The following is a 57671-nucleotide window of genomic DNA, read 5'->3' as shown; positions in this document are numbered from 1 at the left end:
TGGAGCGTTGGCCGCTAAAATTGAACAAGAGCAAGGTGCCTATAATATTTCTACCCTAAAAGAACCCTATCGCTTAGAAGGAAAGAAAACGATGGGCTATGAAATTGCCGAACAAATGAATTGGCAATTACCCGATGTAATTCTGTATCCAACGGGCGGAGGTACGGGTTTGCTTGGAATATGGAAAGCTCTCCATGAAATGATTGATTTGGGCTGGCTAAGTGCTGACACGAAACTACCAAGAATGATTGTGGTGCAGGCAGCCAATTGTTCCCCTGTGGTCGATTCTTTGAATGGAGTTACCAAAGATATTTCTGAGTACACAGAGTCTTTGGCGAATGGTTTGGCTGTGCCAGTGGCCTTTGGTCAAGATATGATTCATCGTGTAGTGAAGGAGTCGGGCGGCACATCCGTTACCGTTTCCGAGCAAGAAATGATCGATGGTGTGAAGGAAATGGCGAAACAAGAAGGGGTACTTGTAGCCCCTGAGGGTGCGGCTTTATGGAAGGCAATTCCAAAACTCATTGCCTCAAAGGAAATTTCACATTCAGAGAAGCTACTAATGGTGAATACGGGAAGTGGCTATAAGTATTTAGAAAACTTGAATTAAGAACCCCTTTAAACCCAACGCCATGTTAATTTTTAAAAGAAGCCTTTTTTTAGGCCTGGCTGCGCTATGTCTTTTACCTGTTGTCAATGCTCCAATTGCTTTGATAATGGGGCTTGCTTTCGGAAGTATCATTGGTAACATAGGTTTTAATCAAATACCAAAAATTACTAAATGGTTGCTTCAAACTGCGGTTGTGGTTTTGGGCTTTTGTATTGCTGTAGATAAAGCCTTGTCGGCAGGATCGGAAGGCTTTACACTGACAGCACTTTCTGTATTTGCTGTGCTAGGGCTGGGCTTCTTCCTTACCAAGCGGTTTCATTTAGATAAGAAAATGTCTTTTCTTATATCTTCTGGAACTGCGATTTGCGGAGGAAGTGCTATCGCTTCCATGGCACCAGTAATCAATGCGTCTACTAGAGAAATCTCATCGGCCTTGGCGGTGGTTTTTTTGTTAAACGCCTTGGCTGTTTTTATTTTTCCTAGCCTCGGAAATTTCCTTCATATGACACAGCATCAATTCGGTTTATGGTGTGCTATTGCCATTCACGATACCAGTTCAGTAGTGGGGGCAGCTTCGGTTTATGGTAAAGAAGCACTTGAGTTAGCCACTACAGCTAAATTGGTCAGGGTGTTGTGGATTATCCCATTAATGCTCGGAATGGCCGTTTTCACCAAAGATAAAAAGCAATTCAAATTCCCGTGGTTCGTACTTCTCTTTATACTTGCCATGGTTGTTTCGGCCGTTTTTCCGCTACCAAAAGCACTGTCATCAAGTATGTTCACTTTTTCTAAGTCACTAATGTCACTCGTACTATTTTTAATGGGAGCCAGTTTAACGCTCAAAGAATTTAAAGTGGTAGGCTATAAACCTTTGGTGTACGGAATTGCCCTATGGGTATTTGTAGGTGTAGCTTCAGCTGCTTTGATCTTGGCTTTTTATTGAATTGGAGAGAGTGAACCGCAAAGAACGGAAAGGCGCGCAAAGTGTGATTCGGTTAGTTGAATGTGTTTCACCGTGAAATAAGTTGACACAACACTCCGCTAACCTCTTAATAGAGGGGAATGGTTTGGCGATAAGCGTGAGCCCGTTCATTTATTAGGCTGATAAACCCAAAACTAATGTCTAATCCAGTTGTGTGCACGCTGCTTTTCATCCTGAGGGACGAAGGATCTAAAAGCAGAATCATGAATGTATCGTCCTGAAATAGGTTGACACAACACTCCCCTAACCCCTCTTAATAGAGGGGAATGGTTTGGCGGAAATTTGATTTTCATTTCTCCGAAACGCGGAAGAATTATGTAGCAAGAAAAATCATTCACCTTCTCAGTATTCCCTCCTTGAGGAGGGTAGGGTGGTGATTTACCCTAGGATTTAGGTGGCAGTTTCGTTTCAATCAATCATTTGAAGCTAAGTTAGCGTGAGCCTGTTCATTTATTAGACTGATAAACCCAAAACTAATGTCTAATCCAGTTGTATGCACGCTGCTTTTCATCCTGAGGCACGAAGGATCTAGAAACAGAATCGTTAAGTGGGAAGTTTAGATCCTTCCCCGAAGTCTCGGGGTCAGGAAAAGAAAAGAGATTAAATTAAAGTACCTCAAAAAGCCGTTTCCAAGTGCCTTTGATGCGGTTGTATTTGATTGTGCTGGGAAGCGCCTTCCACCAATATTTATTCATTTCAACTGCAAAACTGGGCTGCATATAACAGTTGATCGCGCAACCTTCGCAGGCGTTATATCGGCCTTCCATGGCAATGGCAGCTTGCACTTTTTCTGATTGATAAAGGTTGAACAAATCGTTTTCAATCGGGATGGTTTCTATGCCCAAATGATAACAGGGCATTACCAATTCGTTTTGCGGAGAAATCACAATGGTGGTACTGCCAGCTTTGCAAACTGGCTTGTCGATGTGATTTCCGCCATCGCGTCTTAATTGGATAAAGCCTTCGTTCAGGTATACATTTTTGCGTTTGGCCCACTTATCTAGAAGGTCTAAGGTTGAAGAGGAAAGCGAAGGCCCCGTTTCAACTTCGTTATATTCAAAAACTGGGTTGAGAATGAGAACAAGGTCATTTGGAAGCGTAATCTGTTGATAGACCTTTTCGATTTCATGAATGTTTTCTTCAAACACCGTCATCAAAATATCGGGTCTTTCTCCTAAATTTTTGGCCAACTGAATTGACTCCATTACGGTATCGAAACAGGCTACACCACGGGCGGTATCATGCTTTTCTTTATTGGCATAATCGAGCGAGAAATGGAGCATATCTACCAAACCTTTGAGCGATTCAGCTCGCTTAGGGTAGAGCAAACCATTGGTGGTTACCGTAGTAATGAGGCCGAAGGACTTTGCCAGTTTTAGAAGCTCAGGCAGTTCACGATGGAGTAGCGGTTCGCCTCCCGTAAAATCGACTACCTTAACGCCTAGCTTTTTGAGGTCGCTAAAATTTCGTTCGGCATCTTTGAGGGTAATGTATGGCGAGGGCTTCTCCCAAATGTCGCAAAAGCTACAGGTTGCGTTGCAACGATAAGTGACGTAGTAATTGCAAAGTATGGGATGCTTAATAAGTCTCATAAGATACTTCAGACTGTTAAGCTAGTTGCTCTTAATTCCTAAATCAAGACAAAGTATAGAAGATAGAAATAAAAAATGGCTGAAGTACGAAGTACAATCAACCACCTTTTTTCTATTCTTTGGAAGAGTTAAACTCAAATTTCAAGGACTAATTATTGTTCAGCATGCTCAATAACGTAGTCAATTGTTTTTTCAAATCCCTACGGTCAACAAGGAAATCTAAGAAGCCATGGTCAAGTACAAATTCAGCACTTTGGAAGCCTTTTGGTAAATCCTTACCTACCGTATCGCGGATAATTCGTGGGCCAGCAAATCCGATTAATGAACCTGGTTCTGCAATATTAAAGTCACCCAACATGGCGTAAGAAGCACTTACTCCACCCGTAGTAGGATCGGTCAATAACGAAATGTAAGGAATGCCTGCCTCAGAAAGTCGGGCAAGTTTGGCAGATGTTTTAGCCATCTGCATCAATGAATAACCAGCTTCCATCATTCGTGCACCACCCGATTTCGAAATCATCAAGAAAGGCATTTTGTTGGCCAAGGCGAAGTCGATTGCTCGTGCAATTTTTTCCCCTACAACAGACCCCATAGAGCCGCCAATAAAAGCAAAGTCCATGCATGAAACCACAATGTCAATCCCGTTCATTTTGCCATGAGCCGAACGAACGGCATCAGTCAATTGGGTTTTTGATTGAGTTTCTACAATCCTTTTTGGATAAGGCTTGCTGTCGACAAACTTAAGCGGATCGCCAGAAGTCAATTTGGCGTCCATTTCAGTAAATTTATTATTATCGAAAATTATTTCGAAGTATTCTTTAGAACCGATGCGCACATGGAAGCCATCTTCTGGACTTACATAAGCATTGTTTTTAAGCTCGCGGGTATGAACAATCTTCCCATTAGGAGTTTTGAACCATAAACCGTCTGGTGCATCTTTCTTCTGTTCTGTAGGGGTAGTAATCCCTTTAACCTTTCTCTCAAACCAAGACATATGCGTACTTATTAAGCTTGAACTTTATAAACAAATAGGGGACAAAAATAGGTCAAAACTGTGGGAGGCCAAAGACTAATCGTGAGAACCTATAATAAAAACCTGTGGGTACCGAATGAAAAGCAAAAAAGTGATTGGTTTTTTATTCATTTATCTTTTCCTTCGTATCGCGGAATGAACGTTCATTCCGCACGACAAATGTTTGAGAATAAGCTTGATAAACGTTCCTTAATTTTAGGCACTACTCTAGATTTGATTTCAGAGCAGGGCTTTCATGGTACGCCTATATCCATTATTGCACAGCGTGCTGGGGTAGGCGCAGGTACGATATACCGGTACTTTCAAAATAAGGAGGAGTTAATAAATGAGCTTTTCAAGGAGATAAAAAGAGATATTATTCGGGCTATGCTCAATAATTATAGTGATGAAGGTGACTTTAAAGAGCGCTTCATGCACCTCTGGAAAAACATGGTGCACTACTTTATGAAGCACCCTAAGGAATTTAATTTCATTGAGCAGCACAGGTACGCACCCTATATGAGCAACCTCACTAGAGAAGAATCCTTTATGATTCTTTCACCCGTGATGATGTTCTTTATTGAATCAAAGCGTGCAAAGGCAATGAAGGATTTACCCTTGTACACCATTATTGCGCTATTGTATGGGCCAATCGTTTCTTTGCTCAAACAACATATTGATAATAATCAAAATCTTTCAGACGACAGGATAGATCAGGCTGCTGAAGCCTGTTGGGATGCCGTGAAGCACAATTAACAAAAGTGAATTATGAGCAATTGCAAAGTAATTATTAACGGAGTGGGGAGCTGTATTCCCGAAAGAATAATAAAGAATGAAGATTTTCTGAATGCTGAATTCTATCAGGAAAACGGAGAGAAATTTACGGCAGATAATGCTGAAATCATTCGAAAGTTTGAAGGTATTACAGGAATCAAGGCCAGACGCTATGCCAATGACGATCAAAAGGCATCTGACTTGGCAACAATTGCCGCTAAAAACGCATTAGCCGATAGTACTATAGATGCGGAAGAGCTTGACTACATAATTGTCGCTCACAATTTTGGAGATATGGAAGTGGGTACGCAGCGCACGGACATGATGCCGAGTTTGGCTTCACGTGTAAAGCATAACCTCAATATTCAGAACCCAGCTACTTCATGTTACGATGTGATTTTCGGGTGTCCCGGTTGGTTGCAATCAAGTATCCAAGCCTATCAAATGATTATGATGGGTGATGCCAAGAACGTTTTGGTGGTGGGTACGGAAACCATTAGTCGTATTGTGGATGTGCACGATCGTGATTCTATGATCTTCTCTGATGGAGCAGGTGCCACTATTTTCCAAGGAGTATCAGCTGATACTAATGGAGGTGTACTTTCGCAGAGTTCCAGAACAGATGCTACGGTTGAATTGAGTTACCTAGAAATGGGGGCTTCTTTTCACCCAGAAAAGCAAAACGGCAAACGCTTTATTAAAATGAAAGGCCGTAAGATTTACGAGTATGCACTAGTGAATGTAGCCGAAGCCATCAAAACGGCAATGGACAAAGCGGGGGTGGAGCTAAAGGATGTTGATAAAATTTTGATCCACCAAGCCAATGAAAAAATGGATGAAGCCATTTTGAAGAAGCTTTTCAAAATCTGTGAACAAGAAAAACCTATGGCGGAGTTTATGCCTATGACCATCCAAGATTTGGGAAATAGTTCTGTTGCCACAATTCCTACAATGTTGGATTTAATTCAACGGAATAAGCTAGAAGGGCATAAAATCAGCTCTGGAGACATTCTGGTTTTTGCCTCGGTGGGCGCAGGAATGCACATTAACGCAATGGTTTATAAAGTGCCCTAGACTTCTATTGTCATAAGAAATTACTTAAATGGGTTCAACAATGAACCCATTTTTTATTCAAAAAAGAATGCCTTAGACTTGTAGTCCAATTTTTTGCTATGCTCGGCATTCTAATTATTCTTCTTGTATCCTGGTTAATGCTCCTTCTTTTCGAAAAGAAGAGTCTGTTGGCACTTGGTTTTACTCCGTTTGGCTTGCGATTAAAGCAGTTCGGGTTGGGCTTTTTGGTTTCAGCTGTTATTTGCACCATGGTCGCCCTTGCACTCGCTCGTTTAAAATCGGAAACTTGGCTTCTAAGTGACCAATTTAGTTTTACCCTATTACTTGATTCAGCTTGGTACGATCTCAAATCCGTATTTACCGAAGAACTGATTTATCGAGGCGCTCTACTTTACATCCTTATTAAAAAACTAGGCAGCAAGACAGGGGTATTGATTTCTGCCATTGCTTTTGGCGTCTATCATTGGTTTTCATTCGGGGCATTTGGGAATGTGGTACCCATGATTTACATATTTCTACTGACAGGCTTAATGGGTTTGGTTTGGGCATATGCTTTTGCCAAAACTAAAAGTATCATGCTTCCTTTTGGCCTTCACCTTGGCTGGAATGTGATCAACAACGGACTGTTTTCTAAAGGCCCTTTGGGTGAAATCGCCTTAGTGGCGACTGGCGGAATTGAACCAGAAGGAGCAATCATGATTTTGGGCCTGGTGATTTCTGTATTTGTGCCGCCTTTGGTTACTTGGTTGTTTATTAAATATGCGGTAAAGGAATAGTTTGAATTTCGAGTCATTATAGTTTCAGCGAGACGTTAAGACTAGCGAAAATTGCTATAAGCACTTATTCCTCTAACCACTCCACATAAAACTTCCTTATAGCGACCAATATACTAGTGCTATAAGGAAGTTTTTATAAATTACATGAGATATAAACAACACAAATGTGGCGTATATATAGCGTTGTGGCAACCTTAACAGACGACCAACAATATGGAAGAAAAACGACCAATTGACAGAAAGAGAGAATCGGGCGGACACACAGACATAGGTTCTGAAGAAGATGGAGCTATTATTGAAATGAAAAATATTGGCGGACGACTTTTAGTTATCAAAGAAAGGTCAATCTATGAAATGGTAATGGCTGATACAATTGACCCCGAAAGAACCAATGTAAATCTTCCAACAACAATTCATAAACTTATCATAGACAAGGGAACAGAATCAGAAACTGTTTCAAGGACACTTTTGTCAGCAATGACTTTATTTAGACCGGAATATATTTCAAATACTGTTGACTGCCCCAAATTAATAGGTTTGACAATAGATTTGCTTTCTGAAATTTCAATACTTGAAAAGGAAATTAAAGAATATCAGTTTGCCGAAAAAACTGCTGCTGACGAATACGAAGAAAGAAGAAACCAAAAAGTTTCTTATAAACTTCCATCTGTTGTTAGCCTTGAATCAAAATGCAAAACCATATTTCAGAAAGCAGACCACATTGAACAAACTCTTATGGAAATAATAGTTAAGTTCTACCCTAATCTTGGTTTGACAAAGCAATCTCATTTTCCAAATTTCCACGAAAAATTGCAAGAAAAGTATGGAGAAGCCGACCCCTTTGTAGAGTTCATTAAAAAGACAGTTTACTTTATGCAAGTTATCCGAGAGTTACGAAATGGATTCGATCATAGACTTGAACATACAAAGGTTTTTGACTTTGAGTTGCAGACAGATGGAAACATTATTTCACCTACAATTCTATTGAACCACAAAAAAGTAAAATTAGAAAGAACTTCATTAAGCGATTTTTTAGAAATAACAACTAAGAATATGCTTAACATCATTGAATTGACATTTGCTTATTTAGCGGGCAAAAATGTTAGGACGGGTGGGATGCCATATCAGGTAAGGCAAATACCTGACGAAAAAAGGCGCAATAAATTTGTAAAATTTAGCTTTTGGACTCCAATTGGCGAAGAAGGTTTTTACAACCAATAAATATTTAACCACAATGAATAGTATGCAAACAGCAATAGATTTTTGGAACTGGTATTCAGAACTTTTCTCCGACCCAGACAAAAAAGTAAGAATTGCAGCGTAGACTGCAACCATTACAACATTGAGTTTATTATTACTTGTTGTAAAATCAATTAAAAGAAAGTTTGCGAAAGTGAAGGTTGAAACGGTAATTAGTTATCAGAATGTTAGTTCCGTATTAGGGACAGCACCACCACTATTAATTACAGTAACAAACTTAACAGGTTCATCCATTTTCCTAAACAATCCGTCCATCAAGACAAGTAAGGAAATTAATGGTGATGACACCTTTGTAGTTCCGAAATCATCAGGGACATTTCCAAGAAAATTGGAAAATGGATGAACAGTTCAAACAAGATTACGACATTTTATCATTAATAAATCAAATATTATTTAACTTAAGTGATTCTGATAAATTAGGTAATTTAAAATTACGAGAACATCAGACAAAACTTATAGCTCCAATAAATTTAGTAAGAGCCACATCATCGGACATATGAATGTGTCAAGGCAAATCTAATGAAAACGAACAGAGAAATAAAGGCAGCCACTAACAGCACCTACCCAAAAGGCGGGATTTCGTGCTTCGCAGATCGTTTTTTCAAGCTGAAAGTTCAGTTCTCTGAATGAAGTTTAGTGCTATAAATCCCGCCCTACGGGTAGCTGCAAACCGTTGTGCGTCATTAAAGAATTATATGAATATGAAAACAGTTAAACAATTATCTATTATAACATTAGTTTCACTTATGATTAGCTCATGTGCTACGACAGCTAATTATTCCGAAATAGTAAAGTCATGGGAAGGGTCTGATATTAATGGACTTATTACTTCTTGGGGGCCTCCAAGTGATGTCTACACTATGCCAAATGAGAATAAAATGTACACATGGCTTTATACAAATAACTCCTTGGTTACTACGAACTACAATCAATGGTTAAATCGTCTTGAAACAAGACAAGTCCAGTATTGGTGTAAAACAACTTTTACAGCAAATCAAAATGATATAATAGTGAATTGGAGATGGGAAGGAAATGCATGTAAGTCGGTAAAGAAATGAATATCAAACGCACAACAACACCTATAATCAAGCGGGCTGATAGTGATAAAATGAAACATAAAACTATTAACAAATGCAGTCACGGCCGACAGGAAAGTGCCTTGAAATCCGGCTCTACGCATAGCCTCGACCGCTCCCACTAGTCGTAGCGTCTCGCTGCGACCCAATATAACCCTAGTATAAAAAGCTTATTTCAATAATACCTTTTTGGTCTTCATAATCCCTAGCATTGCTAAATACCCAATCGGCTGGTTGGTCTACAAAGCCCGCTTCAACTGGATTGTTGTGCACATAGTTAAGGCGTTGAATCATAATTTCTTTGTTAGAAAGTTCGATAGGGTGATTATGCTGTTGCCAAAACTGAAAATCCCCCACTGGTCGTAGCGTCTCGCTGCGACCTCATGTCATTTAGTATAAAAAGCTTATTTCAATAATGCCTTTTTGGTCTTCATAATCCCTAGCGCTGCTAAAAACCCAATCGGCTGGTTGGTCTACAAAACCTGCATCAACAGGATTATTATGAATGTAGTCAAGGCGTTGAAGCATTATTTCTTTCGTGGAAAGTTCGATAGGGTGGTTGTGCTGTTGCCAAAACTGAAAATCTTTGTTGTTTGATTTCTTCTCACCTGCTCGCTTCATCATCCACAGCATCCATTCCTTTCTGCTCTCTTGTGGGTTGTTCTCCATATATTTTCTAATATGTCTAGAAGTATAACTCTTCAAGTCTCGGATGATGTCTTCCAATTTAGAGGTTTCATCTGTGCCTAATATTAAATGAACATGACTTGTCATAATGCACCACGCGCCTACCAAAAGGCCCTTTTCTTTCTGGCAATATTTGATAGAATCAATCAAGATATTCCGATACTCCTGCCTAATGAAAACATCTAACCAATAGACCACAGTAAATGTCACGAAGTAAAACTGCTCTTGACTACGAATGGCATACTTTCTTCCCATAACTCAAGATAGTACTAATCAATTAATTTGTGTGGCGTATATTGTATTATTTGAAAGTATAACTTGGTCAATCATGATTGTGTAATGATGAAAAGTCTTAGCGAGACGCTAAGACTAGTTATGCAGTCTACCTCGCTAGTCGCAGCGTCTCGCTGCGACCTAAAAAATAAGCACAAAAAAAGAGGTGGATTAATCCACCTCTTCGTAATCTACATATTCTCCTCCTCTGAAATTATCAGAGGATTTTTCTTTCGTATTCTTAGGCGCGTAGTCAACATTGATTTTCCCTTCTGGACGATGTTGTTGCGTATACTGTTGGCGAGCGCCAGCCGTTCTTTGTTGGCCTGTTAGGCCTGCTACAAAGAAGCGGAGCACACTGCGGATAATCCAGCCAATTAGAATTACAAAGAATAAAAATTTTAAAAACATATCTTTTTACCTGCTTAGGTACAAATTCCTTTTAGAGTAGATGTCCAAGAAATAATCATCCATCAGATCATCTATAAAGTAAATTGCCTCTCCAGTAGATTTCATCTCTGGCCCAAGTTCCTTGTTTACGTTCGGGAATTTATGGAATGAGAAAACCGGTTCTTTAATGGCGTAGCCTTTCTTAACTGGCTTGAAATCAAAGTCTTTGATCTTTTTCTCACCCAACATTACCATTGTAGCGTACTTTACATATGGCTCTTGGTAGGCTTTACCTATAAACGGAACGGTTCTCGATGCTCTTGGGTTCGCTTCAATGATATAAACTTTATCATTTTTTATGGCGAACTGAATATTGATCAGTCCCACAGTGTTTAGCGCAAGCGCAATTTTCTTGGTGTGCGCTTCAATTTGTCTGATGATAAAATCACCAAGACTGTAAGGAGGTAGCACCGCATATGAGTCACCAGAGTGAATTCCAGCAGGCTCAATGTGCTCCATAATTCCTATGATATACACATCTTCTCCATCGCAAATGGCATCGGCTTCTGCTTCAATCGCATTTTCTAAGAAGTGATCTAGTAAAACACGGTTACCAGGAATGTCTTTAAGAATGTTTACAACGTGCTCTTCAAGCTCTTGCTCATTGATCACAATCTTCATACTCTGGCCTCCTAACACGTATGAAGGACGTACCAACAGTGGGAAGCCTAATTCTTTAGAAAGCTCCAACGCTTCATCAGCATCTTCAATTACCCCAAACTTAGGGTAAGGGATGTTGTTTTCTGCCAATAGCTCTGAAAAACGACCTCGGTCTTCGGCCAAGTCGAGTGCATCGTAACTTGTGCCAATGATTTTAATTCCGTAACGATCTAGTTTTTCAGCCAATTTTAAGGCCGTTTGCCCGCCCAATTGAACAATTACGCCTTCTGGTTTTTCATGAAGAATAATGTCGTAAATGTGTTCCCAGAAAACAGGCTCGAAGTAAAGTTTATCTGCTACATCAAAATCTGTAGAAACCGTTTCAGGGTTACAGTTGATCATGATGGTTTCGTAACCACATTCTTTGGCAGCCAATAAACCGTGAACGCAAGAGTAATCAAACTCAATTCCTTGTCCGATACGATTTGGTCCCGAACCTAGAATAATCACTTTTTTATTATCGCTGCTAATCGATTCATTTTCTTCATCGAAAGAGGAGTAATAATATGGAGTTTGAGCTTCAAATTCTGCTGCACAGGTATCCACGAGTTTGTACACTCGCTTAATGCCCATTTCGTGTCTTTTAGTGAAAACCTCACTTTCAAGACATTTAATCAAATGTGCAATTTGTCTATCTGCATAACCTTTCTCTTTGGCCATTCTTAGAAGGCTTTCAGGTAAGGTTTGTAGGTTATGCTTTTCAATTTCATCTTCCAACTGGATCATTTCTTCAATTTGCTGAAGGAACCACTTGTCGATTTTAGTTTTCTTTTGAATGGTTTTTAACGGAATTCCAAGCTTGAAAGCGTCATAGATATGGAAAAGTCTGTTCCAACTTGGGTTTTCTAAGCTGTAAAGCAAGGCTGCTTGGTCTTTCAACTCCTTACCATCTGCCCCTAATCCGTTACGTTTGATTTCTAAAGATTGACATGCCTTCTGAAGCGCTTCTTGGAAGTTTCGGCCAATTCCCATGGCCTCACCTACCGACTTCATTTGCAAGCCTAGCTTTCTGTCAGAACCTTTGAATTTATCAAAATTCCAACGTGGTATTTTTACGATTACATAATCCAATGCAGGCTCAAAGAAGGCCGATGTGGTTTTTGTAATTTGGTTTTTCAATTCATCTAAGTTGTAACCAATAGCCAACTTAGCGGCAATTTTTGCAATTGGATAACCAGTAGCTTTCGATGCCAAAGCCGAAGATCTTGATACACGAGGGTTGATTTCAATACCAATGATGGTGTCGTCTTCTGGGCTAACTGAGAACTGTACGTTACAACCTCCAGCAAACTGCCCAATGGCATTCATCATTTTGATGGCCAAGTCGCGCATTTCTTGGTAAGTCGTATCAGGCAATGTCATGGCAGGTGCCACAGTGATTGAATCGCCAGTATGCACACCCATCGGATCAAAGTTCTCGATAGAACAGATAATGATGACGTTACCGATATTGTCTCTTAGTAGTTCAAGCTCGTATTCTTTCCAACCCAAAATACTTTGCTCTACCAATACTTCGTGAATTGGGGAAGCATTTAAACCGTGGGTTAAAGCTTGGTCAAATTCTTCTTGAGTGTTTACAAAACCTCCACCGTATCCGCCAAGGGTATACGAAGGGCGTATTACGAGAGGGAAGCCAATTTCTTGTGCGATTTCTTTTCCTTTTAAGAAAGAAGTCGCTGTTTCTCCTTTACAAACATTGACATTAATTTCTTCCATCTTCAACCTGAATTTCTCGCGGTCTTCGGTGGTTTCAATGGCATTAATGTCTACACCAATAATTCTCACATCATACTTTTTCCAAATTCCAGCTTTGTCGCAATCAATTGCAAGGTTAAGAGCTGTTTGCCCTCCCATGGTTGGCAAAACGGCATCAATTTGATGCTTCTCCAGAATTTCAATGATCGACCTTTTTGTCAAAGGCTTTAGATAAACGTTATCGGCCGTAACCGGGTCGGTCATGATGGTAGCTGGGTTGGAGTTAATGAGGGTTACCTCGATTCCTTCTTCCCTTAATGATTTTGAGGCTTGAGTACCAGAATAATCAAATTCACAAGCTTGTCCGATAATGATTGGTCCACTTCCGATGATGAGGACAGATTTTATGCTGTTGTCTTTAGGCATTTGTAAGAGGTACGTGCGGTTTTACTAGGGTGTAAATTGGCACAAAGTTATGGCGAAAAGCTTATAATCAAAACCAAGAGAGGCCTTATTCTCATAATTGGCATTTGTGGCTGATTTTATGGAAGTTTTGGCCACGACTGAAAGAAAAAAAGTTTAAATTCAGAACAATATTCTAGACAAACTGACAACACCATGAAAAAAATAAAATCAATTTTAACACTTGCTTTAGGTTTAGCGATTGCAGTCTTTATTGTGGGCTGCGCAGCTGGTAAGTCTGCCTCTTCTGAAACAGCCAAGGTAGAGAAGAAAGCCAAAGAGAAGGCTTATGATCCTCGTGGGGTTTGGAATTATAGTGTACAAACCCCTGATACGGATAGCTATGGTATTATGCGAATTACAGGAGACAACGGGCTTTATGCCGCTGTAATGGAAACAGATCAATTTGGTACACTCAATGTAACCGGGTTTACTGTTGTTGGAAATGCTTTTTCTGGCTCAATCGAAGTAATGGGAACTACAGCGAATATTGAAGGTTCGTTTGATGGAGATAGTATGGCCGGATATGTGAATATGGGGGCTGATTCATTTCCCGTTCAAGGCACTAGAAAATCTAAATAGGTTTAACTGTATTAAGTAAGGTGGGTAAGTTCCACTCATTATTGTTGCAACCGACCAAGCCCAGCTCATGTATTTATGAGCTGGGCTTTTTATTTATATATCTTTTTGTAAATCAATTTTGTATTTTTCGATATGTGTTAAAGAATGTATTTTTTGTGTTAATACATTTTCTTATCGCATACGATATTTAGAATTAAAATATGGTTGATCTATAATGTGGATATTATGTATGACTGTATAGTGACTTACTGTATAAGTTTAGAAATAAAGCCTTTAGTTAATTTTTTTAATAGGAAACTGTAATACTGCTGCTATGATTTCCATGAAAAAAACATCTCGTGTTAGTCCCAGAAATGTAGAGGGTACGGGTTCTGTTGATGTTGAAATGACTGATGCAACTCCAGAGGATCAAGTTGATGGTAAATTTGAATTTATGTTCGTCAGTATGGGGCAGGGGGAATGTACTCTTATTCGCTGTCCCGATGGTAGGGTGGGGATGATTGATTGCGGATCTAAGGCATATTCAGGTGATGATGTTAGTGCTGCAGAAAAAAAACGGGTAATGTCTGAAATCGGTCAAGGGCTTTGCAACCAAATAGATCAATGGACGGGTAATTATACTTATCCAGATATTCAGCCCTCAATAACAAATAAGAATGTTCTTGATTTTCTCATACTTACACATTGTGATGGAGATCACTACAATAAAATTGTAGAATTCATTCCTACTACAATTACGATAAGAAATGTCTATTTCAGTGATGGTCCCAATTCTGTGGGGCCAGACTCTAAATACAGTAAAATTAGCGAGCCCTATTCGGTAAAAAAGCCAAAGAGTTTTCGTTCCATGAATAAATATTTAGGAACTAAGAAGGACAAACTAGGCTCCAGAATAATGGATAGAAGATGGGACACGGAGGAGGTTATAGAGGTAGTTATCAATGGTCAAGAACAGTGTTACTATACCTACAATTTGGAAAGTAGAGTTAGAACACCCACTACTGATAATGGGGGCAGTAATTCGAATTATGGAATAAGGAATGAGTTAAATGAAGCAGTGTTTAAAGTTATTTCTGGTAATCAGTTGGGAGGTTGGGATATCTCCATAGTAGGAGGTAATGTTCTTAAAACATATGAGACCATTGCTACAACTGGAAAACGTAGGTTACTGGCGCAACCAGAAAGTAATAAAATTCAAAAAAGGGAATTTAAAAGTACAGATGAACATGAATCTCTTAACTCTGGTGAAAGCGATCCAATCGATCCGGTACCTAAAACAACAAGTGTGGAACCGCCATATACTGATTCCATCACCAAGAATACAGCAAGCCTTTGTACAAGGATAAGTTATAAAAATGAGAATAATTTATCGGTGGATAATGAGGAAGTCATGCTTCTAATGGGAGATGCAACCAATACTACATTTAAGTTTCTAAACAGCTCGATTGATGAGGCTAACTATGTGCTCAGTAATATCCCTCATCATAGCAGTGCCGTTCATTGCAACGATTTTAACTCTAGCTTGGATGAAACTGTAGTTCCGTTAAACTTCATTCAGGGAAAACTCAGGCCTAAAAGTGTCGTAGCAAGTTGCAGGCCGCTCTACAAGTCTTTTTTCTTCCCTCCAGCTAATGTTCTTTCAAATTATGAAGAAGTAGTCAGTACTTTGGAGACTCCTCACAATTTAGATGTTTGGTATAGTGTTGCCCCCAATGGAGGAAGTAATTGGGTAGCCGACTATTATGACCAAAATAAAGATGATTATGAGAAAAAAGGTGCTAAGACCAAGAAAAAGGACAAAACTTTTTACGTTCTAAAAGAAAGCCCACCGCCAGTTGGATCTTTACCTATTTTAATCCCTGCAAAAGGGTTGTACTTGAGTAGGGAAACGACTTTTTCCAATATCAAAATCCCAGACCTGAACTTCAATTGTAATGCTGGTGCTTTCAGGGCTATTTATCGTGTTTTTCCTGAGCCAACAGCCTGATGAATAGCCTGCAAAACGTACTCGAAAATGCTTTGAATGAGGGAGTCTTTAATTTGGAGATTTCTAGCCTCGATTCGGTTAGTGCAAATGCCATTGCTGCAGCTAATTTTCCAAATCAAGTCCTAAGTTTAAGTAATGCAAGTATTGCTGAGAGTCAAGATCAATGGCCTGCAGGCGAAGATTGGGTCGATCAATACTTGGGTTTAAACCTTATTGTGGTTTCTGGCATCGGAGTCGATTTGCCATTTGAAGGTTTGGCAGTGACCATTGCATTTTATGTGGTGGATCCAACTCAACAAGACTTAGAAGGAGCTTTTGAGCTTCGGGCGAGCACAGATAATACATGGCTATTGTCCGATAGTTTTCCGCCTTTTCAGAATTCACTGGTTGAGTCGTTTATTTTTGATAATCCATTTCCATCACTTTCTTTAAATACAGCCATAAACTCCGTGAGTGTAGGTTTCCAAGGTGTATTGAGGATTGATGCGATGACTGGAGGCTTAAGTGAGCTTTTCGGGATTCAATCTTTAGAGCTATTGGGGACCGTTACTTTGGAAGAGGAAGGGGCAGGGTTGGCAGCTATGGACATTCGCTCTACAGATAATCCTACTTTTGATTTTGGAGCAATTGCAGAAGCTACTGGAGAAGTTCAATTAAGTTTCGATGTGGGGTCTAATCCTGCAGCTAATATTGGGCAAACTGCCAAACCGTTCTTACTATTAGCCACCGAAATTACGTTTGTTGCTGCCACAGGTACATACACATTGCCTATTAGTGTCAAAGTGACCAACCTTGGTATGAGAATGCGTTTTTATGCTGAGATTTCAGGTCTGATCCAGGCAAGTATTGATCAACTAAGCGCTTTTGTTGGAGGTGTTAATCTGAGCAATATTATTCCGAATAATTTTCAGCTAGATCAATACATATCAGTTGCTGGCTTGTACTTGGATTATGATTTTAACTCAAATGCAGTAGCCAACATATCTTCGATTGGAGTACAGGTTCTTAACAGTAGCCCATGGACAATACTGACATTGGAGTCTTCAGAAGCTTCAATGAGTATTGATCAGGTCGATCTGGAGTTTTTAGTAAGTAACCCTCTGGGCAGTCCGGATGCCAGTTTTACATGGTCTGGTTCGATTGACTTCTTTGAACTGGCCTCTTTTGAAATATCAGGAGGAAACCCGGTTACTTATTTTACTGGAGCATTGGCCAACACTATTCCTCTTGATCCTGACGATACTGATCCTTTGGCAGAATACATTTCTGGCGTTGATCTTCGCAAAGTAGTCGAATTGTTTTTGGGCTCTTCCAATGGAGTACCCTCTTTGTTAATAGATGAGTTTAGCTACGAATGCGACCTTGAGTCTAGCTTTTACGAACTCCAATTAGAAATTATTGAAGATTGGGATTTGTCACCCCTTCCTATTTACTTGGATAGCCTCAGTTTGCAAGTAACTTATGATCCAGAAGATAATGGCCTAAGCGGATTCATTGCTGGAGAGATTACTCTTATTGGTGCAATAATTCAGTTGAAAGCAGAGTACCCTGGAGATGACGGTGCTTGGATATTTACTGGAGTAACTGAAGACGGTTCTAGTTTAAGTGTACTCGACCTAATTCAGCAAACCCAAACCCTTTTTGGTATAGAAGACGATATCATCCCTGAATTTCTGACAGATATGTCCATCACCAATCTGGGGCTGACATTGAACACTCAAACGCTTGATTTTACTTTCCATGCCGAATTGGACTTAACAGCATGGGAAACGGATATCGTCATGGTTGTCGATATCAAAATTGAAAAGCAAAGCGATGATACTTATCGAAAGTCATTTGCTGGTCACTTAGACGTAGCTGGAGTTATTTTCGATTTGGCCTTTTCTACCGACCCAACAACGAGCGCTTTTGTAGCTGTACTTAGCGATGACAAAACTTGGGAAACAGACCTTAGCATATTGATTGGAGCCCTTTTTGGGGTAAATACTAACCAAAACCCCATACCTGAAGGTCTCACTTTTATGCTCAAAGATGCCGTTTTCGGTATGATCATAGAAGCACCACAACAGACAGGTGATCCTTCAGATATCAAATTTGTTTTTGGGTTGGATATTGGCAACAACATCAACCTATCCAATTTGCCTTTAGTAGGGAGGTATTTTTCGCCTGACCAAACAGTAGCACTGGCCTACCAATTTTTAGTGGCTTCAGAAGAAATATCAAGTGCCGAAGTAGCCTTGTTAAACGAAATTATTCCACCCAATACCATCACCTTTCCTCAAAATAGAGGTTCAGACCCCAATAGTATACCCGAAGGTTTCGTCATTAGTACCACTATGCGCTTTGGTGATTGGCAAGAACAGTACAGCCTACCGATTGCGATTAATAAAGATACAGGGGAGATAGAGTTGACAACGGGTCAACAAGAACAGGCAGTTAGCACCCGAGACCTTGACGATAGTCTCGTGATTGAGCCCATGTACTGGAACCTTCAAAAAAACTTTGGGCCAGTTTATTTAGGGAGAATTGGAGTTCTTTATCAATCCGATGTCAACAGACTAAAGTTCTTAATAGATGCCTCATTGCAAACCGCTGGGCTCACCATGTCGGTTAGTGGTCTTTCCGTTAGCGCACCGTTAACGGCTAGCCCTCCATATACCGACCTTATCCCCACTTTTGGTTTAGACGGAATGGGAATAGAATTCTCGGAAGGACCATTAGAATTGGGAGGCGCATTTTTACATCAACTAAAGGAGCTGAACGGTGTTTCTTTTGATGAATACAGTGGAGTAGTCACTATCCAATTTGAAGAGCTTGGTTTTAGTGCTATGGGCTCTTATGCCAACTATAATGGAGACCCTTCGCTTTTCATTTATATGATTTTGGGCATTCCCATCACCATTCAGCCCTACTTGATTATAACCGGAATTACAGGAGGCTTTGGCTATAATAGAAGTCTAATAGTTCCTCCATTAAATGATATTCTGAATTTCCCTTTGGTTAGCGAAGTTCTTGGAAACAGTACAACTGCTACTGATCCTCTAGATGAACTGGTTAAGCTGAATAACTATACCCCTCTCAATGTTGGAGAATACTGGGCAGCGGCTGGTATAAAGTTCACTTCCTTTAAACTGTTGGATTGCTTTGCTCTGCTTATGATTAGTTTGGGCAAAACCGTGGAAATTGACCTGTTTGGCTCTGCTACCTTAATGGCTCCGCCACTTGCAGGAGATGAGGCGCTGGCCGAAATACAGATTGCTTTGGATGTTAGTTATGGCTCTGAAGACGATAGAATAGCTGTAGCTGCTCAACTTACGGACAATTCTTTCATCCTGTCCAGAAAAGCGAAGCTTACGGGCGGGGCGGCCATGTATGCTTGGCTAGGAGGCGAACATGAAGGCGATTTTGTACTGACTGCCGGAGGTTACCACCCGGAGTTTATTGTACCAAGCCATTATCCTGCTGTGCCGAGAATTGGCCTGAATTGGCAATACGATAGCTCATTGACCATTAAGGGAGAACTCTACTTTGCGCTACTTGCCAGTTCAATGATGGCTGGGGGTCAGTTACAAGTAAGTTGGAAAAGCAGCGACATTGCCATTTGGTTCAACACCAACGCCAACCTGTTGATGGGATGGAAACCCTTTTATTATGATGCCAAAGCATCTGTTTCTGTTGGTGCATCTTATACGTTTAGTGAGTTTGGCCTCAAGAAAACACTGAGTTATGAAGTAGGTGCAGATTTGCACCTTTTTGGTCCCGAGTTCAGTGGGACAATGCACATTGACCTTTCTATTATTTCATTCGATATTAACTTTGGTCAAGCCTTGCCTGTTACTCCACCACCCATTACCTGGGAAGAGTTCAAAAGCTCATTCTTACCAGAAGAACAATGGGTAGCCGTAACGCCCACTTCAGGTTTGGTAAGCCAAACAACGGATGGGCGATTCATTATAAATCCGGGAAACTTTGCATTAGATGTTTCATCAGTAGTACCTCTTACCGCCATTTCGGTTAACCAAACGGGCGCGGATGAAACAGTTACACATGATAATAACACCGCTTTTGGTGTAGCCTCTATGGGCCTTGATTCATTAAATGTAACCCTGTCCATTACGGTTTTGCAAGACGGAAGCCCTTTGGCCGAAGCACAATTTAAGACCCGAAATACTAGTAAGAAGCTTCCTGTAGCACTATGGGGAACGGAATCAAGTCCATCATTGAATGGTGATCTCTTTTTGGAAAATTGCGCCACAGGCTTAAAGTTCATTCCATTGAACCCTCCTGTTCCGGGGCATACTCAAGAGATACCCAAGAGTAAGTTAAACTTCGAAACCAGATTTGGTGCTGCTGCATTCGACTTACAGTCAAACTTAGAAGTTGATCAGACCGATTCTGAGAGTGTAGAAACCCTTATTGATGAAACGCTACTTTCCAATGAAGTGATAGAGAGCCGAAGTGCCGTTTTGGTAGCAGCAGGATGCTCCCCTTTGATCAATCTATCAGATGATTTTACAAACCAATTGTTGGGTTCACCCACATTGATAAACGGGTATTCAACCAACTGAGAAAGATATGGATAACAGACAGTTCATAGAAGACCCAACCAAAGGCAGCATCACATTCATCCAAAATGAAGTACCTGATTTATTGGATGGAGATTATCAATTGCAAACCCAATTGACCATTAATGGTGAAGGAGTAAGCGAGAGTCAATCTGGATCGATGAACTTCAGTGTACTTGGGCCACGGTTTGGCTTATCTCCAAGTGAAGTATTTGGTGTTTTTCCAGCTCCGAATACCATTGGTGATTTTTCAGAAGTGCTGCCCCATGTGATTTTAAAACGAACTACACTGCCTTGGGAACGCTCTCCAATTTTCGACAATCAAGCTTTTGAACCATCCTTTGGACAAATGCCTTGGCTGGGCTTATTGCTGATTGACCAAATGGAAATGGACAGTTATGGTGTTGTCACGGAGAATATTCCCATTACCGCATTGGACAGTCAGGTATTCCCTTCAGAATCGGGAGATAACCCAGAACAAAAGGTGAATGTCATTAATATTCCAGTAGAGTTGATGTCGAAAATTTACCCCCGTTGCCAAGATCTAAGTTTGCTGGCGCATGTGAGACGCTCTTTTGATGATCAGGGGAAAAAATTGCCAGAAGATTCTGCGGTTATTGTGGGCAATCGTTTGCCAAGAGTAGGTTCCCATACACGCGCTTTTCTGGTTTCATTTGAAGGAGCCTATACTTCAAATGGCGAGCTTAGGTCAATTGCTCTGGCCGAACCCACACAACTTCCAGTATTGTATTCATGGAGTTTTGAAGCGGAAGGTGAAAATAGTGGTACACTGTTCTCAACAGCCTTAAGTCAGTTATCCTCAGCCGACCTCATTAAAAGATTGGAAGATAATCCGGCAAGTGATTATACCAATGAGGCAGGCTTTTTGGTTTTATCCCATCAATTGAGGAATGGGCAGAGCACAGCTTCTTTTTATAGAGGACCACTTGCCGTACCCCAAACTACACTTTCATTTGAGCTTCCGGTGTTGAGTGCAGACAGTTTGCTTGCGTACGATTCTAGTTTGGGAATGTTTGTAGCAGCCTATGCCGCAGCTTGGGAGCTGGGCCGACTACTGGCACTGAAAAGTAAACAGTACAGTACTCAGTTGTATCAGTGGAAACGTAAGCAAACACTTTTAACCAAATCCGCAACACAAGCTATTGAAAAAGCCCATTTGCCGATATATGGCAAGAGCAAAAAATGGAATAATCTCAGTCAAAATCAGTATGCTTTTTTTAGGTTGAATAAGTTAGAAGAAGAAAATTTAGCAGGAGGAAGCTTGCAAATTCTGAAAGAAGGGGTAACACATTTCAATACCAGTAATCAGTTTGGCGATTGCCTCAATTTTGATGGAGATACAACCTATGTAAATGCCGATGCTTTATGTACTGGAATTAATGACAATACCTCAACCATTTCGCTGTGGATCCGCATTCAACACTTTGAACAACCCAACCTTGATGGCTCTACTGCAAACTTGAGGTACATCATAGAGTATTCTGCGAGTAGTGATAATAAGCTCTACAATAGCCTGGTGCTTGATGGTAGCCAGTTGAAACTGATGACAGTTGACGGGGAACGCAACATGGATGGCGGCTTGATAGAGGGAAAGTGGTATCATATCGTTTTGCAAAACAGTTTTGAGCCCAATACTTTAAAAGTAATCGTATGGGTAGACGGTGAAATTAAGATTGAAAGTAATGTTGTTCTATCTAACAACTTACCTGCCTATAACCTACTGAAGTTGGGTTGTCACGACTATGAAGGTGAGCGAGGTTATTTTTTTGGAAGCATGGCTAATTTTAGGATTTATCCTCAACTATTAACGCCAAAAGAAATTTCCATGGTAAGGGATGCCGACACCCAAGCTGCATTGCTGTACCCATTCCTGAATCAGTTAAGAGTATTAGAAGGAATCCCTTTCAACTACATAATTCCAGACGAAGCTCAGTTTCCTTTAGAAAGTATTGCATTTAGCAGGATAGACCATACTTGGTTAAAATGCCTACTGGATGGAGCATTCAGCATCGGCCGTTCCTCTGCCGCTCGTTTAGAGGAAGATAGGGCTATTCTTCAAGAAATCGGGATCAATTCAGAAGGCGAATATTCTGCCATGATGATCCGATCAGCCACTTTAAAATCATGGCCTGATGTTATGATCCAAGCCTTCGATGTTTACGCAGAAGACGAAAACCCGATCAGTACTAATCCTATACGGATCATCAGAAAAGAAATGCTGTCGGATAATTTTCTGTTTTGTCTTTTTGAAGGCATTGTAAAAACGGTGGACATCTCTCAAAAGCCCACCACGCTGCATTTTGGAGTACAGAAAACTGAAGGCAACGAATATGAAGTAACCTTGCGAAATACAGATGGAAATGAACAGGGTACTACACCCGTGGTCTTTTATAATGAAGGAGAAGATAGGGTGATAAGCTGTGGAGAAACAGCTAATAATATCAACAATGCATTGCCCAATGAATTCAATACTATCACCTCCGCCCAATTTGCTTTCGAATTGATAGAAGGTGTTCAGCGTGTACGTTTCACTAACCAAAACTTTCAATAAATGGCCTTACTCGTTCCAGTTGCTTTAGATGCCCTTCTTCTTTCGGAACATATGCCCGTACCGGGGCCAATGATGGATTTTAGCAAAACGCCTTGGTCTGATGGAACAAGGGATCATAATGGCGACTCGCCCTACATTAGCGAAACTTTGTACAGACAGCCTTTTGATGATTCGCAACACTATTTAAAAAAAGGACTACATCTGCACTGGGCCTTACCCGATGCACTTACCCGATCATTGATTACTGAGAATGGAACTACTTTTCCCAATGCTCCCAACAGATGGTTGATTGTTCGGTCAGGTGGAGGGCTCCCTGAAAGGGAATGGTTAATAGAGAGTGATTATTTATTTCCACCAGGAAAAGGGAAAGCCTCGGGAGCCATAACAATGCCATTTCAGGGAGCGACCAACGAGCAGCCCTTCAGGTATATGGGAAGAAATTATCCTTTGAGGGCCGAGCTTACTTCTTTAACAGGAGAGACCTATCTAGAAACGTTGACAGCTGTGGGCTGGGGTGATGCTGCTTTTGCCGCTTTTTACCCCAACTGTTCAAGTGTGTTTGGTTTTTTAGATGATGATGTCACTTTTACTCCTGATGACACACTGAACTATAAAGTAGTAGGGTACTATAGTGATGCTACTAAAGATCCTTATGCCAAGTTCATTCAGGAATATACTGGTAGAAATGGAAACTCTTCGGTAGCAGATGTTTTTCTGGCAGTGCTGGAAGCCTTCAATTGGCAGGTAGGTGAAAATACCACTGACCCTTCATACGTGCCTGCAGAAAGTATTTATGTGGCGGAATTGGTTTTCTCAGAAGCAGCCAATTCAACCCCAAATTCAAAAGTTTCATTCGACCCCATAACTATTGCCAATACCGGAACAGAAGCCTTGTCGGCTTTTCTGGCCAATCAAGTAGACCCAGCCAACCGTACAATGATTGAAGAACAATTGGAAGCCGTTCAAATGTCGGCCCAGTTAAGCACTATGCAACTGGATGTTCTAGCTAATTTTAATGAAAGTAGGCATACCAAAGGCTTTTCTGCCATTGATGCAGGTACCATTTGGGACTTGGATGTAAAGCTCTTGAACAATGAAACTGCCAATGCCGAAGCAAGCCAGAATGCCCAAAAAACAACAATCCCCGAAGAAATATCGCGGTTGTTGCAAAAAGCAAATGCCCTGCAAAACGAGTACGATCGAGCAACCCATGAATGGAAAGCAATGCAAAAACAATTGTTTGCGGATTGGCATAAATACATGGCAGCATCTTACCCTCCAGGTGGTATCGATGAATCTTTTCCCCCAATAGATCTCATACGCCTATTTATTTCTGAAAAGGAAATGAAATCGTTGGTAGCTCATCAGGAACGAACAGGTGCTGGAGCCTTGCGGTTTCAGTTAGAAGATAATAAAGCATTGATAAGTGCAGGTGTGGCTGATAATCAAATTCATGGCTTTGCGGGGCAAACAGCTTATGCACTCAATGAATTGCTCGATACCGTAAATCAGTTTAATGAGTCACAAACAGCCGTAGAAAATGGAATGGTTTTGAGCGTGACGGCCAAGGCAGCACCCCGTTTTTGGGTACCCAACGAGCCTGTTGTTTGCATTTCTGGAGACGATGCCCAAGCTACTAACAGGCATGGTGCAGATGGTGCACTGATTTGCTATAACGACTCGCAATTCAATAACCAAAATTTAACCACAGGAACAGGCGCAAGCAAAGAAGTCTCTTCAAGTTTACTGAATAAAATAGATGACTTCTTTGATAATTATGATCCAGAGTCCATAGGCATTAATGTTTGGGAACGCCAGCCTTGGAACCCCATTTTAATGGAATGGGAAGCAGCCTTTATGCCGCTAAGCAATCGAAGCAATGTGGCCAGCGCAGACAGAAACTACTCTTCTGATTTTATTTCTTCTAATTATGATCTGCTTGAAAATGCTCCAGACTTTAGTCTTAAAGCAAGCGCTGGCAGTGTAATTCCTGCTGCCAATCTATATGTTGGCTCTACGGTAATGACCCCTTACGCAAGTAAGGGCATGAACAACACTTTAGTTCAGGCACTGAATGATTCCATTATGCCAGAATACTATGGTGATCAGGAAATATCTCCAAGTGATGATTATCTGCTCGACTGGGACAATATTCAATCAGTGCTCAATTGGTATACGGAAAACAAAATACCAAACGGAGCAAGCGAATCTGACAAAGCGGCTGACCCAATTTATTCAATTCTGAGGGCTTATTCCATTAATTTCGATTGGCCTTCGCTTACGCAGTCTTTGGGCGGATTCAACCAAGTCATGATTCAATTGGAGCAAACACCTCAATTGGATATAGCCGAACCCATAGGTTTTCAGAGCAATCAGATGTTTACCCAGAAAGTAAGTGATCTGGTCGGAAATCAACGGGCTTTGGCACCTCTGCCGTTAAACGATTTCAACCCAATTCGTTCTGGAAGAATGAGCCTGATGCGCTTGAGGCTAGTGGATAGTTTTGGGCAATTCAAAGATTTTTCAACGGATTCAGTGGGCAAAACAGAACTGATGAACGAAAGCAGTTTGCTAGCCAATCAAGTATGCCTTGCTCCAAGGATTATGCAGCCTGTTAGGCTCAATTTCAGATGGTTGGATGCCCAAACAGACGAAGAGGAAATGACACTGCAGCCCGTCACTTCGCCTGTTTGCGGTTGGATGTTGCCCAATCATTTAGATGCAAGCTTGTTCTTTTATAATCAGGCTGGAGAAGCTTTGGGTTACATAGATGCCAAGGCCAGATGGCAACCAGCTCCAGGAAGTGACAGCGCCATATATCAGGTCGAAAAAATAGAAAATGAGCATTTGCTAAGAGTAGTAAATTACTTGCTTTTACAAGGGCCCGATTTTTTTAGCGATTACCTCATTACAATAAATAGTGCTCAGGACAATATAGACCCAGAGAACTATGCTTCTGTCGATTCACTTTCCGTGCTCATGGGGCAACCCATTGCCGTAGTTAGAGCACACCTTAATCTTGAACTCTGTGGCGGCCCAGTAGTGAATCAGGGTTGGCCTGTTTTTCATCAAGATTTAAGTAGAAACTATCGTAGCACCGATCGCTTTGAAGCGGTTAGGTTCCCGGTAAGAATAGGAGAATACAACCAGTTGAATGACGGAACAATTGGCTATTGGATAGAAGAAGGAGACTCGTTTAAAGATGATGTATTCTATTCACCAGAAGGCGAACTTAATGCCAACAACTTAATTGCAGGCCATGGTGAGTCCGATTTTGAATTTGAGTTGGGGCCAACTACTGGCAACTGCTACTTGACCCTGCTGCTCGATCCGCGGGGCAAGCTCCATGCTACTTGCGGAATTGTTCCCGTAAAGGAATTGGAAATTCCATCCGTTCATTATGCCCAAGCCATGAGCCAGATGGAAGTAAGTTTTTTAAGTGCGCCTGTACTAACCACAGACCTAAAGATGACAATTCCCTTTAGTGCACAAGCTGGGTATGCTTGGTCGTGGGTAGAGCGAACTAGGTTTGACTGGAATGTAGTGAGAGACCTCAATCCTCCGAGGGAAGGTGCTGTATTTGAAGGAAGCCAAAAGCTGGTAGAAGGCTGGCTGAAGCTGAAACCAAAACAGCCCATTGAACATAACGAAGAAAATGATAACGAAAATCTAGAGCCCGGATTTACAGCATTGGGGTTCGATCAACCTAATAATTAACAGCTATGAGTACATTAGACAGTCTTTGCATATACCTACCATTAGATAGTATAGTTATTGAAGAACAAGGCAGCGATTATGTGGTCGATAAAACCGGTAATAGTAACGATGCCAGTGTAGTAGGTAATGTCAGTATCATTACAGACGATACCTTTGGTCATGTCTGTAATTTTCCGGGAAATGAAGATTACCTCATATTTCCAGTATGGAGTTCCAATAATTTCAATGGAGCTTTCGACCCTGGAGAAAGAACCTATACAATCACCGCTTGGGTTTGTCTAAATGATTTGGCTGAAGGCGATAATCCCATCTTTTCCATAGCCTCCTCGGCCAGTAACGGAGGCCAAATAGCGGTTGAATTAGGAGTTGACAGTGAAAGAAACCTGTACGCATGGGTTGATGCTTTTGAGGCCAATGTGCGTTTAGAAACAAATGAAATAATTACAGCAAACACATGGCATTTTATAGCCATGGTAGTTAATGGCAATAGCCTTACGTTAAGGCACAATAGTAAAGATACTGCATTTACATCTTCAAATAACATTGGTTTTAATTTACCAGCAGATGGAGCAATAAGTGTAGGCGGATGCCTTGCTAATGCTACTTTTTTTAATGGACTGATTGCGAATGTAAGGGTTTATAGAGACCCGCTGACCAGTGCCGAAATTGATGATATAGTTGACGATGATTTGGCCAATGAACTACAGTTGTTACTGCCGTTAGACAACATTACTAACAATACTGTTGAAGATGTTTCGGGAAATAATTTCGATGGAAGGATCGAAGGCACATTGAGCAATATTTCGCTTATCACAGACCCTACATTTGGCAGTGTGGTGCACTTTTTAGGTGAATATCCAGTAGATATCTCCCTTCTTAACCCTACTTATACAGGCTTGGGCTGCATTACTTCAATTACGGTTCAAATGTGGGTGAGGACTACAGGTAACGGGGCAATGCAACTGATTGATTACAATGGAGCATCATTTTACGGGTTGTACATAGATACCTATAACAGTCAATCGGGTATAGTGCATTGGCAAACCTGCGACCGTACCAATGTTAACGACATACTTTACAGTACTCAAAACATTAACGATGGACAATGGCACTTTATAAGCGTGCTTTACGAGGCTGGCACAGGAGCCAAGCAGATTTACATTGATGGAATTCTGAATGCCAATAAAACAGCCCATCTTGCTCAACCCTTGGGCTATAGCGGAAGCTGTAACAAAGGGACTATTGGCTCAACTATTAATGGTTCGAGACTTTATGCAGGAGACTTATCCCAAGTATATATTTACCATAGGGCCATTAGTCCAATAGGCATTGAGCAAGATATGGCTAGTGGCGTGGTTACTACCTCTTCTTTCAACAATATTTTTCCTCTTGGTTTTCAGCTTGTAGATGATGGTGAAGTAAATACTTTGTACATAACCGATGTAGCTGATGACAGTCAGGTGCAACTACAAATAGCCAATATGGCCAAGCAAGCCATTGTATTTGCTGAACAAAACTCGGTTTCTGCTAGTGACTATCAGATGCAATTGTTGTTCCGACCTGGGATAATCTCTTCATCAGCAATAGATGAGCTGAGTATAATTGAAGCTGATCAGTGGTACTTCATGGTTGGTGATGCATTCGCAGATGGCAGTGTTCCGCTTTATTTTAATGCCAAACAAGAATTGACATTTTATCCACTTGATAGTATTAGTATCACCCTTCTTAACCTCACTGTAGATCCTGCAGGAGGAACAAGAAGTACTCGTGTTCAAATGGCTTATCAGGGTTTAATTTTTCAGGGTGGAACCACACCAGTAACAGGCCAAAGAGAAATAACGATCAACATACTGAACCACCAGGGTAAAAAGGAAATACCGCTGATTGCTGGCTTTTCTGGCACCAACCAAATACTTATAGATCAAAATAATACAGTCTCGTTCAGAATAACCAATGGGCTTTCTTCAGATACTTCATACAATGGGGCAGAAGCCAATAACATCACCCTGAATGCCGATGAGGGCAGTTGCTTGGTGCTCAGCTTTGAGGGGTGGGATGCTAACTCCAATGAGCCAATAGACTCTAATTGGGATGTAAATACTTATCAGGAACTATCTCAGATAACCGAAGGAATGGTCACTCTGAATACTAGCTTATCTGATGTGACTACTGAATGGACAGTTGAGCAATTTAAAGAAGGCGAGCAACCATTTTGGAGGCTGAGGCCTACTGAAACAATTGTGTTGGGGCCACGGGATAGCATAGTGTTTGAAATTCAAAACCTTGTCCCTGTTTCACCATCGGGTCAATCCAATATGTACATCCAGTATCAGAACATACCTGGCTATTGGGACGGTCAGTTCACGTTGATATTGGAGAAAGGGGTAATTAAGGAGAAGAACTCAAAGGTGTTTGTTGGCAATGAAAACTCAGGGTTTGGTTATGCATCGAACGCATTAAAGTTTTATGTTAACGACAACGCCTATCCACGCTTGAATTTGGCCAATGATGGAGGGGTTACTATTGGCTCAGCTGCATACGCTGGTTATATAAATATATTGGGTGGAGACATTAATCTAGAACCTAATAATAGCAGTAATTTTCCTTCATTACACTGGACGAGTTCAGCTGGAAACTCGGCTATCCAGTATTATGCTCCAAATGGAAATGCACTAGGAGGATTGAGGCTCAAATCTTATCCAGTAACTGGGGATGTCAGTAATTCTATTACTGCCTTAAGTGTTTTGGATTCTGGGAAAGTGGTGATTGGAGAAACTGCTAACGAACCGCAATCGCCACTGACAGTTGAGGGAGGTGAAGTAGCACTGCGTAGGCACAGTTCAGACGACACAACTTCTGTAAAGTTCACAGATGAAGGCAACAATGTGAAAAGTGCTTTGGCTTCTAAGAATGAAAACAATGTAGAACAGTTGGGTCTATACATGGATAATTTCGATCCCTCCAAGCCCAAATTGATTCTCAATGATTCAGATACTCAATTGAAACTTCAGGCAAATAATGCTTCAGCCCTAATTGATGCTACAAATAACGGGCAGACAATAGATGTTTCAGCCAAACTGACTTTGCAGGGTAATAACCACTATCTTAAAGAGAGCTTTGCTGAACTGGATTTTTTCAACAACAACGCACAGGCAATTATGGCAAGTATTCAGGGAAGAAACTCGAGTGATAATGCCTTTGGAGGTGCACTTGTCTTACGAACAAGATCAGGAGATGAAGTGCTTGAGGACAGACTTTCCATTGATTATGATTATGGTAATGTAGGTATTGGTACTACTCCCAATAGCTCAGATAAGTTAAAAGTACAAGGTGCTGTTAATGTGCAAGGCGATGTTAGGTACAGTGGTGTTTTAAAGCCTAGTACTAAACCATTTGTTTTAAAGCGATATTCTGGATTTGACGGAGAAGATGATAGGGATACAGGAATGTCAGCAAGTACAACAATGGCAATAGTGGCAGGTTTTTCAGCTGAAGGGGGTGATATTGAAGAGCACGATGCCCAAACTGTTGATATTAGAGTATTGATGAAAATCAAGAATGGTAGGTGGTATATAGACGCTCAGTTGGCTACCCATAATGAAAATGAAACTTGGACAGTAGACGTACTCTTCATTGATTATAACTTAGTAAGTGATCAGAGAAACATTCCCTGGGCTTAATAGTTTCTAGATTATCTACTGTACAGAATTGATTATGTGAAATACATTTTTTTATATTTATAAACCTGATTTGGGAATTTAATCCCAATTTGGGATGGGGTTACTTTCTATATAAGCCCTTCCTTTTGTTATAAGCTGTTTTTCAAAATGGCGAGCGTTTTGATCATAAATAGTCGACCAACTATTATGTGATGTATCAGTACTCAAAACCAACTATGGCAGTATGCCTATTGCTTTCAATATTAATAACTAGCTGCCACGGATCAAGAGTTTCAGGAAATGGCTTTTTTGATTCGAAAAATGAAGTTTTAAAAGAGGCTTTAATAGGCCAATGGGAAGCTTCAGGAGATGAGAAAACGCTTTTTCAATTTTCAGAAGTTGAGAAAGAAATAAAACTGACAATCGATAATGAAGAAAGACCAATGTTCGACTTCGTTTGCGATGGAGATATTCGCTTCTCATTTGGATATGAGAATGAAGAGAAAGACACAGTATTTGTAGCTGCGCAGTTTAAAACATATGATATGAAAACACTCGTATGCTTACAGTCTCCTCAAGTAGAGAGTTCATTAGAAGTTGGTTTGATACGGTTGAATAGAAGAGTTACTACGAAAGAAAAAGCACAATAATAAAAGAATATTTGGTTGAGTTGAGTTTAATGTTGAACAGAAAGAAGGCCGTCATTTGACGGCCTTCTTTTGTTTTTTCAGTATGTCTTATTGCTCTTAAATATGCAACGCTCTATTGTCAGTTGCTGCTAAACAAGCCTCTTTGAATGCTTCGGTATAAGTTGGGTGTGCATGCGACATTCTCGCGATGTCTTCGGCACTTGCCCTGAACTCCATTGCTACCACCGCCTCAGCAATCATATCAGCTGTTCTTGGGCCAATCATATGTACACCCAGGATTTCATCGGTCTTTTTATCAGCCAATACTTTTACTAAACCGTCAGTGTCCATTGAAGCTCTCGCTCTGCCTGAAGCTTTGAAAGGGAAAGAGCCAGTTTTGTATTCAACTCCTTTTTCTTTCAATTGCTCTTCGGTATAGCCTACGGCAGCCACTTCTGGCCAAGTATATACTACACCAGGGATTAAGTTGTAATTGATGTGTGGCTTTTGCCCCATAATGGTTTCTGCAACAAAAACGCCTTCTTCTTCAGCCTTATGGGCTAACATGGCGCCTTTGATTACATCACCAATGGCATATACATTATCCACTTTGGTTTTTAAATGCTCGTCAACCTCAATTCGGCCGCGATCATCTGGTGTAATGCCAATGTTCTCTAAGCCCAAACCATCAGTATAAGGTTTTCTACCTATAGAAACTAAGCAGTAATCTGCGTTCAATTCAACAGTTTCACCTTTGCTGTTTTCAGCTTTAACAGTTACATTTTTCGCTGTGCCTTTTACTTCGGTTACTTTATGACCTAGGTAGAAATTGAAGCCGAGTTTTTTCAACGACTTCTTCAACTCACGCCCCATAGTGCTGTCCATGGTAGGAATAAGGGAATCCATGTATTCTACCACAGATACTTCGGCACCCAAACGGGCATACACCGAACCTAATTCCATACCGATAACACCACCACCAATCACGATCATGTGTTTTGGTACCTCTTTAAGCTCTAAGGCTTCGGTAGAAGTGATAACACGCTTTTTATCGATTTTAATGAAAGGAAGTGAAGAAGGTTTTGAACCCGTAGCAATAATTACTTTATCCGTTTCAAGCTTGGCTTCTTTGCCGTCTTTGTCGGTTACTTTGATGTTGTTTTTATCGATGAACGATCCAACACCAGTGTGAACATCAATTTTGTTCTTCTTCATTAAGAAGGCAATACCATTCACGTTATCGGTTACCACACCAGCTTTGCGATCGATCATTTGCTTTAGATTTACCTGAAGGTTATCTAAATCAATGCCGTGCGTTTTAAAGGTGTGCGCTGCGTTATGGTAATGTTCTGAAGAATCGAGTAATGCTTTTGAAGGAATACAACCTACGTTTAAGCAAGTACCACCTAATGTATCGTATTTTTCGATGATGGCCGTTTTCATTCCCAGTTGTGCACAACGAATTGCCGCTACATAACCACCAGGTCCCGAACCAATCACTGTTACATCATATTTCATTTTCTAGTATTTAGTAGTGAGTACTTAGTATTGAGATTAGACGCCAAGTAACAATCTTGTTGGATCTTCCAGTAATTCTTTCACTCTTACCAAGAAGCTTACCGACTCTCTTCCGTCTACAATGCGGTGATCGTAAGAAAGGGCTAAGTACATAATAGGAAGAATTTCAACCTGACCATTTACTGCCATTGGGCGTTCCACAATGTTGTGCATTCCCAAAATAGCCGACTGCGGAGCATTGATAATTGGTGTTGAAAGCATAGAACCAAAAATACCTCCATTAGTAATAGTAAAGGTTCCTCCAGTCATTTCCTCAATTGTAAGTTTACCATCTCTCGCTTTCAAGGCCAACCTCATCACTTCTTTTTCAATTTGGTCGAAGCTCATGCTTTCTGCATTTCTGATTACAGGAACCATCAAACCTTTTGGAGCTGAAACGGCAATTGAAACGTCTACGAAATCATGGTAAACGATTTCGTTACCATCAATTTGAGCATTTACAGCTGGCCAATCTTTGGCAGCCATGGTTACCGCTTTGGTAAAGAACGACATGAAGCCTAAGCCAATCTCGTGCTTCTCTTTAAATGATTCCTTGTACTTCTTACGAATGTCCATGATAGGTTTCATGTTCACTTCGTTGAAGGTAGTAAGCATTGCGGTTTCGTTTTTCACTGAAACCAAACGCTTCGCTACTGTTTTTCTTAGGGCCGACATGCGCTCTCTGCTTTCATTACGTCCACCTGGAACACTAATGGCTGGAGCTGAATCTTCTTTTTTGCTTTCTGCTGCCTTCGGTGCTGGTGCCGATTTTTGAGCACTTTCTGCATCTTCTTTGGTAATTCTACCATCAACGCCTGTGCCTTTTACCGATTTAGGATCAATACCTTTTTCAGCTAAAATTTTAGCCGCTGCCGGAGATGCATGCCCTGTAGCATAAGTTTGATCTTGTGAAGCAGATTGAGAAGCAGGAGCAGCACCAGATGCCGTTTTTGCTTCAGATTTAGCAGGAGCACCACCTTCGGTTACCTCAATTTTACAAATCGTTGCACCGATTTCGATAGTGTCGCCTTCTTCTGCAATAATGGTAAGTATACCAGATGCCTCGGCAGGCAATTCAAAGGTTGCTTTATCCGAATCTACTTCAGCAATAATCTCGTCAAGCTCTACATAATCGCCAGTGTTTTTCAACCAGCTAGAAATGGTCACTTCAGTAATAGATTCGCCTACAGTAGGCACAATCATTTCTTTAGTTTCACCAGTAGATTTTGGGCCAGCGCTTTCTTTGGCTTCAGCTTTTGGAGCTTCTTTTTCTGGAGCAGGGGCACTACTTCCAGCTGCATCTGTGTCAATTTCACAGATGGTCGCGCCAATTTCTAGCGTTTCGCCTTCTTGGGCAATAATGTGCAATTTACCTGCAGCTTCGGCATTTAGTTCAAATGTGGCTTTGTCTGACTCTAGCTCACAAATAACTTCGTCCATTTCTACAGACTCTCCTTCTTTTTTGAACCATTGGGCAATTGTAACCTCGGTTATTGACTCTCCAACGGTAGGTACTTTGATTTCAAGACTCATGATTTCTTAATTTTTTGCGAAAGCTTGATCGACTAATTTTTCTTGTTCGGCAGCGTGTACTTTGGCGTAACCTGTTGCAGGTGAAGCACTCGCTTTACGAGATATTAATGTAAGGGCGGTGTCTTTATAGGCTCTTAATATAAACGACCAGTAACCCATGTTTTCAGGCTCTTCTTGTACCCAGAAAACTTCCGCACCTTTATATTGGCTTAGGATTTCGTTCACTTGGTTAGTTGGGAATGGCTGAATTTGCTCAACTCTCACTATAGCAACATCCTTACGCTTGTCTGTTTCTTGGCGCTCAAGCAAATCGTAGTAGATTTTTCCTGAACAAAGAAGAACACGTTTTACAGATTTAGCAGTTGCATAATCATCGCCAATTACCTCTTGGAAACGACCCGAAGTAAAATCCTCTACTGGTGAAACTACCTTAGGATGGCGCAATAAAGATTTAGGCGACATCACCACCAATGGTTTTCTGAATTCCCATGTCAACTGTCTTCTCAATGCGTGGAAGAAGTTGGCTGGAGTGGTGATATTGGCCACTACCATATTGTATTCAGCGCTCAACTGTAAGTAACGCTCAGGTCTTGCATTTGAATGCTCTGGGCCTTGGCCTTCATAACCATGTGGTAAAAGAAGCACCATTCCGTTCATGCGTTGCCATTTTGTTTCAGAACATGAAATGAACTGATCTACCATTACTTGGGCACCGTTGGCAAAATCACCGAATTGGCCTTCCCATAAGGTAAGTGCATTTGGGTTTGCCATGGCGTAGCCAAATTCAAAGCCCATTACACCAAACTCTGAAAGTAGTGAGTTATAAATTTCGAATTTGTTATCCGCACCAAGGTTGTTCAAACTGTTGTATGCATCATTGGTATTGGCGTCATGCAATACCGCATGTCTATGAGAGAAAGTTCCTCTTTGTACATCCTGGCCCGTTAAACGCACTTTTTTTCCATCTAATAGAAGCGACCCATAAGCCAAAAGTTCACCTGCTGCCCAGTTTAAAGACTTCTCTTTAAAGAACATGTCTTTACGCTGTTTCAGCTGCTTTTCTATCTGTTTTAAAGGCTTAAACCCTTTTGGAATAGTAGTTAGGGCGTCTGCTACTTTCTTCAGCGAATCATTTGAGATTCCAGTTTCTGGAGACTGTTCAAAATCCTCTGGTTTAGATCTTCTCAAGTTCCTCCACTCTTCTTCCAATGGTTGGTAGATGTACGGAAGTGGCTTTTGCTTCACCAAATTGAGTCTATCTTGAAGAAGTGCTCTAAATTCTTTGTCTAATTTCTTGGCTAAAGCTGCTTCAATCTCACCCTTTTCAATGAGTTGTTTATTATAAACCTCGCGTGGGTTAGGGTGTTTTGAAATCACATTATATAATGACGGCTGAGTAAACTTAGGCTCATCACTTTCATTATGGCCGTGTCTACGGTAGCAAACCATGTCCACGAAAATATCTTCACCAAATTTTTGTCTGTACTCAGCAGCAAACTGAACACAGAAAACTACCGCTTCTGGATCATCACCATTAACGTGAAGTACAGGGGCATCAATAATTTTTGCTACATCAGTACAATAGATACTTGATCGAGCATCGTCAAAGTCGGTAGTAAAACCAACTTGGTTGTTGATTACAAAATGGATGGTTCCACCTGTATTGTAGCCTTCAAGATTACCCATTTGAGTAACCTCGTATACTATGCCCTGTGCGGCAACGGCTGCATCGCCATGAATAAGGATTGGTAATATTTTAGAGCGATCTCTATTGTATTCTTCATCACCTTTGGCCCTTACAAAGCCTTCAACTACTGGATTTACTGCTTCGAGGTGAGAAGGATTAGGTGCCAATTTAAGCTCAACTTTTTCGCCATTTACCGCAGTAACTTGGCTCGAAAATCCCATGTGATATTTAACGTCACCATCGCCCATGGTAAGGTCAGGTGTAGAATTGCCTTCAAATTCGCTAAAGATTTGCTCATAGGTTTTGCCCATGATGTTGGCCAAAACGTTCAAACGACCACGGTGGGCCATTCCAATCATTACTTCTTTAACACCAAGCTCAGCACCCTTATTAATAATAGCATCCAAAGCGGCAATCGTAGTTTCACCACCTTCCAAAGAGAACCTCTTCTGACCCAAATATTTGGTGTGAAGGAAGTTTTCGAAAACTACGGCTTCGTTAAGCTTGCTAAGAATTCTTTCGCGCTGGGCGTGAGATGGCTTAAACGAAAGCGCATCTTTTTCAATTTTTTCTCTGAGCCACTTCAGCTTTTCTGGGTCACGAACATACATGTATTCGAAACCGACAGTGCCTTCATATATATATTGAAGTGTATCAATGATTTTTCTCAATGGAGCTTTACCAATCCCCAGTTCTTCACCAGAAATAAACTGAGTATCTAAATCTCCTTCATTTAGGTTAAAGTCGGCCAAGTCAAGAATTGGCTTTCTGTCTTTTCTTTCCCTAACTGGGTTGGTTTTAGATCTTAGGTGCGCTCTGGTTCTATAGGCGTGAATCAGGTTTCTTACCTGAACCTCTTTGTCAGAAACAGTATTATTACCAGTTGTAGCTTGAGTAGTGCTCGAAGCTTGGCCATCTGGTAGCATTGAATACTCTGTTTGAGCGAACTCAAAACCTTCGAAAAATTTTTTCCAACCCTCATCAATACTGCTGGGGTCATTTTTGAATTGCTGATAAAGAGCTTCTAAAGCCTTAGGATCTGCATTGCTTAAATAAGAATAATTATCCATGAACAGGTGTTTGCCTCTTATGAGTACCAAAGGTATGTCTTTAGCTTAGTTATTAAAAACCGCTTATGCGGTTATCTAAATGTATTAGTTTTTCTGCTTCGAGAAGTTGTTTTGTTCTTAATCGTATTTGGTGGCTTAGGGTTGTATTTGTAAATGAAGTAATTCTTTATACAGTAAAGAATTGGTATATAGAGGGATAGTGTTCTTTGATTTTGGTCTCTTGGATTGGCTGTTTTCATTATATTTGAATGCCGAGCTAAGTGCTTTATTATTAGTGTTCTGTATAAGAATCAAAACGGTTTGAATTTTAATGAATCCTATATGTTTCTATTAAAGAAAAAACCGTACATTTGCAGTCCATTTTTGAGACGTGATCTCAAAGATTAGAGGACGTGATCCTCGCTAAACTTTAAAAGTTAAATGGCAGTAAAAATCAGATTGGCCCGAAGAGGTCGCAAGAAACAAGCGATTTACGATGTAGTTATCGCAGATGCAAGAGCACCACGAGATGGTCGCTTTATTGAAAAAATTGGTATTTATAACCCAAACACTAACCCAGCTACTATCAATATTGATAATGAGAAGGCGTTTCAGTGGGTTATGAATGGAGCACAGCCTACAGATACTGTAAAGGCAATGCTTTCTTACCGTGGAGTTCTTCTAAGAAAACACCTTCAAATTGGTGTGATTAAAGGAGCAGTTACTCAAGAAGAGGCTGATAAAAAATATCAGGCTTGGTTAGAAGGCAAAGAATCTCAAATCAGTGGTAAAGTAGAGCAATTAGCAAAAGCTAAAGATGACGCTAAGAAAGCGAAGTTGGATGCAGAAGCTAAAGTAAACACTGCAAGAGCTGAGGCGATTGCTGCTAGAAAAGCAGAAGCAGAAGCAGCTAATGCACCTGCTGCTGAAGAAGAGGCTACTGAAGAAGTAGAGGCGTCAGCAGAAGTAGCTGAAGAGGCTCCTGCTGCGGAAGAGGCACCAGCTGCTGAAGAGAAAAAAGAAGACTAATTATAGTTGGTCATGACGGTTGAAGATTGTTACCAGTTAGGGTATATCACTAAACCGCACGGCTTAAAGGGCGAGGTTCAGGTCTTATTAGACGTGGATTACCCTCAAGAGTATAAAACTTTGGAATCAGTTTTTGTCCAACAAGGGCAACAACTGGTTCCTTTTTTTATTTCAGCCATTTCACTGAACGGAGACAGGGCAATTATTTCTTTTGAAGATACGAATACCTTAGATCTGGCTAAGGCTTTAAAAGGTTGTTCACTTTACTTGCCTCTATCTACTTTGCCCGAGCGCGAAGAGGGCGATTTCTATTTTCATGAACTCGTTGGTTTTGATTTAATCGATGCTAATGACGATAGTTTAGTGGGGGAAGTTGAGAACGTATTTGAGGCTGGTCCGCAAACTCTTCTTTCAATTAAACATAAAACTGAAAAAGAAGTGTTGATTCCTTTAACAGATGAGCTGATTAAGGAAATAGACAAGGAGAACAACAGATTGTACATGTATATTCCTGAAGGTTTAGTAGATGTTTTTCTAGAAGATTAATCATGAGAATCGACATCATCACATTATTGCCCAGATTACTGGATAGTCCCTTTTCGCACTCTATATTAAAAAGAGCGCAAGAGAAAGGTCTGGTGGAAGTGGTAGTACATGACTTGCGAGAATTCTCAACCAGCAAGCAGCGCCAACTTGACGATTATGCTTATGGTGGAGGTGCAGGCATGGTAATGATGATTGAACCGATTGACCTTTGTATTTCTAAGCTAAAGGCTGAGCGTGATTATGATGAAGTTATTTATATGACTCCTGATGGTGAGCTGCTTAATCAAGGAATCGCGAATGAGCTTTCTTTGAAAGGAAATCTCATTTTACTGTGCGGTCATTATAAAGGGGTGGACGAAAGAGTAAGGGAGCATTTTATAACCCGAGAAATAAGTATTGGGAATTATGTGCTTTCTGGGGGTGAGCTGGCAGCGGCTGTGGTAGCAGATTCTATTATTAGATTGCTGCCTGGTGTATTGTCTGACGAAACTTCTGCTCTAACAGATTCTTTTCAAGATGATTTAGTTGCTCCCCCTGTTTATACGCGCCCTGCTGAATACAAAGGTATGGTGGTGCCAGAAGTGCTTTTATCAGGTCATCAGGCCAAGATTGAAGAGTGGAGGTATGAACAATCTGTAGCGCGAACTAGGGCTAGGCGACCTGGAATGCTAGATGAGTAAAAAAATATTGATAGCCTGCTTGTTACAAAAACATTTTCCATATATTTGCAGTCCGATTTTAGACGAGGCTGTTAGAGATAGAAATCATGAGTGATCTTATCAAATTTATAGAGCAAGAAAATAACGAAGTAAGAACTTCGATGCCACAATTCAATTCTGGTGACACTATCAACGTGCACGTGAAGATTAAAGAAGGTGGTAAAGAGAGAATTCAGCAGTTTCAAGGAACTGTAATTCAGAGAAAAAATTCAGGCACAAACGGTGAGACTTTCACTGTAAGAAAAATTTCTAACGGTGTGGGTGTAGAAAGAGTGTTTCCACTTCTTTCACCAAATATCGATAAAATCGAAGTGCTTAGAAAAGGTAAAGTTAGAAGAGCTAAATTATTCTACTTAAGAGGTAGACATGGTAAGGCCGCAAGAATTAAAGAGAAATTGGCTAAATAGTCATTTCCTCTTAAAGAATTTGAACCTCCATTTGGAGGTTTTTTTATGTCTTAACTTTTTTCTACGCCAATATGTCACTTTTTTAATTGAGGCGCATTTATTGTTCCTTTGCCCACCATATAAGTTTTAGAGGTGATTCAATTTCATAAATATCAAGGTACAGGCAACGATTTCGTGATGATCGATAATCGGCAGCTAGAAATCGATAAATCTGATTTATCATTTGTTTCGCAATTGTGCGATCGTAGGTTTGGTGTAGGTGCAGACGGAGTGATTCTGATCGAGGATCATCCAGAGTTTGATTTCGAAATGATCTACTATAACCCAGATGGATCGCAAAGTCTTTGTGGTAACGGAAGTCGATGTGCTGTTATGTTTGCCAAGAGTTTGGGTATTATTCAGGATAACACTGAATTTTTGGCTATTGATGGGCCTCACGAAGCGTTTATTACAGATGGAGAAGTCCATTTATTAATGAATGACGTAGCCGAACATGAATTGATCGGAGATGACTTTTTGATCAATACCGGCTCTCCGCATTATATACAATATGTACCCAATGCCCACGACATAGATGTAGTAGAGAGCGGTAGAGAAATTCGCTATTCAGATCGCTTCAAGAACGAAGGGGTAAACGTCAATTTTATTGAGGAGTGCCCCAACAACTCACTTGTAATTAGGACGTATGAGAGAGGGGTTGAAAACGAAACTTTATCCTGTGGTACGGGTTGTACAGCTGCTGCATTATCTTTTGCATTAAAAGGGGGCGAATCTCCAATTAGGCTCAATGCAGTTGGGGGAGAGCTTCAGGTTTCTTTTAATCAAGAGAACAACATTTTTAAGGACATCTATTTAATAGGTCCTGCCGAAAAAGTATTTGAAGGAGTAATCGAGCTGTGAATATAAAATCAAGCTTATGTTTACTTTTTCTAGACAAGAAATTAACTTTAAACCATATTAAAAATACAGTATGAGTTTTTTAACAAAAGGGTTGGCAAAGGTTTTTGGATCGAAGTCAGATCGAGATATTAAGGAAGTAAAACCTTACGTTGATAAAATTAACAAAGCGTTTGATGAATTGAGCAGCATTTCTGATGAAGCTTTGAGGGGAAAGACCCAAGAAATTAAAGGTAGAATTAAAAGTTACCTTAAAGAAGTTGATGATCAACTGGCTGCCCTTCATCTTAGAATTGAGAAAGAAACAGATTTGGAAATTGCTCAAAAGGAGAGCATTTTCGATCAAATAGATAAACTGGAAGAGAAGCGTGACGAAGAACTTGAGAAAGTACTTATGGATGTGCTTCCAGATGCCTTTGCTGTAGTGAAGGAAACAGCCAGAAGACTAAAGGAAAACGGTAAACTTGAAGTTGAGGCTACTTTGCATGATAGACAAATTGCTGCCAAAGGCCCTCAAGTTGAAGTTGTAGGAGATAAAGCCATTTGGAAGAACAAATGGCTAGCAGCAGGTACTGAGGTGACTTGGGAAATGCTTCACTACGATGTACAGTTAATCGGAGGTATCGTTTTGCATCAAGGAAAAATCGCTGAGATGGCGACTGGTGAAGGTAAAACGCTTGTAGCTACATTACCCGCCTACCTGAATGCCTTAGCAGAAAGAGGTGTTCACGTAATTACGGTGAACGATTACTTGGCCAAGCGAGATTCAGAATGGATGGCACCGCTATTCCAATTCCATGGCCTTACAATAGACTGTATAGATAAGCACCAGCCAAATTCTGAAGAAAGAAGAGAGGCTTATCGTGCGGACATCACTTACGGAACTAATAACGAATTTGGCTTCGATTATTTGCGTGACAACATGGCCAGAGAAGCAAAAGAGCTTGTACAACGCAAGCATCACTATGCAATGGTCGATGAGGTCGATTCAGTATTGATTGATGAAGCCAGAACTCCATTGATCATTTCAGGCCCAATTCCAAAAGGAGATGAGCACGAGTTTCACGAATTGAAACCACGCGTTACTAAGCTAGTAGATGCTCAAAAGAAGCTTTGTTCTCAATATTTGAATGACGCTAAACGATTGATCAAAGAAGGAAACGAAGACGAAGGTGGACTGGCTTTGTTCAGGGCTTTCCGTGGCCTTCCAAAATATAAACCATTGATTAAATTCCTAAGTGAAACAGGAATGAAGATGGTAATGCAGAAGACAGAGAACTTCTATCTGCAAGACAACCAAAAGAACATGCCTAAGGCAGATGAACCACTTTACTTTACCATTGATGAAAAGACAAATGCGGTAAATCTGACTGAAAAAGGAACTGACTTAATTACTGGTGAAGGAGAAGACCCAAGCTTCTTTATTATGACCGACATTGGTGAAGTAGTGGCCAGACTTGAGAAAGACGAAACTTTAAGCGATGAAGATAAGCTCAAGCAAAAAGAAGAAGCCATTCAAGATTACTCAGTAAAAGGGCAAAGAATTCATACAGTAAACCAATTGCTGAAAGCTTATACCATGTTTGAAAAGGATACGGAATATATCCTTGATGGGGGAAAAGTGAAAATTGTAGATGAGCAAACAGGTAGGGTAATGGATGGCCGTAGATATTCTGACGGACTACATCAAGCCATTGAAGCCAAGGAAAATGTGAAGGTAGAAGACGCCACACAAACCTATGCCACTATTACATTGCAGAACTATTTCAGAATGTACCACAAACTGGCGGGTATGACGGGTACTGCAGAAACAGAAGCAGGAGAGTTCTGGGAAATTTACAAACTGGATACAGTAGTAATTCCTACCAATCGACCAATTGCAAGAGAAGACAGAGAAGACAAAGTATATAAAACGGTAAGAGAGAAATTTAATGCCGTAGTAGACGAAATCGTTGAGTTAACTGCCGAAGGAAGACCAGTATTAGTGGGTACTACTTCGGTTGAAATCTCTGAAATTTTGAGCAGAATGCTTCATCTTAAAAAGATTGAGCATCAAGTATTGAACGCGAAGCAACACGCCAGAGAAGCCGATGTTGTGGCCGCTGCTGGTAGACCAGGTACAGTAACCATTGCTACCAACATGGCAGGTCGTGGAACAGATATTAAGTTAGCACCAGAATCTAAAGCCGCTGGGGGGCTTGCCATTATTGGTACAGAAAGACACGAATCAAGACGTGTTGACCGCCAGTTGAGAGGTAGAGCAGGTCGTCAAGGAGACGCAGGTTCATCTCAATTCTTTGTTTCATTGGAAGATAATTTAATGAGGCTTTTTGGCTCAGACAGAGTAGCTAAGCTAATGGATAGAATGGGCTTGAAGGAAGGTGAGATGATTCAGCATTCCATGATTTCCAAGTCTATTGAAAGAGCACAACGTAAAGTTGAAGAAAATAACTTCGGTACCAGAAAACGACTTTTGGAGTATGATGACATCATGAACCAACAGCGTTCGGTGATCTATGAAAGAAGAAAAAATGCGTTGATCGGTGAACGTTTGCAGTTAGACATCATGAACATGATGTATGATACTTGTGAGGACATCCTGAACAATACAAAACCAACAAACGATTTTGACGGGTTTAAACTTAGCTGTATTGGCACATTGGGTATGGATACCAAAATTGGTATCGATCATTACACTCAGTCCGATGTAAACACACTCGTAAACGATTTGTACGAAGAAGTTTATGCCGACTACAATAAGAAGAACAAGTCTATAGCAGAAAAAACACTGCCATTACTGAAACATATTCAGCAAGAAAAAGGAGCTACGGTTGAGAACATACTTCTTCCATTTATGGATGGGAAGAGACAAATTGGTGTGGCTGTAAACCTCAACAAAACTGTAGAAACAGAAAACGCTGAATTGATCAAAGCCATGGAGAAATCGATTACGCTTGCAGTAATTGACCAAACATGGAAAGAGCACTTGCGCGATATGGATGATTTGAAACAGTCTGTGCAAAACGCGGTTTATGAGCAGAAAGATCCGCTTTTGATCTATAAATTCGAAGCCTTCCAATTGTTTAAAGCTTTCCTTTCTAAGGTAAACGAAGAAACAGTTTCCTTCCTTACCAAAGCCGACATACCTCAACAAGCACCAGACAGAGTGCAAGAGGCGAGAAGCCGAGGAAGTCAACAAAAACTGAATGAAAGTAAGGAAGAGTCTAAATCGGCTTTAGCCGGTAGACAGGATACTAGAAACAGACCTCCAGTTGAAAAAATTGCTCCTATTAAGTCTGAAAAGATTTACGGTAGAAATGACCGAGTTAATGTTCAGTACCAAGACGGAACTGTGAAAAATGACGTTAAGTTTAAGCAAGTAGAAGAAGATATTCTAAGCAATAAATGCGTGGTCATCAATGAATAAGTTTGTTTCACATACCCTACTACCTCTTGCTGCCATTCTTTTGGTAGTTGGGTGTACCAATCAGGCAGTCCCTAAAAAGGATGTGAAAGGGAATGAGGTTGATCTGAGCTATTCCGATGACCTGTCTAAGTATCGGCCTAAAGTTGAAAGCCAATCAGGTATGATAGACAGTATTGATCTAGTAAAAAATGAAGCCATAAGGTCTTCTTATGAAGTTTCTGATAAGATGAATGCCGTTATGGACTCCATTATTACCAGAAACGATACATTGGCAACACTTTCTGGTTATACTATTATGGTGTATTCAGGAACAAATGAAGTTGAGGCAGGTAGGGTGAGGAATCGTCTATTTGATATTCTTCCTGCAATGGATGCTCAAATTCAATATAAATTGCCTACCTATTTTGTGAAGATTGGTGAGTTCTATCAGCAGATAGAGGCGCAACCCCTTTATGAGAAAATAAAGAAATATTACCCCACCGCTACTGTAGTTCCAGAGCAATTTAAACTTGAAAAATGAGTTTACTGGCCGAAGTTAAAAAATTGGCTTCTCAGTATGCAGAAGATACAGTTAGTATTCGTAGGTATATTCATGCCAACCCCGAACTTTCGTTTAAGGAGTTTGAAACTGCAAAATATGTAGCTTCTGAGTTAAGAAAGCTTGGCATAGAACCAAAAGAAGGAGTTGCTGAAACGGGACTTACAGCATTGATAGAGGGTAAAAACCCTTCGTCTAGAACCGTGGCTTTGCGTGCCGACATGGATGCTTTGCCCATTACCGAACTCAGTGATATTCCTTATAAATCAAAAAACGAAGGTGTAATGCATGCTTGCGGTCACGATGTGCATACCTCATGTCTTTTAGGAGCTGCTAGAATTTTGGTTCAGCTCAAAGATCAATTTGAGGGAACCGTTCAATTAGTATTTCAACCTGGAGAAGAAAAAAATCCAGGAGGAGCTTCGTTAATGATCAAAGCTGGGGCTCTAGAAAACCCTAAGCCTAACAGCATGTTGGGGCAGCATGTAATGCCATATATCCCGACAGGGAAAGTTGGTTTTAGAGAAGGTCAGTATATGGCCAGTGCCGATGAAATTTACCTTACCGTAAAAGGGAAAGGTGGTCATGCTGCGCTTCCTGATAAAGTAATTGATCCAATTCTTATTGCTTCTCACATCATCGTAGCCCTTCAGCAAGTAGTAAGCAGAAATGCTGACCCTAAAAAACCAACTGTGCTTTCTTTCGGGCAAATTGAAGGAGGGCATGCTCAAAACATTATTCCCGATGAGGTTAAAATTGGAGGAACCTTTAGGGCTTTGGATGAAGAATGGCGTTTCGAGGCACACAAAAGAATAAGGAGCATTGCTGAAGGAATAGCCGAAGCCATGGGAGGTAGCTGTGATGTAAATGTTGATGTTGGTTACCCATTTCTAACCAATGACCCAGGCACAACGCAAGCAGCGCGTGCAGCAGCAATCTCTTACTTGGGTGAAGAAAACATTGTTGACCTTGATCTATGGATGGGAGCAGAAGACTTTGCTTATTACTCTCATGTAGTGCCTTCTTGCTTTTATCGTTTAGGAACTGGAAATCCTGAGAAAGGAACCACTTTAGGTGTTCATACCCCTAAATTTAATATTGACGAAGACGCCATTGAGGTTGGAATTGGATTGATGGCTTGGATTGCCCTCAATCAGTTAAGTGCCGATAGGGCGTAAAAAATAAAAGCCTCATTTCTGAGGCTTTATTATAATCATCTTATTTTTTCTATTCTTAAGCTTTTAATAGCTCAGCCATTGTTGCTCCAATGTCAGCTGGTGAGCTAACAACTTTAATACCGCAAGACTCCATTATTTTCATCTTAGCTTCTGCTGTATCTTCTGCTCCACCAATGATGGCACCAGCGTGGCCCATTCTTCTACCCGGAGGCGCTGTTTGTCCAGCGATAAATCCAACCACTGGCTTTTTGTTACCAGTAGATTTAATGTACTCAGCAGCAAGGGCTTCGTAGTTACCACCAATTTCACCGATCATAACGATGGCGTCAGTTTCTGGGTCGTTCATTAAAAGCTCAACGGCTTCTTTTGTTGGTGTTCCAATAATTGGGTCACCACCAATTCCTATCGCAGTTGAAATTCCCAAACCAGCTTTTACCAATTGGTCAGCAGCTTCATAAGTTAAAGTACCAGATTTAGATACTAAACCAACTCTACCTTTTTTGAAGATAAAACCAGGCATGATACCTACTTTAGCTTCACCCGGAGTAATAACTCCTGGGCAGTTAGGGCCAATTAAGGTAACACTCTTGTTCTTAATATATTCTTTGGCCTGAACCATATCTTTAACAGGAATTCCCTCAGTAATGGCGATGATTACAGAAATACCAGCATCGGCAGCCTCCATTATAGCATCAGCAGCAAAAGCTGGTGGTACAAATATGATAGATACGTTGGCACCAGTTGCGGCTACTGCATCTTCTACAGTATTGAATACTGGTTTACCAATGTGTTCTTGGCCTCCTTTTCCCGGAGTTACACCACCAACTACATTTGTACCATATTCAATCATTTGTTCAGCGTGGAAAGTACCTTCAGAGCCGGTAAATCCTTGAACTATAATTTTAGAATCTTTATTGACTAAAACACTCATTACAGTGGGTTTAAATTTGTGGCAAAAATAGAACAATAAATGGCTAAGCCAAAGGATTAATTGGTTGAGATGTTCTGTTAGGGTGAATTAGGATTTCGACCCAAAGAGCAGAAAAAAATGTTAACCTTTTTTAACGAAAATTTATCCTCAATACTGAAACAATTTCTTTCCATAGTAGGTATACCTACCCATAAGTGTTTTGATAGAAAAATTGAGAAACAATACTTATCAGGAAAGAATTAAGAAAAGGTTGATTATACATAGTTAGTTTTTAGTATTTTAAGGTTGATTAAGAAAAAGAGCTCGAGGTTGGGGCTCTTTTCTTTTTTGGTGTCTACTGCAAAAAGTACAGATTTGAACCGTAGTGACTGAATATCACTCTATTTAAAAATGTTATCTTAGTCGGTCATACAAAATAGAAACTTGAATACAACTGAATTTAAAGGCGCGAAGATTTTTGGGCTGTTGTTTGGCCCAACAGTTTTTTTTCTGATTCTATCATTTTCTCCAGAGGTTTGGATATCCCCAGATGCCTGGAAGGTAGTAGGCATTGCGGCATGGATGATCATTTGGTGGATTACCGAAGCCGCTCCAATTCCCGTTACAGCCTTACTTCCCATTGTTCTCTTTCAAATTACAGGCGTTTTCAATGCCAATGAGGCCACAGCGCCCTATGCCAACCCAATTATATTCTTGTTTATGGCTGGTTTCATCTTGGGTTTGGGAATGGAAAAGCATAACCTACACAAGCGCATTGCCCTGAACTTAATTCGTTTAACAGGCACTAATCCTAATGGAATCATCTTAGGCTTTATGCTCACTACTGCTTTTCTATCCATGTGGATTAGCAACACTGCTACCACCGTAATGATGCTTCCTATTGCACTTTCGATTACCAGTTTGCTCAATCTTGATAACACTCAAGACAAAGGAAAAAAAAGGTTTGCATTGGTGCTTATGTTAAGTATCGCATATGCCGCAAACATTGGAGGCACCGCCACAATTATTGGAACACCACCCAATGTAGCTTGGGTAGGTTTTATGAGCGAAATGATGGACTATGAAGTGAGCTTTGCGCAGTATTTAAAAGTAGGATTACCCACCTGTTTCATTATGCTTGCCATCACTTATTTTTTGCTTACTCGAGTACTGTTCCCTAGCCGAATCAAAAACCTTTCTGACTCTTCTCAGATTATTGATGACCAAATAAGCGCATTAGGAAAAGTTAGCCGAGCTGAGAAGTTGGTAGCACTCATTTTTGTTCTTACAGCTGTTGCATGGATACTTAGGGCGAATTTAAATACTTGGTTTAACACCACATTACTGAATGATACTTTGATCGGAATGATTGGTGCCATATTTATGTTTGCAACGCCTGTTAGTTTGAAAAGAGGTGAATTCCTTTTGGATTGGGAGTATACTAAAAAGCTACCTTGGGGAATTCTGCTTCTTTTTGGTGGTGGGCTCACTTTAGCCAAAGCCATGGAAACAACTGAAATAGTTCAGATTGTAGGTGAATCTATAGCCCAACAAGGCAATATGAGTAAACTCCTTCTGGTTTTGGGTCTAAGTGCCTTTATGCTTTTTATGACAGAGATAATGAGCAATGTGGCGTTGACTGTAATTTTTGTTCCTGTAGTATTAGGAATTTCATTAAGCTTAAACATTAACCCCATGTACCTTTCGTTGCCAGTTACTTTGGCAGCAAGCTATGCCTTTATGATGCCTATTTCTACTCCTCCAAATGCTATAGTTTTTTCTTCAGGAATGATCCCTATGAAAGAAATGATAAGAGCAGGCTTTATTCTTAACCTTGTTGCCATACTTCTTTTGGCGGCATTATCAGAAACCTTGATTCCTTTGGTGTATGGATAGCATGATAGAAAGCGCAATAGTCTTTGATAGAATTGTTGAAGAAAGAAGGTCGGTAAGAATTTACGATCAACAGGCAGATTTTGATCCAGAAGCTGTTAGGCGAAGTTTAGAAAGGGCCATTCTTTCACCCAATAGTAGTAATATGCAGCTTTGGGAGTTTTACAGAATCCGTACCGAAGAAGCACGGGAGAAAGTCAGCTGGATGTGCATGAATCAGAAGGCTGCCAAAACTGCCAGAGAGTTGGTGGTATTTGTAGCCCGAAAGGACCTTTGGAGAACACGGCAAAAAGCTTTGGTTCAAGAGATGAAAAGGGTTTATGGCGAACCTACAACCAAAGCAGCCAAAAGGGCGCTCAACTATTATGAAAGCCTAATTCCTAAATATTATTTCAACGACCCTTTTGGTGTTTGGGGCTTTATTAAAAAGTGTATCTATTTTTTTGTAGGGTTAAAACGGCCCATGGTACGGCATGGAAATGCTACCGATGTCCGAATAAGTGTACATAAAAGTGCTGCATTGGCAGCTCAAACCTTTATGCTGAGTATGAAGGCCGAAGGATATGACACCTGCCCTATGGAAGGTATGGACTCAATTCGAATTAAGAAATTCCTTAAGCTACCTCGAAAGGCAGAAGTAACTATGGTGATTGGCTGCGGGCCTGCTGCTGATGGCGGTGTATATTCAGAGCGATTTAGAGTACCAAATGATGAAGTCATTTTCGAGGTTTAGCCGAAAGGCAAAATTTATTTCTATTGATGAAGTAATCAGATATAAGCTAATCGCTTATATTTAATTTCAAATTCCTAAACACATGAAAGCCACAAAGAAAATTCTTTCGATAATCTGTATTCTCATTCTCTCAATTTGCCTTACCTCCTGTGTTAAAATTATTGAGAAGTTTATGTTTAAAAAAGATGGAAGTGGTACCTATTCCATGACTGTTGATATGAGTGAGATGGCTGAAATGATGAAATCGTTAGGCGGGGCAGATGAGGAGATCGCGGAGGCTACTGAAGAGATGGAAGTGGACTTTGAAGATAAGATGGCTAGAATGGAAGCGATTTCTGGGATATCGAATGGAAGGAATGATTTTGATAGAGAGAAATTGAAATACACGGTGCTGTTTGATTTTGATAATGTGGAAGCATTGAACAAAGGGATGAGCGAGTTCTATCGTGATTCAGCCGCAGTAGGACCAACGAAACAATCAGTGTTTTTCACTCAAAAGGGCAATGCCTTTGAAAGAACTGACTTTAATGAGACAATCGATAATTTCAAAAAGGGACTTGAGGGGGAAGGAGAGGAAGAGTTTGATTTAGAAATGGCGGCTTTGATGTTCGGGGATGCTGCTTATGAACAAATCATTGAGTTTGATACTAAGATCAAATCAGTTTCAAATGATGAATATAAGTTATCGGAAGATAATAAAAGCGTTAGCTGGATATATAGACTTTTCCAGAAGGAAGATTACGCTAAAAAACCTAAAGCTAAGATAGTAATCAGATAAGTCGAAGTGTATTCGTCTTATCTGATTACTTAATTATTTATTCGTTTTCCTTAAAGCCAAGTCGTGCTACAGCACCTCCAGGGCCAGAAGCATAGGCGGCTTTATTGTCTTTGGTTACGCTTACAGAATAGTATTTGCCTTCCATTGGTGCATAGCCCTCCATTCCTTCTCTAAAATAATCGCAGCTTTGTCTGCCTACAGCCAAAACCAAATCATTAAAAATGGCTACTCCAGACCGATAGCCCTGTGGTTTTAAAGAAGCCATAACAGGAAACCACGATTTACCACGGTCTAAGGTGTAAGCACTATTGATTCGAGTTAAAGAATCGCCACGGTAATCACCACCTACCATTAGGCCTTCGTTTTCATTTTTGAATGCAATAGAAAAGATTCCTGCAGTTGATTCACCAGATTGAAGCGGTGTAATGGTTTTCTCCCAAGTCTCGCCTCTATCGTAAGAATAAAAAAGGCTAGCCTCTTCTCCGCCTAGGCCAATATAAACATCAGAATTTCCATTCGTAATTAGGCAAGTACCACTAGCAGCAAAACCGCCTTGGCCATCTTTGGCAATAGGTCTTTGTTCGAAAGGAAGTTCTTGCCAAGTCTCGCCACCATCTTTGGTTTTCAGAATAAGTAATCTACTATCCACAGCATCGCCAAAAATGATTCCGTTTTGATCGTCCCAAAAATCCATTGCATCGTAAAAGGTACCTTCCTTCATAGAAAAGTATTTTTGTTGCCAGCTTTGGCCCCCATCAGTGGTTTTGTAAATCACCGCAGGTAGTCCTGCGCTCAGCGCAATGGCCGTGTTAGCATCGAAACCTTGAATATCTCTAAAGTCTATGGTGTCAGCTTCTGCAATGCTCACATCCTCCCAAGTTTTTCCTCCATCAATAGTTCTCAGTACTGTTCCTTTAGTACCGCTGGCCCAAGCTACGTTTTCAGTTACAGCATTGAGTCCTCGTAAACTGGCCTTCGAGCCAGAGGTTTGGGCTTGCCAATAAGGTGTTAGCGCTTTGCTTTCTTCTTCCTTTTTTTCTGAGCTTCCACAGCTTAACAAAAAGAGAACAGGTAATAAATAGATCAGTCTTTTCATGGTTTTTTCATGGCAGCCAAGTCAGGCTTTTCTTTCGATTTATAAACAGAAGAAGGTAATTCATCAAATACCATTATGTTGGTCAACTGGCGTTCGCCACGGTCTCCTGAAATTAATATATCACCCATTTGCTGGTAATTATTGAAAGGAACGTTAAAGCCTTGGGTAGTATCTGCTGCATTACGGTAATATGCCCACTGCTTTACCAGGTGGTCTGTTTTATCTACCCAAACCCAGTAACGGTTATTTGGGGTATTGCCCACTTTATCGAAAGTTAACTCAAGCTTATCTGCCAATACATCTTCATTAGTTTTTTCTTCTCCTAAATACTTCAAGGTAACACCTGAGTCTTTTAATTTGAAAGGCATAAGCAGCCAATATGAGTCATTGATCCAAGCACTTTTGCCTCTACCAATTAGGTTGTTTAAAGTGTCGGAATCAGTTATTTCTCTTCCATCAATAAATGCTTTTCCGGTGTTATCGTTAATGTTGATCAAGAAAGTAGTGTTGCGCATATCCACACGAACATCACCAGTCCACTTGTCCCAAACCAAATCACGAGCGCCAAAGAAATTCCAAGCGATATGACGAGTGTTGTCCCAAGCCTTACGTCCACCCATGGCTTCCATTACTTGATCGGCCACTTCAATAGCTTTAGGGTCTGAACCTTCTAGGTTAAAGCCTTCAGCAGGAGGGTTGCCATATTCGGCCTCTGTGGTTTCTTGAGTAGTACCTGAACCGCAACTTTGTATTAAACAGACAAAGAAGAGCGAGAGAAATAATAAGGTCTTGGTTTTCATAAGGTTTTGATTTGTAAACTAAGGTAGTGGTGATATTTTAGAAAAGCCATTGGTTTTCTAACACATTTCTTTAAAATGAATAATTCATTAAAACTACATTTAGGAACTTTTATTTTTTAATCACGTAATTTAAAAACTACATTTAGGAACTTAATAACAACAGCCCTCTTGAGTTTGGGGGGCAAGAATTTTACAAAATGAAGAAATTTCAGCTCGGAGAATTTGAAGAAATCGTTTTGTTGACGGTGGGTGTACTTTATGGCGAGGCTTACGGAGTAGCCATTAAGGGTGAAATAGAAACCCGATTGAAAAGAAAAGTTTCGGTGGGAGCTCTACAGTCGGCTTTACGCAGAATGGAAAAGAAAGGCTTTTTGATTTCGGAACTTGGAGAAACTACTAGCGAACGAGGAGGTAAGCGGAAACGCTATTTCAAAATTACAGCTTTGGGTAAAAAAGCCATGGATCATAACATGGAAACCCGCCTCGAACTTAGAAATCAGATTCCAGATATCGCTTTTGATTTTAAACTATGCTAAAAAAAATTGGGGAATGGATTTTTTCATTCTACTGTCACCCTGATTTCCAGGAAGATATTTTGGGTGACTTGGAGGAGCATTACAGGTCAAACTTTAAGGAAGTAGGGAAAAGAAGAGCTGATTTAAAGTTCTTTTTGAATGTACTTCTTCTTTTTAGGTTTTCGCTTCTTCGTGATTCTTGGTTGAGTCTTAACTTAATACATACAACAATGGTCAAAAACAACATTAAGATGGCGTATCGCAGTATGATGCGTCAAAAATTTTATTCATTTCTCAACCTTACAGGGTTGGCAATTGGTATGGCAGCCTGTATCTTCATTGCCATTTTCGTAAAGGACGAACTAAGCTTTGATAAGCATTTTGAAGACTCCGATAAGATTTTCCGCATTGCCGCCAATTTGAAATTTGGGGATAATGTCTTTAATCTTTCCTTTGCTCCCGATCCGATGGCGAAGACCGTTAAGGAAGAGTTTCCTGAAGTGGAAGAGGCCGCTAGAACAAGGGGTAATTCAACCCAACTAATTTCCTATAATAATAACTATATCCGCCAAGACCATATCACTTGGGCTGATCAAGAGTTCTTTTCTATTTTCTCTCTACCACTTTTAAGAGGAGATAGAAATCATTTGCTTGACGAGCCCAATACGGCTGTGCTTACAGAAACTACTGCCAAGAAAATTTTTGGAGAAGAGGATCCTTTGAACAAAATAATAAGGGTGAATGATGAATTGAACATTAAGGTTACCGGGGTAATTGCGGACATTCCTGACAATACCCACTTTGACTACAATATGTTCATCACTATGCTCAATAGAGCTGATGCTCGTCAAAACATCTGGTTGAGCAATAATTTTACCACCTATCTAAAATTGAATGCGAAAGAGACGAAGGAGGTAGTAGATGGTCGCTTTCCAGCGTTCCTAGAAAGGCATTTTGCCGATCAAGTAAAACAAATGATGGGGGTGGACATTAAAGATGCTTTGGCCAGCGGTAATTTGGCAGCTACTTATTTCTTACAACCCGTTGAAGATATCTATCTCCATTCCAACATGGATTATGAGATTCGTTCGAGCGGTTCTATCGAAAATGTATACCTGTTCAGTATCATTGGCTTTTTTATACTGCTAATTGCCTGCATCAATTTTATGAATATGGCCACAGCAAAGGCTTCTATCAGGGCCAAAGAAGTGGGAGTAAGAAAAGTTCTGGGTTCGTTAAAGAGGCAGTTGATCAACCAATTCTTAACAGAATCTATCTTAAATAGTCTCCTATCGGCCATTGCCGCAATAGCCATTGTAACATTGCTGTTGCCTTATTTTAATCAACTTACAAATAAGGAAATAATAAACCCCATTTTTAGCTTAAACGGACTTTGGCCTTACCTAGCAATGGCTACACTAATTGTTGGCCTATTGGCTGGTATTTATCCCGCCTTTGTGCTGTCATCCTTTTTACCCTCAAAGGTTTTAAAGGGGGAGGTTACTCAAGGTAAAAGAGCTGGGTGGATGCGGAATGTATTAGTGGTTGTTCAGTTTTCAACGTCTATCTTTCTAATTATTGGCTCAGCATTTATCTATAGCCAATTGGATTATCTTCAACATAAAGAACTGGGCTTTAATAAGGATCAAATTTTAGTAATCAATGAAACACAACTTTTGGGTGATCAAATTCAGGTTTTTAAAACCGAATTAGAAAGAAGTGCAGTAATCGAAAGCGCGACAATAAGCGATTTTATTCCAGCAACAAACACTTATAATGACTCACCATTTTTAAGTGAAACTGCCACAACTACAGATGAGGCAGTTTCATTGCAAATTTGGTATGTGGATGAAGACTATGCCAAAACCTATGATTTGAAAATGGCAGATGGGAGGTTTTTTTCAAAAGAATTTGGCTCAGACTCTATGGCCATGGTGCTAAATGAAACTGCCATTAAGCGGTTCGGCTACTTGGAAAACCCAGTTGGAAGAAAAATTAAATCGGTAATGGAGAATGGGAATACTTACACGATAGTGGGGGTGGCCAAAGATTTTCATTTCAGGTCTATGACCGAAGAAATTCAACCCCAAGTATTCTTTTTGGGTAATAGCACTGGAAGTGTGAGTGTGAAATTTAAAGCCAACATGACCAGTGATGTATTGGCAGCAAGTGAATCCATCTGGGATAAATTTAGTGGAGGGAAACCTTTTGAGTATGACTTTTTAGATGACATATTCGCCAGTTCCTTTAGAGATCAAGTGAGATTGAAAACGATTTTCTCAGTATTTGCTGGACTGGCCATCAGTATTGCATGTTTGGGCTTGTTCGGTTTGGCTGCATATGTAACCGAACAACGTAAAAAGGAGATCGGAATCAGAAAGGTTTTGGGTGCTTCAATGACTACTTTATTGGGTCTATTGTTCCGCAATTTCACGGTCCTAATTCTTGTTTCTTCAATAATTGCCATCCCGTTGGCTTGGTTATACATGGATGGATGGCTTGCAGACTTCCCTTTCCGAATAGCGCTTAACCCTTTCATCTTTATTGTTTCTGCCATAGGTACTTTGCTTATAGCCCTGCTTACAGTGGGTTATCAATCCATGAGAGCAGCCCGCAGAAACCCAGTGGAAAACCTAAGGTGTGAGTAGAAAATTCTGACCCTGAAAATCACAAATGCCAGATTAACGTCTGGCATTTGTGATTTGATTTTTTTGGAATACAGAAGGGCGCACCACTCCCGGTTTTATAAGGACCAAACAACTCATCCTCCTAATTCTACGGTTCGGTAAGACTAATTTCAATTAAGAAACGGAGCGTTGCACATTTGAGTCAACAACGAGCCCACAGCTCTAGAACTCAAAAACAACAACAATGCAACGTTTCAAATTCTTTTTTCTTTTTGTGCTAGCAATTGCTTCGAATGCCAAAGCACAAACCGTTATTTCAGGAAAAGTAACAGACAGTCAAGGAACAGCCATTCCTTTTGCCAATGTGTACATCAAGGATTCATTTGATGGCGCAAACTCTAAAAATGACGGTTCATTCAGCTTCCAAACAAGCGAAACAGGTCAACGAACCCTATTGGTGAGTTTTATTGGTTTTAAAACTTTCGAAAAAACACTTGAATTGAAAGGTCAACCAATTCAGGTGGAAGTAATTTTAGAAGAGCAAATCAATAAAATTGATGGAGTAACCATAACCGCGGGAGCATTTGAAGCCAGCGATATTAAGAAGGTGACAGTATTAAAGCCTCTCGATATTGTAACCACGGCCAGTGCGGCAGGAGATATTATGGGTGCAATAAACACATTGCCTGGTACAGCCACAGTTGGTGAGTCAGGGAGGTTGTTTGTCCGCGGGGGAGAAGGCTATGAAACCAAGGTTTTTATTGATGGGCTTGAAGTAAGAAATGCGTTTGGCGCTACTGCGCCCAATGTACCTACCCGTGGTCGATTTAGTCCTTTTTTGTTTAAAGGCACCATATTTAGTACGGGAGGATATTCGGCTGAATATGGCCAAGCGCTTTCTTCGGCCTTGGTTTTAAACTCCAACGATATTGCCGAGAAAACGCAAGGAGATATTTCGCTGATGACGGTTGGGGGTGATTTAGCCTACACCAAAAAGCGGGAGAACTCCAGTATTTCAGGCAAGGTTCAGTACACCGATTTGCGCCCTTATCAGGATTTAATCAAACAAGACTTTGATTGGGAAGAGGCGCCCAATGGCAAAGTAGCCGAATTGGTTTTCAGGCAAAAAATAAGTGGAAGTGGTTTGCTGAAGGTGTACGCCAATATGGACATTTCGAACCTGAGCATTCGTCAACCCAATATTAATAATGGTGGAGCGAAAGACACTGTTTCAATTGGTAACGATTACTTCTATTTGAATACCAGTTATAAAGACATTATTGCTGACCGTTGGACTGTTCGGGCTGGGATTTCTACCACTTTGAACCAAGAGAAAATTGGTTTCAATACCGATGAAATAGAGGAGGACGAAAAAGGCGTTCATGCTAAACTTGCTTTTAACTGGGAAGCAGCTGAAAAAGTAAGCGTAAACATGGGGACAGAGTTCTTCATTAAGAAATACACCAACAAATTCAATATCGAAAACGGGCCAAACGATGCCTTCGATTTTAAAGAAAACATTGCCAGCACTTTTGTTGAAACGGATTACTTTGCCTCGAATAAGTTTGTGGTACGTACAGGTTTACGTTTAGAGCATTCTTCCCTATTGAACCAAATGTGGGTAAATCCGCGATTGGCAATGTCGTATAAGTTGACAGAAAAGGGGCAGTTTTCGTTGGCCTACGGGCAGTATTTGCAATCCGCTCAAAACGACTATGCTTTGGTGAATCAGAACTTAAAGCCAGAAAAATCGACACATTACATTCTGAACTATCAATACATTCATAATGATCGTGTTTTCAGAGTAGAAACCTATTTGAAAAAGTATGATGACTTAGTGAAGTTCACTGATGCCAATGATTTCAACCCTAATAATTACGCGAATACTGGCTTTGGTGAGGCCAAAGGGGTAGACGTATTCTGGAGAGACAGCAAGACTTTCGAAAATACTGATTACTGGATTTCTTATTCCTATGTCGATTCAGAAAGAGACTATCGAGATTTCTCAAGCTTGGCAACGCCTTCTTTCGTTTCCAATCATAACTTCTCTTTTGTGGCTAAGCATTTTGTTGTGCCATTGAGAACTCAGTTTGGAGCTACTTATAATTTTGCTTCGAGCAGGCCATTTCACAACCCAAACAAGTCAGGCTTTCAGAATGACAAAACCCCAACTTTTCATGATTTAAGCTTGAATGCTGCTTTCCTTATAAAACCGAATATTATCCTGTACATGTCTTCTTCTAATATCTTCGGGCGTGACAATGTGTTTGGTTACCAATATGCAAACCAAGCAAATGCTCAAGGTATTTACGAGCGACAGGTGGTAGGGCAAGGCGCCAAGCGCTTTGTTTTTCTAGCCCTGTTCATCACCCTAACTAAAGACGGACAAGAGAATCAATTGAATAATCTTTAGTGGTTAGTAACTAGTAGTTAGTATTTAGACATTAGATAATGGACTAATGCTGCTGTATGAGCTTCTTAGCTTTTCATCTATATAATGTGCCTTCGAACAGTGGTTCCCTAGTAGACGGCACATTTAAGATTATGGGGCATAAATGATACTGCGAACACTCCTCCTTGGAGAAGGAGGTTGGGAGGATTGGCTGTCTTGTCCTGAAATAGGTTTACACAAATAAGTGTAAGAATGAATAATAGGTA

At 40.5% G+C, this 57671-nt stretch carries 40 protein-coding genes (1 of these 40 running past the window's edge); 28 read left to right on the top strand and 12 right to left on the bottom strand.

The genetic code is table 11. The features are described from left to right. Both AAC026_RS17000 and AAC026_RS16995 read left to right on the top strand, forming a co-directional pair. A protein-coding gene (locus tag AAC026_RS17000) for a threonine synthase (protein WP_339700570.1) crosses the window boundary here: on the top strand, positions 1–610 show its 3' portion. 587 nt of this gene lie to the left of the window's left edge; only the last 610 of its 1197 coding nucleotides appear in the window; the start codon falls outside the window, past its left edge; it ends in the stop codon at positions 608–610. A 22-nt stretch (positions 611–632) separates the two neighbouring features. Further along, positions 633–1553: a putative sulfate exporter family transporter gene (locus tag AAC026_RS16995; protein ID WP_339700567.1), complete on the top strand. Its 921-nt coding sequence runs from the start codon at positions 633–635 to the stop codon at positions 1551–1553. A 644-nt stretch (positions 1554–2197) separates the two neighbouring features. On the opposite strand, the gene AAC026_RS16990 is transcribed toward AAC026_RS16995, so the two are convergent. Together AAC026_RS16990 and accD are read right to left on the bottom strand one after the other, a co-directional pair. Then, positions 2198–3184 (bottom strand): radical SAM protein, encoded by a 987-nt coding sequence (locus AAC026_RS16990; RefSeq protein ID WP_339700564.1) that lies wholly within the window; start codon positions 3182–3184, stop codon positions 2198–2200. A 148-nt stretch (positions 3185–3332) separates the two neighbouring features. Next, positions 3333–4178 carry an acetyl-CoA carboxylase, carboxyltransferase subunit beta gene (accD, locus tag AAC026_RS16985; protein ID WP_339700561.1) on the bottom strand — a complete coding sequence of 282 codons (846 nt, stop codon included), beginning with the start codon at positions 4176–4178 and terminating at the stop codon, positions 3333–3335. 81 nt (positions 4179–4259) lie between these two features. Here accD and AAC026_RS16980 point away from each other — a divergent pair, with 81 nt between their 5' ends. From AAC026_RS16980 to AAC026_RS16960, 5 genes are all read left to right on the top strand, one after another. After that, on the top strand, positions 4260–4952 hold the full coding sequence (locus tag AAC026_RS16980) for a TetR/AcrR family transcriptional regulator (RefSeq protein ID WP_339700558.1): 693 nt from the start codon (positions 4260–4262) through the stop codon (positions 4950–4952). Between the two features lie 12 nt (positions 4953–4964). Then, positions 4965–6044, top strand: coding sequence for a 3-oxoacyl-ACP synthase III family protein (locus AAC026_RS16975; RefSeq protein WP_339700556.1), 1080 nt, complete (start codon positions 4965–4967; stop codon positions 6042–6044). A gap of 98 nt (positions 6045–6142) precedes the next feature. Continuing rightward, positions 6143–6820 (top strand): CPBP family intramembrane glutamic endopeptidase, encoded by a 678-nt coding sequence (locus tag AAC026_RS16970; RefSeq protein ID WP_339700553.1) that lies wholly within the window; start codon positions 6143–6145, stop codon positions 6818–6820. 300 nt (positions 6821–7120) lie between these two features. Then, positions 7121–8041 (top strand): hypothetical protein, encoded by a 921-nt coding sequence (locus AAC026_RS16965; RefSeq protein ID WP_339700550.1) that lies wholly within the window; start codon positions 7121–7123, stop codon positions 8039–8041. Between the two features lie 172 nt (positions 8042–8213). After that, positions 8214–8423, top strand: coding sequence for a hypothetical protein (locus AAC026_RS16960; protein WP_339700547.1), 210 nt, complete (start codon positions 8214–8216; stop codon positions 8421–8423). Positions 8424–9312: 889 nt separating this feature from the next. Here AAC026_RS16960 and AAC026_RS16955 read toward each other — a convergent pair. The 4 genes from AAC026_RS16955 to carB form a co-directional block, all read right to left on the bottom strand. Further along, positions 9313–9450: a hypothetical protein gene (locus AAC026_RS16955; RefSeq protein WP_339700544.1), complete on the bottom strand. Its 138-nt coding sequence runs from the start codon at positions 9448–9450 to the stop codon at positions 9313–9315. A 96-nt stretch (positions 9451–9546) separates the two neighbouring features. Next, positions 9547–10098, bottom strand: coding sequence for a transposase (locus AAC026_RS16950; RefSeq protein ID WP_339700541.1), 552 nt, complete (start codon positions 10096–10098; stop codon positions 9547–9549). A 189-nt stretch (positions 10099–10287) separates the two neighbouring features. Continuing rightward, positions 10288–10527: a DUF4834 domain-containing protein gene (locus AAC026_RS16945; RefSeq protein ID WP_339700538.1), complete on the bottom strand. Its 240-nt coding sequence runs from the start codon at positions 10525–10527 to the stop codon at positions 10288–10290. A gap of 6 nt (positions 10528–10533) precedes the next feature. Next, positions 10534–13347, bottom strand: a complete 2814-nt coding sequence (gene carB / locus AAC026_RS16940) for a carbamoyl-phosphate synthase large subunit (protein ID WP_339700535.1) — start codon at positions 13345–13347, stop codon at positions 10534–10536. Positions 13348–13539: 192 nt separating this feature from the next. Here carB and AAC026_RS16935 point away from each other — a divergent pair, with 192 nt between their 5' ends. The 7 genes from AAC026_RS16935 to AAC026_RS16905 all read left to right on the top strand — a co-directional run bounded on the left by AAC026_RS16935 (position 13540) and on the right by AAC026_RS16905 (position 31115). Then, a complete protein-coding gene (locus AAC026_RS16935; RefSeq protein ID WP_339700532.1) occupies positions 13540–13965 on the top strand; it encodes a hypothetical protein in 426 nt (141 codons plus the stop codon). Positions 13966–14287: 322 nt separating this feature from the next. Next, positions 14288–15952: a hypothetical protein gene (locus tag AAC026_RS16930; RefSeq protein ID WP_339607788.1), complete on the top strand. Its 1665-nt coding sequence runs from the start codon at positions 14288–14290 to the stop codon at positions 15950–15952. After that, positions 15952–20520, top strand: coding sequence for a DUF6603 domain-containing protein (locus AAC026_RS16925; protein WP_339700529.1), 4569 nt, complete (start codon positions 15952–15954; stop codon positions 20518–20520). Before AAC026_RS16930 ends, AAC026_RS16925 begins: the two co-directional genes overlap by 1 nt. A 7-nt stretch (positions 20521–20527) precedes the next feature. Next, positions 20528–23089, top strand: coding sequence for a LamG domain-containing protein (locus tag AAC026_RS16920; protein WP_339700527.1), 2562 nt, complete (start codon positions 20528–20530; stop codon positions 23087–23089). Then, positions 23090–26806 (top strand): hypothetical protein, encoded by a 3717-nt coding sequence (locus AAC026_RS16915; protein WP_339700524.1) that lies wholly within the window; start codon positions 23090–23092, stop codon positions 26804–26806. It abuts the gene before it with no gap. Between the two features lie 5 nt (positions 26807–26811). After that, positions 26812–30486, top strand: coding sequence for a LamG domain-containing protein (locus tag AAC026_RS16910; protein ID WP_339700521.1), 3675 nt, complete (start codon positions 26812–26814; stop codon positions 30484–30486). A gap of 215 nt (positions 30487–30701) precedes the next feature. Beyond that, positions 30702–31115 (top strand): hypothetical protein, encoded by a 414-nt coding sequence (locus AAC026_RS16905; protein ID WP_339700518.1) that lies wholly within the window; start codon positions 30702–30704, stop codon positions 31113–31115. 96 nt (positions 31116–31211) lie between these two features. On the opposite strand, the gene lpdA is transcribed toward AAC026_RS16905, so the two are convergent. From lpdA to AAC026_RS16890, 3 genes are read right to left on the bottom strand one after another with little or no spacing between them, the layout of a single operon-like run. Then, positions 31212–32612: a dihydrolipoyl dehydrogenase gene (gene lpdA, locus AAC026_RS16900; protein ID WP_339700515.1), complete on the bottom strand. Its 1401-nt coding sequence runs from the start codon at positions 32610–32612 to the stop codon at positions 31212–31214. Between the two features lie 36 nt (positions 32613–32648). Further along, a complete protein-coding gene (gene odhB, locus AAC026_RS16895) occupies positions 32649–34184 on the bottom strand; it encodes a 2-oxoglutarate dehydrogenase complex dihydrolipoyllysine-residue succinyltransferase (RefSeq protein WP_339700512.1) in 1536 nt (511 codons plus the stop codon). Positions 34185–34190: 6 nt separating this feature from the next. Beyond that, positions 34191–36941 carry a 2-oxoglutarate dehydrogenase E1 component gene (locus AAC026_RS16890; protein WP_339700509.1) on the bottom strand — a complete coding sequence of 917 codons (2751 nt, stop codon included), beginning with the start codon at positions 36939–36941 and terminating at the stop codon, positions 34191–34193. Positions 36942–37361: 420 nt separating this feature from the next. On the opposite strand from AAC026_RS16890, the gene AAC026_RS16885 reads away from it, so the two are divergent. The 8 genes from AAC026_RS16885 (at position 37362) to AAC026_RS16850 (ending at position 45661) form a co-directional block, all read left to right on the top strand. Next, positions 37362–37949, top strand: a complete 588-nt coding sequence (locus AAC026_RS16885) for a 30S ribosomal protein S16 (RefSeq protein ID WP_339700505.1) — start codon at positions 37362–37364, stop codon at positions 37947–37949. 12 nt (positions 37950–37961) lie between these two features. Beyond that, entirely contained in the window at positions 37962–38495 is a 534-nt protein-coding gene (gene rimM / locus AAC026_RS16880) for a ribosome maturation factor RimM (protein ID WP_339700502.1), read from the top strand. Positions 38496–38497: 2 nt separating this feature from the next. Then, positions 38498–39175, top strand: a complete 678-nt coding sequence (gene trmD, locus AAC026_RS16875) for a tRNA (guanosine(37)-N1)-methyltransferase TrmD (protein ID WP_339608587.1) — start codon at positions 38498–38500, stop codon at positions 39173–39175. A gap of 86 nt (positions 39176–39261) precedes the next feature. Then, a complete protein-coding gene (gene rplS, locus AAC026_RS16870) occupies positions 39262–39621 on the top strand; it encodes a 50S ribosomal protein L19 (RefSeq protein ID WP_339608586.1) in 360 nt (119 codons plus the stop codon). A gap of 132 nt (positions 39622–39753) precedes the next feature. Further along, the gene (gene dapF, locus AAC026_RS16865) at positions 39754–40521 is read left to right on the top strand and encodes a diaminopimelate epimerase (protein WP_339700499.1); all 768 of its coding nucleotides are present in this window, start codon (positions 39754–39756) and stop codon (positions 40519–40521) included. 70 nt (positions 40522–40591) lie between these two features. After that, the gene (gene secA / locus AAC026_RS16860; protein WP_339700496.1) at positions 40592–43945 is read left to right on the top strand and encodes a preprotein translocase subunit SecA; all 3354 of its coding nucleotides are present in this window, start codon (positions 40592–40594) and stop codon (positions 43943–43945) included. Then, a complete protein-coding gene (locus AAC026_RS16855; protein WP_339610041.1) occupies positions 43938–44465 on the top strand; it encodes a hypothetical protein in 528 nt (175 codons plus the stop codon). Before secA ends, AAC026_RS16855 begins: the two co-directional genes overlap by 8 nt. After that, positions 44462–45661, top strand: a complete 1200-nt coding sequence (locus tag AAC026_RS16850) for a M20 family metallopeptidase (protein ID WP_339700494.1) — start codon at positions 44462–44464, stop codon at positions 45659–45661. Before AAC026_RS16855 ends, AAC026_RS16850 begins: the two co-directional genes overlap by 4 nt. A 55-nt stretch (positions 45662–45716) precedes the next feature. On the opposite strand, the gene sucD is transcribed toward AAC026_RS16850, so the two are convergent. Further along, complete coding sequence (sucD, locus tag AAC026_RS16845; protein ID WP_339700492.1) at positions 45717–46592, bottom strand: succinate--CoA ligase subunit alpha; 876 nt, start codon at positions 46590–46592, stop codon at positions 45717–45719. A 423-nt stretch (positions 46593–47015) separates the two neighbouring features. On the opposite strand from sucD, the gene AAC026_RS16840 reads away from it, so the two are divergent. The 3 genes from AAC026_RS16840 (at position 47016) to AAC026_RS16830 (ending at position 49975) form a co-directional block, all read left to right on the top strand. After that, positions 47016–48467 carry an SLC13 family permease gene (locus tag AAC026_RS16840; protein WP_339700489.1) on the top strand — a complete coding sequence of 484 codons (1452 nt, stop codon included), beginning with the start codon at positions 47016–47018 and terminating at the stop codon, positions 48465–48467. Beyond that, the gene (locus tag AAC026_RS16835; RefSeq protein WP_339700486.1) at positions 48460–49197 is read left to right on the top strand and encodes a nitroreductase family protein; all 738 of its coding nucleotides are present in this window, start codon (positions 48460–48462) and stop codon (positions 49195–49197) included. The genes AAC026_RS16840 and AAC026_RS16835 overlap by 8 nt, the downstream gene beginning before the upstream one ends. A 172-nt stretch (positions 49198–49369) precedes the next feature. After that, on the top strand, positions 49370–49975 hold the full coding sequence (locus AAC026_RS16830; protein WP_339700483.1) for a hypothetical protein: 606 nt from the start codon (positions 49370–49372) through the stop codon (positions 49973–49975). 37 nt (positions 49976–50012) lie between these two features. Here AAC026_RS16830 and AAC026_RS16825 read toward each other — a convergent pair whose 3' ends face one another. After that, positions 50013–51071, bottom strand: a complete 1059-nt coding sequence (locus AAC026_RS16825) for a YCF48-related protein (RefSeq protein ID WP_339610129.1) — start codon at positions 51069–51071, stop codon at positions 50013–50015. Then, positions 51068–51871, bottom strand: coding sequence for a hypothetical protein (locus AAC026_RS16820; protein WP_339700480.1), 804 nt, complete (start codon positions 51869–51871; stop codon positions 51068–51070). Before AAC026_RS16820 ends, AAC026_RS16825 begins: the two co-directional genes overlap by 4 nt. Positions 51872–52068: 197 nt before the next feature. Between AAC026_RS16820 and AAC026_RS16815 the strand changes: the two genes are divergently transcribed. From AAC026_RS16815 to AAC026_RS16805, 3 genes are all read left to right on the top strand, one after another. Continuing rightward, on the top strand, positions 52069–52407 hold the full coding sequence (locus AAC026_RS16815; RefSeq protein WP_339609466.1) for a helix-turn-helix transcriptional regulator: 339 nt from the start codon (positions 52069–52071) through the stop codon (positions 52405–52407). Continuing rightward, positions 52401–55034, top strand: coding sequence for an ABC transporter permease (locus AAC026_RS16810; protein ID WP_339700477.1), 2634 nt, complete (start codon positions 52401–52403; stop codon positions 55032–55034). The genes AAC026_RS16815 and AAC026_RS16810 overlap by 7 nt, the downstream gene beginning before the upstream one ends. A 223-nt stretch (positions 55035–55257) precedes the next feature. Then, positions 55258–57426 carry a TonB-dependent receptor gene (locus tag AAC026_RS16805; protein ID WP_339700475.1) on the top strand — a complete coding sequence of 723 codons (2169 nt, stop codon included), beginning with the start codon at positions 55258–55260 and terminating at the stop codon, positions 57424–57426. Positions 57427–57671: the final 245 nt, after the last annotated feature.

This window comes from uncultured Roseivirga sp., assembly GCF_963973945.1.
Classification (GTDB): Bacteria; Bacteroidota; Bacteroidia; order Cytophagales; family Cyclobacteriaceae; genus Roseivirga.
Note: the sequence above shows the minus strand (reverse complement) of the source record. Positions and strands in the feature narration are given on the sequence as shown.

Excerpts from the sequence above, each read along its gene's own strand:
- carB (WP_339700535.1), bottom strand. The coding sequence starts at position 13,347 with ATGCCTAAAGACAACAGCATAAAATCTGTCCTCATCATCGGAAGTGGA.
- sucD (WP_339700492.1), bottom strand. The coding sequence starts at position 46,592 with ATGAGTGTTTTAGTCAATAAAGATTCTAAAATTATAGTTCAAGGATTT.
- AAC026_RS16930 (WP_339607788.1), top strand. The coding sequence starts at position 14,288 with ATGAAAAAAACATCTCGTGTTAGTCCCAGAAATGTAGAGGGTACGGGT.
- rimM (WP_339700502.1), top strand. The coding sequence starts at position 37,962 with ATGACGGTTGAAGATTGTTACCAGTTAGGGTATATCACTAAACCGCAC.
- AAC026_RS16920 (WP_339700527.1), top strand. The coding sequence starts at position 20,528 with ATGGATAACAGACAGTTCATAGAAGACCCAACCAAAGGCAGCATCACA.
- AAC026_RS16825 (WP_339610129.1), bottom strand. The coding sequence starts at position 51,071 with ATGAAAAGACTGATCTATTTATTACCTGTTCTCTTTTTGTTAAGCTGT.
- AAC026_RS16935 (WP_339700532.1), top strand. The coding sequence starts at position 13,540 with ATGAAAAAAATAAAATCAATTTTAACACTTGCTTTAGGTTTAGCGATT.
- AAC026_RS16925 (WP_339700529.1), top strand. The coding sequence starts at position 15,952 with ATGAATAGCCTGCAAAACGTACTCGAAAATGCTTTGAATGAGGGAGTC.
- AAC026_RS16910 (WP_339700521.1), top strand. The coding sequence starts at position 26,812 with ATGAGTACATTAGACAGTCTTTGCATATACCTACCATTAGATAGTATA.
- AAC026_RS16815 (WP_339609466.1), top strand. The coding sequence starts at position 52,069 with ATGAAGAAATTTCAGCTCGGAGAATTTGAAGAAATCGTTTTGTTGACG.
- AAC026_RS16915 (WP_339700524.1), top strand. The coding sequence starts at position 23,090 with ATGGCCTTACTCGTTCCAGTTGCTTTAGATGCCCTTCTTCTTTCGGAA.
- AAC026_RS16805 (WP_339700475.1), top strand. The coding sequence starts at position 55,258 with ATGCAACGTTTCAAATTCTTTTTTCTTTTTGTGCTAGCAATTGCTTCG.
- AAC026_RS16990 (WP_339700564.1), bottom strand. The coding sequence starts at position 3,184 with ATGAGACTTATTAAGCATCCCATACTTTGCAATTACTACGTCACTTAT.
- AAC026_RS16965 (WP_339700550.1), top strand. The coding sequence starts at position 7,121 with ATGAAAAATATTGGCGGACGACTTTTAGTTATCAAAGAAAGGTCAATC.
- AAC026_RS16970 (WP_339700553.1), top strand. The coding sequence starts at position 6,143 with ATGCTCGGCATTCTAATTATTCTTCTTGTATCCTGGTTAATGCTCCTT.
- AAC026_RS16855 (WP_339610041.1), top strand. The coding sequence starts at position 43,938 with ATGAATAAGTTTGTTTCACATACCCTACTACCTCTTGCTGCCATTCTT.
- AAC026_RS16955 (WP_339700544.1), bottom strand. The coding sequence starts at position 9,450 with ATGATTCAACGCCTTAACTATGTGCACAACAATCCAGTTGAAGCGGGC.
- AAC026_RS16885 (WP_339700505.1), top strand. The coding sequence starts at position 37,362 with ATGGCAGTAAAAATCAGATTGGCCCGAAGAGGTCGCAAGAAACAAGCG.
- secA (WP_339700496.1), top strand. The coding sequence starts at position 40,592 with ATGAGTTTTTTAACAAAAGGGTTGGCAAAGGTTTTTGGATCGAAGTCA.
- AAC026_RS16945 (WP_339700538.1), bottom strand. The coding sequence starts at position 10,527 with ATGTTTTTAAAATTTTTATTCTTTGTAATTCTAATTGGCTGGATTATC.
- AAC026_RS16890 (WP_339700509.1), bottom strand. The coding sequence starts at position 36,941 with ATGGATAATTATTCTTATTTAAGCAATGCAGATCCTAAGGCTTTAGAA.
- AAC026_RS16975 (WP_339700556.1), top strand. The coding sequence starts at position 4,965 with ATGAGCAATTGCAAAGTAATTATTAACGGAGTGGGGAGCTGTATTCCC.
- lpdA (WP_339700515.1), bottom strand. The coding sequence starts at position 32,612 with ATGAAATATGATGTAACAGTGATTGGTTCGGGACCTGGTGGTTATGTA.
- odhB (WP_339700512.1), bottom strand. The coding sequence starts at position 34,184 with ATGAGTCTTGAAATCAAAGTACCTACCGTTGGAGAGTCAATAACCGAG.
- accD (WP_339700561.1), bottom strand. The coding sequence starts at position 4,178 with ATGTCTTGGTTTGAGAGAAAGGTTAAAGGGATTACTACCCCTACAGAA.
- AAC026_RS16820 (WP_339700480.1), bottom strand. The coding sequence starts at position 51,871 with ATGAAAACCAAGACCTTATTATTTCTCTCGCTCTTCTTTGTCTGTTTA.
- AAC026_RS16830 (WP_339700483.1), top strand. The coding sequence starts at position 49,370 with ATGTTTAAAAAAGATGGAAGTGGTACCTATTCCATGACTGTTGATATG.
- AAC026_RS16835 (WP_339700486.1), top strand. The coding sequence starts at position 48,460 with ATGGATAGCATGATAGAAAGCGCAATAGTCTTTGATAGAATTGTTGAA.
- rplS (WP_339608586.1), top strand. The coding sequence starts at position 39,262 with ATGAGTGATCTTATCAAATTTATAGAGCAAGAAAATAACGAAGTAAGA.
- AAC026_RS16995 (WP_339700567.1), top strand. The coding sequence starts at position 633 with ATGTTAATTTTTAAAAGAAGCCTTTTTTTAGGCCTGGCTGCGCTATGT.
- AAC026_RS16810 (WP_339700477.1), top strand. The coding sequence starts at position 52,401 with ATGCTAAAAAAAATTGGGGAATGGATTTTTTCATTCTACTGTCACCCT.
- AAC026_RS16850 (WP_339700494.1), top strand. The coding sequence starts at position 44,462 with ATGAGTTTACTGGCCGAAGTTAAAAAATTGGCTTCTCAGTATGCAGAA.
- AAC026_RS16905 (WP_339700518.1), top strand. The coding sequence starts at position 30,702 with ATGGCAGTATGCCTATTGCTTTCAATATTAATAACTAGCTGCCACGGA.
- trmD (WP_339608587.1), top strand. The coding sequence starts at position 38,498 with ATGAGAATCGACATCATCACATTATTGCCCAGATTACTGGATAGTCCC.
- AAC026_RS16950 (WP_339700541.1), bottom strand. The coding sequence starts at position 10,098 with ATGGGAAGAAAGTATGCCATTCGTAGTCAAGAGCAGTTTTACTTCGTG.